Origin of the sequence: Chryseobacterium sp. Tr-659 (assembly GCF_011752975.1) — a bacterium.
GTDB lineage: Bacteria > Bacteroidota > Bacteroidia > Flavobacteriales > Weeksellaceae > Chryseobacterium.
In genome coordinates this window covers 1-57,671 of the sequence record NZ_VWWP01000005.1, presented here as the reverse complement: position 1 = coordinate 57,671, position 57,671 = coordinate 1, and the positions used below count along the sequence as shown (strand labels likewise).

The following is a 57,671-nucleotide window of genomic DNA, read 5'->3' as shown; positions in this document are numbered from 1 at the left end:
TAAGGAAAAGATCCGCATAAGTTCTTCTCCCCGAAACAATAAACGAAGATTTTTCTTTTTGAATAGGCCCCTCTACACTTAATCTGCTGCTGATAAGGCCTATTCCTCCGTTGACGTTGTAATCTTTATTATTTCCGTCTTTCATTTTTACATCCAATACAGAAGACAGTCGTCCTCCATACTGAGCAGGACTGTTTCCCTTAATGATACTGGCATCTTTCAATGCATCACTGTTGAAAGTACTGAAGAACCCAAGAAGGTGAGACGCATTATAAACCGGAGCCTCATCCAATAAAATCAGGTTCTGGTCTGTAGCACCGCCTCGTACACTGAAGCCGCTGCTTCCTTCACCGTTGCTTTTAATGCCCGGAAGTAGCTGTATGGTTTTCATAACATCCTTTTCTCCGAAAAGAACAGGCAGTTTTTCAATATTTTTAATGCTTAACGTTTCCGTACCCATCTGGGCAGATGTTAGATTTTTATCCTTTTTAATACCCGTTACAACAACCTCATCAATTGTTTTTGAGATTTCTTCCTGCGGAATAAGCGGAAGATCCAGCTTTATATTCTGATCTACTTTGATCTGCTGTTCAAAATCCTTATATCCGGGATTGGAAATAATGATGGTATAGTTTCCTTCAGGCAATGAAAGAGAGTAGAATCCATATTCATTGGCAACGACATTAATGGTGGGATCTTCACTTACTTTTACAGTAACACCAATTAGGAGCTCCCCGTTTTTTTTGTCTTTCACGGTGCCGCTTACGGAATAAGTTTGTTGGGCTATAGCCAGGGTACTGAAACAGAGCGCTGCGGTGGCAGCGGTAATTTTTAAAAAAGATATTTGCATTAGTTTTATTTAAAGTAGTAGACTTTTTTCGATACTAATAATGTTATTGATGCTGGATTAGTTGAGCAGAAAGAGAATTAGTTACACCTAAAGACTTAATTATGAAATAAATCCATAAAAAAGATTTTTTTTTGAAATTGTTGGAAACAATAATAAATGAAATTTATTGCAGTAAAAATAATAGTATGTATTGAATATTAATTTATTTATCATTTTTATGTTGATAGCTTTAAAAAAATATTATTTGTGCTTATTGAGTGAATTTCACTATAAATTTATTTCAAAAAATAAAGTGAATAAAGAGATTGGGATGGGTAACGTCGCTATTTAGATCCTATTTTGCTAGGCAGGATATTGAATTTTCTTTTAAATGCCGCCGAAAAGTGGCGGGCGTTTTTATAGCCGATAATATCTGAGATTTCACTGATGTTCAGATCACTTTCAAGAAGGAGTTTTCTGGCCTGATCCATTTTTAAATCATTCCAGAATCCAAAAACCGTTGTTCCGAAAAGCTCTTTGAAACCCTTCTTTAAAGTAAATTCATTGGTTCCTACCTGTTGGGCAAGGTCATTCAAAGTATAATCGGAAGTCATATTACTTATAATATAATCTCTTACAGCATACATCTTTTCTACATCTTTTTTATGTAAAGAAGATTTTACAGATGCCTCATCAAAAAGCTGTTCCAGCTGAAGCAGAAGCAGCTCACTTACCTTCGCTTCAAGATAGATTCGTTTAAATGTCCCTTTTCTGTCACAATGGATGATGTCATTCAGAATCTGGTACATTTCCAGGCTGATACGTTGGTGATCAGGATGGATGAGTGATGAATTTTGTTTCTCGATTGAATTTCTGAAGATATCAAACAATCCCGATTGCTCAGGAAGGAATTTTTTGAAAAAATCAGGTGCCAGATTAATTTCCAACACATGCATATCCGGGCCGTCAAATTCCATTTTACCCTGAAGGTGATGAGCATAGATGATGTTGTGCTGATAGCTGTCAAACTCTACAATATTCCGGAAATTACCTGAAATTGCCTTACTTTTTCCTTTCAGCGCAAAATGCATTTCTACCGTATCAAAATCACTTTCAACATAGAACTGGAGCTTGTGAGGCAATGCAATATTACCAAAGCTGATATGCACGTTCGTAAAACATATCTCATGATAGAAGCCATTGCCATATGGCGGAATAAGCCGGGTAATGCATTCCTGAATATCACCATCATTTACATAATAGGTATCCGGATAGCTTTTCTCCATAAGTACCTTTTCAAAGCTTTCATCATATAGCCTTAATGTCATCTCGTTTCATTTTGTTAGAATTCTCCGTTTGGCGGACTTTTTATTCCGTTTTGCATACTTATACTTGGAAGTGTACACACTACATTTGCACAAAGATAATGATTATTTAGAATCATTCTTAATAATAAAAGATCTTTTTATGAAAAACTAAAAATGAAATAAGAATGATAACTATTTTATATCTAATGTATTATGAGAAATTTTAAAGCAATACAGGCAGAACTTACAGTAGTCAGAAAAGAATATATAACACCCCATTATATAAGGATTTTTCTGACAGGGGATGAGGTTTCTTCAATTGCCAATACTACGATAGGGGTAAACAATAAAATTTTGATTCCGCCCAAAGGTGTTCATAAGATCCATTTTCCGGAATTTGATTATGAAAAGATGGAGTGGAAGCCTCAGCCGGAAGAAATCCGTCCTAGTGTGAGAACCTATACCCACAGAGGGATTGATCTTGAGAAAAATGAAATCTGGATTGATTTTGTTGCTCATGGTGATGAAGGGCCGGCATCTGCCTGGGCTATTGAATCAAAAGAAGGGGACCCGCTGGGAGTTCTTATGAAAGACGGAAAAACAGAACTTTATGGCCGTGCTGAAAACTATTTTCTGGTTGCGGATGCTACAGGAATTCCTGTATTGGCTGCTATTTTAGAAGATCTTCCTGCCACCGCCAAAGGAACTTGTATTATTGAGGTTCATGGGAAGGAAGATGAGCAGGATTTACAAACTCTTGCAGACATTAACTTTATATGGTTACATAATAAATATCCTCAACAAGGCAGCAAGCTGGCAGAAGTAGTCAAAGATCAGATGCTGCCGGAAGGTTCACGCTCAGGTTATGTAGCCGCAGAATTTTCTTCTGTAAAAGAAATCAGAAGCTATCTCAGAAAAGAACAACATTGGAAACAAGAGGAGCTGTATGCTTATTCTTACTGGAAATCCGGTGTTGCAGAAGATAAATCTGCAATGGACAGACACCAGGAAAATGCAGAAAGCAGAGCAGAGTAAACAACTGCCGGATCTATGAATGATATTGTAATTATTGAAAAACATGAAATATTCAAATAAAATAAAATGGGCTTTTGCAGCTGCAATCATAGTGTCGGTATGTTGGCTGATTGGTGACATTTTTGTTGCCGGATTTGATCCGAATCCTGAAGACTATCCGTTATTTTCAAAAACATATGCAGACCAGGTGAATGTTGAATTTGCGACATTGATGCTGGAGGGATCAACTTCCCGACTAATGTTCGGTGCATTGATTGGTGCTCTTACAGGCCCGTTACTGCTCCCGGCAACTTGGCTGGTGTATCAGTTTTTTAAAAATACCAAAGCAGGGTATGCCATCTTTGTTTATTGGGTTTTATTGGTAGGCGCAGTTTTATCGCCTTTAGGACATGCCGGATTCTTTTATGTCGGGGAGATCTATAAAGCAGTATATCATACAGATCCGGTTGCACACACTTATCTTTTAGAGACAGGAAAGGGGTTTATGAAAATGTTGAATATTGCCTGGGGAGCAGCTATTGGTGTGCTGGCAATTGGCTGGATTGGCTTTGCACTGTGCATCCTTTTCAATAAGACATTGCTTCCAAGGTGGATGGCTTTGTTTACCCCATTTGTTTTAACCCTATTGATCATTCCTCTAAAAAACTTTTTGCCATTACCATTCTCAGGATGGGTGGGCGGAGCAATATTCAATATTGCCTATCTGATATTTTTCAGCTCATTACTCTTCTTTTTCAGAAAGAAATTGTTGAATACCTATCCTTAAACTATTGGCCAGTTAGTAGTTATTGTAGAAAAAACCATGGAGAACTTTACAGATAAATGGAATGTACCGTAAAAATTCGGGAACATTCAAAAAAGCCTCACGGATAGAAGGTGAAAACACAGATCATTCTTGATGTATGCTAAAGATGGAGAAAGGGTTTTCTAGTCAAAAGGAGAGCCAAATGCAGCAGGAAGCCTTTAAATCTTAGTATTTAAAGGCTTTTTTATTGAAAGAACTTTCTGCCAACCTTCGATTCAAATATTAGTCTTATATTGCTGTAAAGAATGATCAGGAAAATGGGAAATATGAAAAATTGGGTAAAAAGTAACGTATCAACGATAATACTGACGGTGTTGTTTGTTGTGCTGCTGGTTAATAAAGATGCTAAAGCATGGCTGATGAGGCAGGTGGCTTCCACAGGAATTCTCAATTCAAAGATATCGGAATCAAAACAAGGAACAGCACTTTCCTATGCCGGTTTTGCAGTGAAAGATGAAGAAGGAAAGAGTATTGATGCTTCTGATTTAAAAAATAAAGTTGTGTTTATCAACTTCTGGGCATCCTGGTGTCCTCCCTGCCGTGCAGAATTTCCATCCGTGCAGAAGCTGTATGATAAGTATAAAAACAATCCGGATATGATATTTCTTACCGTAAATCTTGATGATACAGCAGCTCCCGGAAAAAACTATTTAAAAGATAAAGGATTTACAGTTCCATTTCTGGTACCTGCAAGCAGCATTCCCAATACGCTTTATGATGGTACATTACCTACTACGGTGATGTTGGATAAAAAGGGAGAAATCCGGCTTCATCACAAAGGAGTTGCAGATTATAGTAAAGATTCTTTTTATGCTCAGATTGATGAGCTTTTAAAGGGAAAACTCTAACTTATGGATCACTTTTTTATATTTATTCACCATAATCATTACAGAAAATGAATATTCAACTTTTATCAAAAAATGCCTTAGTAGGAGCCGCTACCCAGGGAATTGGAGCCGGAATTGCTTTAGAACTTGCAAAATGCGGTGCCAATGTCACTATAATGGCCCATAACGAAACAAAACTGAAAGATTTTGTATCATCATTACCTGTGATTAACCCTGAGCAGAAACATCAGTATCTGGTTGCAGACTTTTCAGATTTTGAAAATTACAGAAAGATCATCAATGAATATTTTCAGAAGAACTCCGTGGATATTCTGGTTAATAATACCAATGGTCCGGAACCGGGGCTGGCAGTGAATAAAACGGCTGATGATTATCAAAAGGCATTTGATCTGTTGTTTAAAACCGTTTGTGAAACTACATTATTGGCGTTACCATATATGATAAGTCAAAAAAAAGGACGCATTATTAATGTCTCCTCATTATCCGTAAAAGAACCGATCGGGAACCTTACGCTTTCTAATTCTATCCGCTCAGCAGTAATAGCCTGGGCAAAGACCTTGTCGAATGAAATTGCACAACATAATATCACCGTTAATAATATTTTAACAGGTTATTTTGATACCGAACGTATTCAGAATCTGATTCATCATGAATCTCAGCAAACCGGTGCCTCCACAGAGGAAATTAAAAAGGGAAGAGAAAATAAAATTCCCATGAAAAGACTTGGGCAGCCTGAGGAATACGGTCATCTGGTGGCTTTTCTTGCATCAGAATATGCCAATTATCTTACGGGTACAAGTATTCCTTTGGATGGTGGGTTAAATAATACGTATTAAGTTTTCTTCGGAAATAAATGTACATACAATGTCATTAAAAAGTATTTTGAACCCATAGAAAAAGGGTATCCCAAATTGAAGCTGAGCCCATAAATAATAGCTTTTACAGATATTCATGTAATAAAACCTTTTTCCCGGTTGTCATATAAATATTGAAAATATTATATGAAAAACTGGTCTTTTAAAAAATGGAACACCGTATTGGGATGGTTCCTTTTCGCTATTGCATTCATTACTTACCTCTCAACAATGGAACATTCCCTCAGTTTTTGGGATTGCGGGGAATATATTTCTTCTGCAGTAAAACTTGAAGTGACCCACGCACCAGGAGCTGCTTTATTTCAGATCATAGGAGCGGTGGCGGGTATTTTTGCGATGGGAAATGAAGAAAATTATTCTATTGTGATCAATGCGATGTCAGCACTATTCAGCGCATTTACCATCCTGTTTCTGTTTTGGACGATAACTCATTTTTTAAGAAGACTTTTACACAAAGATTTTGAACAGATTACAAAACATCAGGAAATATCAATACTTTTTGCCGGGGCTATCGGGGCCTTATGTTTTACTTTCTCAGACACTTTCTGGTTTTCTGCTGTGGAAGGAGAGGTATATGCAATGGCTTCCATGTTTATTGCTTTGCTGGTTTGGCTTATTACAAAATGGGAAAATGAATATAAAGCAGTCGATAATGAGCGTTGGATCATTCTTATTTTCTTCACAATTGGACTTTCGGTTGGAGTACATATGATGTGTATGCTGGCTATTCCGGCAATATGTCTGATTTATTATGCCCGAAACTACACCTTTTCCTGGAAAAACTTTATCATAGCCAATCTGATTACATTGGGAATTCTGGCATTCGTATTTAAGATTATTTTCCCCTGCATTATGACGATATTCGGGAAACTTGAGATTTTCTTCGTCAACGGACTCGGATTACCTTTCCATTCGGGAACCGTTGCTGCTTTCATTCTAATGGCTGCTGTTTGTTATCTTCTGATCAAATATGCCGGAAAAACAAAAAGAAAGGTGTACAGGATTATGGTTTTATCATTGGTTTTTATGACGATCGGTTTTTCCTGCTGGCTGGTAATTCCGATCAGGGCTAATGCAAACCCACCTATGAACCTTAATGATCCAGATACTGCAATCGGTATGAGAGACTATTATAACAGAGTTCAATATGGTGACTGGCCAACAATCTACGGGCAGAACTATACCGCATTTCTTGATAAAAAAGGGCTGGAAAGAAACGAGGATGGAAGTTACAAAAGAAATATAACCGGAGACATTTATGAAAAAGATGAAAAAACCGGAACCTACAGAAAGACCGGAGAACGATTCAACTATGTTTTCAATAAATCCCATATCAGCTTTATGCCTAGAATGTTTAATGAGGATAAAGAAGTAACGGCTAATTATATTGCTCTGTACGGAGCTCCTGATTTTACTTTCAATTATGATAACGAAGATGTGGCAAATAACCCAGAAGCTCAACGGATTTTTAATGAATTAAGGACAAAATACGAAGATAATTCCATTACGGCAGCAGATTATCTGAAAGTCAAGCCTTATGATCTGATCAATGTGCAGCGCCCCTCTTTTGCCCAGAATATGGATTACTTTATCTCTTTTCAGAATGGCTACTACTTTGTAAGATATCTGATGTGGAATTTTGTCGGAAGACAGAATGACCTTCAGGGCCATATGGAAAACACAAACGGTAATTGGATTTCAGGATTTTCTTTTATTGACAATGCTTTACTGGGAGATCAGGATCACATGCCTGCCCAATTTAAAAATGAAAGTACGGTGAAGTTTTTCTTTCTTCCTCTGATCTTAGGTTTAATCGGGTTCTTTTTTCAACTGAACAGAGATTTCGGAAGATTGTATGCATTGCTCTCGCTGTTTATTCTAACCAGTGTCGGAATTGTTTTCTATACGGGAGTAAAACCTTTTGAAGTAAGAGAAAGAGATTACGCTATGGTAGGTTCATTTTACGCATTTGCCATCTGGATTGGCTTAGGCGCCGGAGCTATCCTGTTGCTGATCAGATCTAAAATAAAATCTAATACTGCCCATATTGTTCTGGGAATGGTATTGCTTGGAATTCCTTTTATGATGGGTTTCCAGAATTATACTTCACATGACAGGAGCAAAAAAACGGCAGCTCGTGATTATGCCTACTCATTTTTAAAATCATTGCCTAAAAATGATATCATTTTTATCTACGGCGATAACGATACTTTTCCTGTGTGGGCAATCCAGGAGACGGAAAGATTCAGGGACGATGTAAAAACGGTGAACTTTACCCTTCTGGCAACACCATGGAATATTGATCAGGTAAAAAGAAGAACTTATAATGCAATGGGAATTCCGGGTGAGTTAACCCATGAAGAATACAGAGATGGCGTAAATGATCAGGTGTATCTGATGAAAAAAGAAGATTGGGAAGGTTTCTTTGAAATGTTAAAAGAACAGGGGGCTCCCGATACGGCATTTCAGGAATTCAGAAAATACCTTACTCAGGATTCCATCAGCCTGAAGGATGCTCTTAAGTTTCTTAGATCAAAATCAGCTGAAAAAGATGAGTTATTAAAAATGTATTTCGGTGAAAATGAGTATGAAAAGTATAATATTATTCCTGTTAATAAATTTATTCTCCCTGTAAATAAAGAGAATGCTGTAAAATACGGGATCATTAACCCGTCTGATCTCTCGAATGCGGTAGATCAGATCACCATTAGTTATGAAGCCAACACACTCTACAAGAGCAACCTGATGATGTTGGATATGCTGGCGAATTTTGATTGGAAACGGCCAATTAATTTCTCCTCAGGCGGAATGTACGATAGTGAAAACATATTCTACCTTGATGATTATTTACAGTTTGACGGGTTCAGCTACAGATTGGTTCCTATCCGTACTCCTCAAAGTCCCGATGGAGATAAAGGAAGGGTAGATGCCAATTCTCTGTACAATATTGTGAAGAATTTCAGATGGGGAAACTTTAAAGATCTTAGTATTTATTATGATGAAACGGCTGTCTCCAATATTTTTGGCTACAGAATGTCGGTAAGCAGGGCTGTTTCAGCACTTGCCGTAAGCGGACAGAAGGCTAAGGCACTCGAACTGCTGGATCTTGCCGCAAAAGAAATTCCTGTTGAGAAATATAATGATCCCCGCTCATTAAGTTCCATGGTAACCGGTTATATTGTTGCAGGTCAGGAGCAAAAAGGTATTCAATTGGCAGAAACTCTTAAGAAAGGAATATTCGAAGAATATGATTATTACCAGAATCTTTCGCCTAAATTTAAAGCTGCTGCGAGGAAACAAATGCGTTCAAAACCTATGGAATATGCACTTGTGGTTTCAGCCGTTACAGAAGCTTACAAAACCTTAGGACAAAACGAAAAAGCACATGCTTATCTGTTAAAGTCTGTAGAGCCGATTGATAAAAAGTTCAATGTTTTTATCAGCAGTCTTCAGCAGATGGACAAAGAAAAAGCGGTAAAAGAGTCTGAAAATGTTCAGTTGATCACTCCTTTTTATCAGTATTTATTCAATGTAATGGAGCCTTTTGACTCTACTTTTGCCCCCAAGAAAGAAAAGCAGATTACAGCTGCCATGATGAAAGCAACCCAGTAAATATAAAATAGAAAGCCTTTAAATTGAATGTTTAGAGGCTTTCTAATATAGGTTTTGAATAAAGTATGCTAACGTTTTTCTTTTAACGACCAGCCCAATTTCAGTCCGATGATGAAAATTACCAGAAGCAGTTCACCGGCAGCCAATAAAATATCTCCCGGAACCCGCATCCATCTCAGGAAGTGCATGATATCCGTCTGCATGAATTCTGCAGAGCGGGCATACCAATAACCTTCTTTTATAGAAGCAACCGACTGCATAATGCCAATAGGAAGAAGGCTTATCGTTACCATTACCAGCAATCCGATGTTAGTAAGCCAGAAGGCCCAGCCTATTAATTTATCGTTCCATTGTCTGTCAGGATAAAGTCCCCTCAAAACAAACATCATTAATCCGATTCCTAAAATTCCATATACTCCAAATAAAGCAGCGTGGCCATGAACCGCAGTGGTATTCAGTCCCTGAATATAGTAAAGTGCTATTGGAGGATTGATGGCAAATCCAAAGATTCCTGCTCCCAGGAAGTTCCAGAAACACATTGCAATGAAACAGTAGATGGGCCATTTGTAAGCTTGAATCCATTGGGTAGATTTACTCAATTGGTAATTCTGATAGGCTTCATAACCAATCAATACAAGAGGTACAATTTCCAATGCGCTGAAAGTGGCTCCCAATGCCAATACTGCTGTGGGTGTAGCACTGAAATAAAGGTGATGGAATGTTCCTAAAATACCTCCGCCAAGAAAAATAATCGTAGAAAATAATACCGCATTGGTAGCAGATTTGAGTCTTAATAATCCTAGTCGTGTAAATAAAAATGCTGCGACTACGGTTGCAAATACTTCAAAGAAACCTTCTACCCAAAGGTGAACCACCCACCATCTCCAATATTCTGCAATGGCCATATGGGTTTGCCTTCCATACATTAATCCTGCACCATAAAATAATGCAATGGCTACGGATGAAAGCGTAAACAGAGTCAGTAAATGACGGTCTCCGTCTTTCCGTCTTAAAGCAGGAAGCAGAGCTCTAATCATCAAGACCAGCCAAAGAATAAGACCAATAAGCAGTAAGATCTGCCAGATTCTTCCAAGTTCTACATATTCATAACCCTGGTGCCCCCAAAGGAAGTTATCTGCCAGCCCGAGCTTTTGCATCACCCCAAGCCATTGCCCGGTTAAAGATCCCAATACCACAATAAGTAAAGCCCCGAATAATATATTGACTCCCAGCTTCTGATACTTCGGTTCATATCCTGAAACAGCAGGAGCAATATAAAGGCCGGTTGCCAGCCATGATGTTGCGATCCAGAATATAGCAAGCTGTACATGCCAGCTTCTGGAAACAGACTGAGGCAAAAACTGATCCAGCGGAATACCATAAAAGCCGCTTCCTTCCACTCCGTAATGAGCTGTAACAACTCCGGCAAGCATTTGAACAAGAATCAGTAAAGCTACAACCCAGATATACTTTAAAGTAGCTTTCATAGAAGGCGTAGGTTTCATATTTCGCAGCGGATCTTCAAGCGGAAGTACTTCGCTGACTTCTTCCTCCTTATTTCGGGCATGGTAGAACACCAGAAGCCCTACACATCCTAACAAAAGTAATATACTGAATCCGGACCATATATGCAGTGAAGGAGGTGGAATATTTCCTACCAATTCGTCATGGGGCCAGTTATTGGTATACGTTACATGCTCTCCCGGCCTTTCCGTAATGCATACCCAGGTACTCCAGGCGAAAAAGGCTGTCATTTTGGCCATTCGTCCGGTATCTTTGATTGTATTTTCAGGAATAGCATACTGATCACGGAGTTTTGCCAGAGAAGCATCATTCATGAATAATTTTGAGTAATATTGTGATAGCTGCTTTTGTACTTCAGCCCGTTCCGGGGAAAAAATAATTTCATTATTGCTTTCATTGAAGGTATTGGTACGAAGTTCCTTTTTCAGCAAGGCCTGATATCTGGCCTGCTCATCATCCGGAAGATTTTTATAAATCTTCCCCTCTTTTTTAGCTAATTCATCAAGCAGGAGAACAGATTCCCGATGAAGATAATCGGCTGTCCAGTCCGGAGCAATATAAGCACCATGTCCCCAGATACTTCCTACCGTTTGTCCTCCGATAGATTGCCAGACGTTTTGCCCATCCTTAATATCCTGACCGGTTGTAATTACCGTTCCGTCTGTACTTACTATTTTGTCGGGAATAGGTGGGACTTTTCTGTAGATTTCATTTCCATAGAAGATGAGAACGGCAAATGAAGCAACCATTACTACAGCAAGCCATATCCAAAGTTTTTTAGGTGTCATTCTGTTGTTGTTTTAAGATTCAGTACTAAATTCTTTTTCCAGTCGGATGGCTTTCGGGAAAAGGATATTATTTTCCAGATGGATATGTTTGTGTAGATCATTTTCAAAATCCTGAAGCATGGCAAAGGCTACTTTGTAAGTATTACAGGCATCTGCAGGCGGGGTGTATTCATCGGTGATCTCAGCGATCTTTCTGAATCGGTCACCTTCTACTGTATGTTCATGCTCCATCATATGAACCGGGTTTTCTACTGTTCCGAAAGGAGGGTGGGGAAGAGTACACCCGGATATTTTTGCTTTTATCATATTTCTTACAAATGGAAACAGGATTAGTTCTTCTTTTTTCATGTGGGCAGCCAGGTCATGCGCCGATTCATTGAATAAAGAATTGATTTCAAATAACTCAGGATGTCTTCCTCCGTGAACTTTACATAGTTTTTCTAGAAATGCCTGTAAAACCAGCGTTTTTTCTTCTACATAACGATGGTGGGTTTTCTCAATATAATCTGCCAGTAAATCCAACGGCCAGCTATTGAAATCTATAGTTGAGTTTTCATTTTCAGGAAGAGATTCCAATTCATGATAAATTTTTTCCGGATCAAGCTTCTTATGGCTGCAGGCTTCTTCTATTGTTCTTCCGCCTTTACAGCAGAAATCTATGCCATGTCTTTTAAAAATGGCTGCTGTTCTGAAATCTTCAGCCACCATATTTCCTATAAAATCTGTTTTTGTGTTCATAATATAATACTTTTTTGTCTTTTATTATTTTAAATTTTTTTTTCCTTATTTTTTGAGAGAGAGTATATATTTTACCATCAGTCTGGCATTCTCTTTACTTAATCCTGTGTGTGGAGTCATTGGGATTTCTCCCCAGTTCCCTTTGCCGCCGTCAATGATTTTCTGTGCAAGCATGTCGAGATCTGCATCAGTATATTTTGCCGCAACTTCCTGGTAAGAAGGTCCTATTAATTTAGAATCGATCTTATGACAGGTTAAGCAGTCAGTACCTTCAATGAGCTTTAATCCTTCATCTCCTGAAGTATTCTTAGCGACTGCTGGAACAGGTGTTTCTACAGGTTCAGGTACGGTTTGTTCTGTATAAGGCTCTGCCTGAGGTATCGGAGTTGTTTCAGGTTTAGAGCAGGATAAAGGGAAGAATACCCATGTCAGAATTATTGCGGTATATAGAAATTGTGTTTTCATAATAGATATTTTAGGGTTGAATATGATTTTTTTTAAATTGTAAAACGAGAGTCAGTGCCAGTACAACAGCCTTTATGATTTCAGTATAAATAAAATAATCATGCAATGAAGTGGCAGGCAGCGATTTTCCTTTTGAAAGTAAATCTACCCTTGCATCCAAGACCGGGAGCATCCAAAACTTTTCCAATACAAGGATCACAAGCAAAATGCTGAAGATCAGGAAATCCGTTTTTGTATAATGCTTATGGCTGATTAGCATTGCGGTTAAAATGAGGATCAGAAATACGCCCTGTATTTTTGTTGATATTCCAAACATTAATTTTCCCAGTCCTAATGCAGTTGAGAGTGTCATTCCTTCAACCTGGAATTTCAATGGTGTTTCCAAAAAACTGATGGTAATAAACATTCCGGTCATCAGACAGAGCAGCATCAGTACAACAGGATTTTTAAGCTTTAGATTCATTGATTTTTAATTTAATATATTAAGATCTTTTTATCTTTTATTTTAATAAATTTTTTTAAACTTTGAGATGTGTTAATTTTAAATCCAGATTATCTACAAACATTTGTATTTTAGAGGTCTCAAGCATAATACGAAGATCCTGTCTGATCTTTTTGAATTGATGATGAAGAGGGCAGGGGTGAATCTCTGAGCATTGTTCAAGCCCAAGGCCGCACCCGATGAATAGCTTGTCTCCATCAATTTCTCTTACAATATCGGCAATACTCATGTTCAGATTTTTCTGATCCATGTAAAATCCACCGTTCGGGCCTTTGGCAGATTGTACAAATCCTTTTCTGCTCAGGTCCTGAAGAATTTTAGCAATAAAATGTTCCGGTGAATTGATGCTCTTCGAAATATCTTTAATCCCGACCCTGTCACCGTTTTTAGACTGCTGGGCAATGTAGATCAAAGCTCTTAAAGCATATTCGCAGGTTTTTGAAAACATTTTCTTACAATTTTACAGGACAAAGATATAAAGTTATTTTTAATAAAAGATAAAAAACTCTTTTATTTTTTTATTACGTTTGATAAAGATCATCTTTTGAATGTTCAAAATGATCAGATAACAGGACTTCGTGAAGTCTTACTGCTTTTCCGCAAATCTGAAGGCCTGGACTGGGTAAATTCATGAAAAGTATCACTAAAAGCACTGATGGAACTATATCCTACGTCATCAGCAATTTCATTGATGGGTTTGTCTGTATTTAAAAGCAACTCAATGGCTTTGATGATTCTCAATGTTTTTAAGTATTGCAGAAAAGAGATATCCATATCAGTTTTGAAAAGACGGGACATAGAACGTTCACTCAATCCAAATCTGCTGCTTACATTGGCCAGAGTATGCTTTTCCCCGATATTCCATTCCAGATACGAAACAATTTTTTTCATCTGTTTGTTGTGGGTAGAAGGAAGAATGATAGGTAATGGCTGCTTGTGGGTTTTGGGAAGAATCTTCTTCAAAGCAATTAAAAATTCAAAATTCTCATCTTTTTCCGTAACATGTTTTTCATCCCAGATTTCTGTATACTTGATCATCTGGATCAGAAGTTCAGAAGCAGGATAAATTCCAAGTCTTCCGTAGAAAGGGTCTGCAGAATCATCATAAGCGTAAAAATAAAGTGACCGTAATACAGTTGCTGTATGGCCGATTTCAAGAATATGCTCCATTCCCTGAGGAATCCAGAAGAAATGTCTGGCCGGAACCACATAAGTCCTGTTATTAATTGTGATATAAGCAATTCCTCCTTCCACATAGCTCAGCTGGCCTTTTGTATGCTTGTGAAAAGGAATCAGTTTTTCTGACTTTTCGTGCATGATGAATACACTTTTTTCGTATTTATCGATATCCGGAAGTGCTGCAATTAGTCCCATGAAAAAGTAGAAAACAGTTTTAAAATACAAATATAATCAATTGGCCGGAATCATGTAAAAGTTGACTATTTTAGGTAAAAATAATTTCAGGATTGCCAATACATTTGCATTGCAATAATTCGAAAAATTCAGATGAAAATTTATCTCACCGGACTGTTGATGCTGGGCACTTTCTACACTGTATCAGCCCAAGCAGGCAGTTCACGGAATGACACCATCCGGCTTTCTTTAAAAGACGCGTGGCAAAAAGCTGAAGAGAACAGCCGTCATATTAAAATCAACACCATCAATGTAGACATTGCGGAAGCTGAAGTAAAAGATGCTAAAAATGAAAGGCTTCCGGAAATAGGAATTAAAGGTTCAATAGAAAAAGCTTCCAACATTCCCATCTATGAAAACGGAATTTTTTCCAAACCTACCCAACATGAAGTGATCCACACTCTTTACAGAGCCGGAGCTGATTTTTATCTGAATATTTACAACGGAAACAAACTGAATCTTAAGATCAGAGAAAACCAGACTCTTCAAAAAATCAGGAATATTCAGAAAGAGCAGGCCGTTTCCGATATTCATTACAAAACATCAGCATTATATCTTGAGTTACAGAAAACCTTAATCTTCAGAGATCTGATTAAGCAGGATATAGCAGACCAAAAAGTACAGCTTAAAGAAATACAGGCTCTTTATAAAAACGGAGTGGTATTGAAGAGTGATGTGCTGAGAATAGAACTTGAACTTTCCAGACGAAAAATGACATGGGTAACTATTGAAAACGATATTCTCATTGCTATGCAGAAACTGAATATTATTCTGGGAATTCCCGATGAACAAGTGGTTATTCCTGAATCTCCTTCAAGCCAATGGAATGAAAATACAACGTATACAGAATATCTGAAACTGGCATTGGAACATTCTTTTGATTATCATGTCTCTGAGCAGCAGACGGAATTGAGTAAAATCAAGCTTAAACAGATAAAAGCGAATGTAAATCCTAAAATAGGTTTGTATGGAGAATTTTATTACGCTAACCCGCAGATATTTCTTTATCCATATAATCCTTATTGGTACTCACTCGGAATTGTAGGATTAAAAGCATCCTTTTCCATATCGTCTCTTTATCACAATACTCAAAAAGTAAAAGCAGCGAATCTTGAATTTGAAAAAGAGGAAGAAATACATAAAGATACTGAAGATAAGGTAAGACAGCAGGTAAAAGAAGCCTATCTGCGTTATCAGGAAGCCCTTGAGCAGATAAAAGTAGCCGAAAACAATGTGGCTCAGGCAAAAGAAAATGCACGTATTATCAAAAATACATATTTCAATCAGACTTCTCTTATAACAGAGCTTCTGGATGCAGATATACAACTTCTTCAGACAAAATTTGAATTGGAAGCTGCGAAGATCATGGCTCAAAACAGTTATTATTTATTGCAAAATATCACAGGTACTCTATAAATACAATGAAAAAAAAATACACCCCTACAGACAGGGTAATTACCAAAGTTACAGGATGGGTTTCCGTCTTAATCGTTGCTGCGCTTGCAGTTTGGGGCTTTTTTACCCTTAAAAATTATTACAAATACGAACAGACTAATGATGCACAGGTTCAGGAATATCTAAACCCGGTTATTTCAAGGGCAGGAGGGTTTATTGTAGCTGTGAAGTTTGAAGAAAACCAAGAAGTGAAAAAAGGAGATACTCTTTTACTTATTGATAATCGTGAATATGTTCTTCAGCAGAAACAAACTCAGGCTGCACTTCAAAAGGCCCGCGCTGAGCTGAAAGTACTGGAAAGTAATACCGGTACCACAGAAAAAGAAGCAGAATCTGCTCAGGCTCAGGTAGCCGCTAACAAAGCAAAAGTATGGAAACAACAGCTGGATTATAACAGATATCAGAAATTATATGAAGAAGAATCTGCTACCAGACAAAGATTGGAAGATGTAAAAGCAACACTGGACGTGAATGAAAGTGAATATAAATCATCTCAGGACAACTATGCTGCCTCCGTGTCCAAAATCAATGATATTCAGGCTGAAAAAACAGTAATCCGCGCAGAAATTACAAGATTGGAAGCTTTATTGGACCGTCATAAACTGGATGTAAGCTATACGGCTGTTACCGCACCATATGACGGAAGAATGGGAAGAAGAACCGTAGAGGCCGGGCAGATGATTGATGCCGGGGAAACACTTGCTTTTATTGTCAACAATGAGACCGATAAATGGGTAGTGGCGAATTATAAGGAAACACAGATCAAAGATATGCACATCGGAGATCATGTGAAAATAGTGGCAGATTCTTATCCTGACAGAGAATTCCAGGGTACAATTATTTCACTATCGCCGGCAACCGGTTCAAGTTTTTCTCTGTTGCCGCCTGATAATTCTACCGGAAACTATGTGAAAATTGTACAGCGTATTCCTGTAAGAATAAGATTAGATGGCAAAAGAAAAGATATTGATGTCCTTAAATTAGGGATGAATGTGAATGTTTATGCGGATAAAAAGCACTCCAATGGCTAAAAGAAAGATGCCGTTTTTTAAAAGATGGGTTCCTGAATGGCTGGTCAAAATCATTCTTTTTTCCATGACACTTCCCGGGATCATTATATTTTTTCTCCCGTTGACGAATATCAATGCTGCGGCAGGATATTACGGGAGCGAACCGGCAGATATTCAATTTTCAGTGGCTTTATTCTACGCCGGATATGTTGGATTCTATTGTTTGGAAAGGAGATTTTTCAGTTTTCTGGCAGCGAAGGAGTATTTTCTTTTGTTTACAGCATTACAGATCGCAGCCTGCCTGATCTGCTACTTTACCCGTGAGATTTACATTCTTTTTCCGGTTCGCTTTATTCAGGGAATGCTGTTTGCCGGGAATGTCAACCTTTCATTGACTTTGATTTTTACAAGGCTGAGCAGTGAAAGAGGAAGAGAAATCAGCTTTTCTGTTTTTTTCGGAATTCTGATTTGCGCACTGCCGTTTAATAACCTGATTACTGCAGAGTTGATAGACTCTTATAATTTTAATATCGTCTACAAAACGGCGATCTTTTCTTATCTGCCGGGACTTATTTTTCTGACTATTGCAATGAGCAATTACAGGACACACGCAAGATTCCATCTCTATAAGCTGGATTGGCAGAGCTTTGCTGTCTTCAGCACAATGCTTGTGCTTATCGGGTATATCATGATTTTCGGCCAGGAATATTATTGGCTGGAAGACAACAGAATTTTGGGAAGTGTAATAGGAATTATAGTTCTGGGAGGGCTATCCATATTTCGTCAGAGTTCCATTAAAAGACCATATATTGATCTGCGGGTATTCAGGTACCGGAATTTCAAAATAGGATTGTTGATTCTATTCATCATGTATATCTGCCGTTTTGCATCAGGAATTACAAATGCTTATTTTGCAACAGAGCTGCATCTGGATCCGTTTTATATTTCTTACATTAATATTTTTAATATTTCAGGGCTTGTTGCTGGGGTAATTATCGCATGCTGTATGGTTTTGCAGAAGAAGAAGATCCAATACATTTGGGGACCCGGGTTTTTAATGCTGCTGCTGTTTCATGGTTTAATGTACTATTCTTTTGATATTCAGGCTGATGAATTTAATTATTACATTCCTTTATTTCTTCAGGGATTAGGGGTAGGGCTCATTATGGTTCCGACTATTATTTTTATCATTTCATCGGTCCCAGCTTCTATTGGGCCTTCTGCGGCAGCTGTTGCTCTGGCTGTAAGGTATTTTGGGTTCTGTATTAGTATTGCATTGATTAATTTCTTTGAACTCTTTGAGAAAAGCCGTCACTACAATGCTTTTCAGGATCATCTTAGTGCAGTAGATCCGGCTGTAAAAAGCTTTCTTCATCAACAGACTATTAAGCTTAGCCGAAAAGGAATGCCGGAAGATCTGGCAGTAAAAGCCTCCAATAAATTGTTGGTAAGTAGAATGAATATTCAGGATCATGTGCGTTTTGCGATGGACTATTACGAAATAATGACATGGCTGCTTACCGCTTCATTACTGCTGATTATTCTTTTCCCATATCTGAACCGTACGGTTCTTTATTTAAAATCCCGCAGGTTATCTCCTGCATAAAATTGAAAAAGTATAGCTTAGCTAGCTTGTTTTTTATAGTAGAGTGGTTCGGGACTGTCTTATAGGCAGTCCCTTTTGTTGTCTTGCTTTTTTAAATAAAATCAGGGCTGAATCGTAAAGGGCTTCGTCTTTAGTAAAAAAACATTAAACGTAATTAATTTATAAACAGGTGTTTAATTGTTTTTTGATTTTTTTTGTAATAAAAAGGTCTCAAAAAACTTGTATTTAAAGGAGATTTTCCTATTTTTGCAGTCCCTTAAACAAAGGGATTTACTTAAAAAAGTAAGTGGCCGACTCGGTAGCTCAGCTGGTAGAGCAATACACTTTTAATGTATGGGTCCTGGGTTCGAATCCCAGCCGGGTCACTAAAAATAATTGACAGTATTTTATCTGTGATTTTTTTATAAAAAGATTAAAACGGATTTGGTTTTAATATCAAAGAATGACCGACTCGGTAGCTCAGCTGGTAGAGCAATACACTTTTAATGTATGGGTCCTGGGTTCGAATCCCAGCCGGGTCACAAAAATAATTACAGTATTTTATCTGTAATTTTGAAAAATAAACCATTAAAGCTTATTAAGTTTTACTATCAAAAAATGGCCGACTCGGTAGCTCAGCTGGTAGAGCAATACACTTTTAATGTATGGGTCCTGGGTTCGAATCCCAGCCGGGTCACAAAAAAAGAATCACTGAATTTCAGTGATTCTTTTTTATTTTGGAATGTAAAGTTGACCTGCTTTGTTTATTTGTCCGGATCAATATCAGAAGCTGTTGGTTAAACAAAAAAAATAAGCTAGATTATATTCTGCCAATACAAAAAGTATATATATCTTAATCTTTTACCAGGTCCATTTTTATTATTAGTTTATTCAATGTATTTCATTATGGTATTTCCGGAACTGTCTCTTGATATATCTTTAAATCCTGCTTTTTTATATAAATAATGAGCTTTATCATTACCAGGAGTTACTTCCAAATGAATTTCAATGCCATTAAACCGTTCATGAGCTTTAGTAATAACATTAAGCAGCAGTTCCAACCCTATTTTCTTTCCCTGAAATTCCTGTTTTACATACATCTGATAAATATTTCCGATATTTCTTTCATCCTTAATAAAAGTACAGATACCGATAAGCTGCTTATTCATAAAAGCTCCCAATACAAATCTTTCCGGTATTTGAGATTCAATATCGCTTTCAGTTCTGAATTTTTCAATCTTCACTGCTTCCTGATAATTTGCTCCGAAAGCCCTCGGGAACTTTTCCAGACTTTCCAGCCGGATCGCACGATAAATTTTACTTTCCTCAGGTAAGAGCAGGCGGTAATTTACGTTCATGGTTGTTTAAAATAATGATTATACAGTTGCAAATATCCATATAGTTTGGGACTTAATCTGTGGTAAACACTAAGAAAAAGCAAAAGAGGACAGGTGTTTTTAAACTTATACTGACATTTGTAACAAATTTCATTTCATGTAGTCTTATTATAAAAAAAGATTTTATATAAAAGTTTGTATAAATGAAGCATGCAATAAAAACCCATCTTTTTTGAGAAAAAAAACGATTTATTTGAATATTATATTTTTATAAATTACAACGTTTTTTCCGTATAGAGATGATAATTTATGTATATTTATAACGCAGATAGGGGAAAATACTAACATAACAGTGGAAATATTGCCGGGATACTCTGATCATTATGAATAGGTAGGTATAGGGAATAGATCGCTGTGAGGAAAATTAAATTCGATCATTATTAAAAATAATTATACATATTCAAAAAGCATATGTAGAATGCTGATTTATACGATTGGTATTGGTTTATGCTTATTAATTAATTCGTGTCAAAAAGAAACACAGGATAAAGAGCGGGAGAATTTTGATTATTCATTACTGACTCAAAGCTCAGAACTTCAGCTTTCCGGTAAATATGAAGCACTTATCCGTCTTAATATAAAGTATTTAAAAAAGGCAGGTAAGATGAAATATGAAGCAGGGAAAGGACTTTGCTATCTTAATATGGCTGGAGTAAATGTCTCGGCCGGTAATTATGAAAAGGCTCATTTTTTCTTCAATAAAGCAGAAAAAGATCTTGGGAACTCTGGAAATGCCTACCATAAGGCAGCATTCTATGATGACTACGGCCAGTATTATTCTCATCTTAAGCTTTATGATAAGGCTATAGACTGTAATAACAAAGCATTTCAATATTTAAAAGAGGCTAAGAAGACAGAGCTAAGTACAAAGCTTCTTCCAAGGCTATATGTGAATAAAGGGATTTATTACGCCTGGAAAGGCTGGTTCGGGACTTCTCTAAAGAGTTTTACGAAAGGTAATATGCTGGAAAATTCGGCTTATACCAACTGTATGGTTGCTCAGTATTATTTGTTTGTACATCAACCAGATTCTGCCGGAATATATATTGCCAGGGCAGATGAAAAAATGCTGAGCCAGAAAACCTCTGATGTGGAGTCTCTTTGGGTTTATTTTACAATGGGATATTATTACAATGAAGTCAATAAGAATGAGGAAGCTGAGAAGGCACTTAAAAAAGCATTAGAGATCAATATTAAAACAAGACGAACTTATTCATCTCATATAAAAGAGGTTTATAAAGCTCTTGCCGAATTGTATAAAAAGAAAAATAACGGTGGTAAAGCGTATTTCTATCTGAAAAAATACATGGAAGAGGAAGGACGATTTGATACAGCAAGATTTATCGCAATGAATAAGGCCACGGAAGATTTTATTTCTGAGACGAAAAAAGAATCGGATTGGCATAAAAATGATCTTCCTTTATTTATTGCTATGTCTATAACAGTTCTTACACTTTCAGGGGTGTATGTACGGAAAATTATAGGAAGGCAGAAGATGAAAAAGAAATCATTAAAGGAAGAAACTGACAAGCTGAAAAGCCATGTTCATACCAGACAATTGAAAGAAGTTATAGAACTCGCTAAGCGGAATGATTCTTCTTTTTTGTTGAAGTTCAGGGAGCTATTCCCGGAGTTTATCAGCGCACTGTTAAAGATTAATCCTGATCTGGAAAATTCAGAACTGACTTTTTGCGCGATGTTGAAGTTACGCTTTTCCTCTAAAGAAATTGCGGATTACACTTTTGTACAGCACAGATCTGTTCAGCAGAAAAAATACAGGATCAGAAAAAGACTAAATATCGCTGGAGAAACAGATATTTACGAATTTTTTGAAAATATAAAATAATAAAAACAAATACCATCACAATAAAACCATATGAATTCTGTTTTTAAGAAGAATTTAATATCATTTCACCTTAGATTGATATTTTGAAAATTTAAAAATATAATTCTACTAATGCGTGGGAATCAATGAGTAATTATGAATAAAATCTAGCTAAAATAGAGAAATATATGATACGTATCTTTCTTTTTGCGATACTTATTGTCCTGGTTTCTTGTCATTCTCATACTCAGGAAGAGCATGAAAAGGACTTTGATGTTTCTTTATTAAAGCAAAACGAACAGTTCAGACTTTCCGGTGAGTATGATTTGCTGGTTAATCTCAATAAAAAATACTACCAACAGGCAGATAAAATGGGTTATGAAGATGGAAAAGCCCTATGTTACATTAATCTCGCTGAATTAAACATTTCACTGGAAAATTACCGAAAATCACAAATTCTTTTCGATAATGCAAAAGAAATTCTAGACAAATCAGAAAATAACCTTCATAAAGCAAGATTTTATAATGTTTACGGACGTTTCAATATGGAACTCCGTAGACTTGATAAAGCTTTTAAATATAACAACGAGGCCATGAGCTGTATACAGAAAAGCGGTGCATCTGATCTCAAAAATGATCTCCTTTTTAGTATTTATCTCAGACAGGGCGTTTATTTTATTGGAAAAAAGCAATATATGAAAGCACTGGAGTATTTTCAAAAAGCAAAAAAGCTGGATGATACCGGGCTTGCAGAGTGCGCCATCAGCGATTATGTTTATATGCATAGAAATATGGATTCTGCTTATAAATACATTACAATTGCCTATAACAAAGCTAATAGAAAAAATAAGGAGGATGGAATAGCTCTGTATGCGAATACCATTATGGGAGAATATTATCTTGCTGATAAAAAATACGATAAAGCAGAAGAATCCTTAAAAAAGGCTTTGAAAATAAATGAAAAAACAAAACGTATCTATGCGTATTATGGAAAATATATTTATAATGACCTGAGATCATTATATGAAAAGACAGGAGATAAAGAAAAAGCCTATTTTTATCTGAAAGCATATACAGATGCTTACTATAAAACCAATACATCCTTACTGGCAACAATCAATCAGGATATGGAAGCCTTTATTATGGACGCTAAGAAAGACTCCGAAAGACATGATGCCAACGTGCGATGGATCATCTTATTATCTTTTGCCGGGCTTTCATTGCTGGGAGTATATTCATGGAGGATTATCAGTGTATTGAAAAAGAGAAAAGAAGTTCTCAGAAAAGAGGCTGAAAATCTGAAAATACGAATGAACGATAATAAACAGGAAGAACTCATGGAACTCGGAAGAAATAATGATCCTGAATTTTTGGATCGTTTTAAAGAAACTAACCCGGAATTCATAGCCGGCCTTTTAGCAGTTAATCCCAGTCTTGAAAGCTCAGAACTGGCTTTTTGTGCTATGCTGAAATTACATTTTACTTCTAAAGAAATTGCAAGCTATACTATGGTTCAGCATAGAAGTGTTCAGCAGAAAAAATACAGAATAAGAAAAAAGCTGAACATTCCCGGGGAACAGGATATTTATGATTTTTTTGATAATTTAAAATGATTTTTTTTAAAAAAAACCTGAAAATATTTATTCTTCTGCCTTTTTTGCAGATTATTTTGTGGTCATGCGGCCAAGATCCTACAATATTTGAAAAAGAATTTGATACACCTTTAATGAATCAGAATGAAAAATTCAGATTCTCGGGTGATTACGATGCTCTGGTCAACCTAAATAAAAGCTATTATAAACGAGCTGAGAGAATAGGATATAAGGAAGGGAAGGCATTGTGCTATATTAATTTAGCCCAGCTTAATATGTCTTTGGAAAATTTTCAGAAAGCACAGGTTCTTTTAGATAATGCCGAAGAAATCCTTAGATACTCTGAAAATAATATTCATAAAGCAATATTTTATAATATTTACAGCCGCTTTAATGCTGAATTAAGACGAAATGATAAAGCTTTCGAATATAATAATAAAGCGTTGAGCAGTATTATGAAAGCCAAACATTCAGAATTAAAAAATAAAATCCTTTTTTACATCTATTTGAGGCGGGGAGAATTCTATGTCGGGAAAAAGCAAAATACAGCCTTGAAATACTTTCAGAAAGCCGATAAACTTGATAAAACAGGACTTGCAGACTGCGCAATTAGTGACTATATCTATGTGCAAAAGAATAAAGACTCAGCTTATAAATATATTTCACGGGCATATGCTAAGATGAGGGCGGAAAAAAGAAATGACGCCATAGCACTTAATATCTATACAATTCTCGGAGAATATTTTCTTTTTAACAATCAATATGACCATGCAGAGAAAGCTTTTCAGAAAGCTCTGGAAATAGATAAAAGAACCAGCCGTATTTTTGCAAATTATACCAAATATATTTATAATGATTTAAGGACATTATACGAGAAAAAAGGAGACAAAGAAAAAGCTTATACTTATCTGCAAGCTTATACACTAGCAAAAAACAGAACCAATACTTCTTTATTGGCAACAATCAATCAGGATATGGAATCTTTTATCGATGAAACGGTACAGGATTCTGAAAAGAGAAGCCGTCATATACGTTGGATTGTTTTCTTTTCTTTCATAGGCTTAGCTTTGCTGGGGATATATACCTGGAGAATAATACTTCAGTTACGAAAAAGAAAGTCAGCCCTTGCAATAGAAGCAGAAATGCTTAAAAACCGGATGAATGATAATAAGCAGGAAGAGCTCATGGAACTTGTCAGAAAAAATGATGCGGAATTTCTTCAACATTTTAAAGAAGTATACCCGGATTTCATCAAAAAGCTTTTGGCCATTAATCCTGATCTTGAAAATTCTGAACTGAGCTTTTGTGCCATGTTGAAGCTGCATTTTACGTCCAAAGAAATCGCTGCTTTTACTCTTATTCAACATAGAACGGTTCAGCAGAAAAAATACAGAATCAGGAAAAGATTAAATATCCCCACCGAAACAGATATTTATCATTTCTTTGATGTGTTGAAATAAATCCAAAAAAAAACTGTCTGATTCATCAGGTCAGACAGCATTCGAAATATTCTCTTTTCACCACTCGTATTTTCTTAGTGGTCTCTTGGGTCAAATTTGAAAATTTTTGACGAGAAGAAGAAAAAAAACTATACTACACGAATACTACATCTTTGATTTTTGTTTTTAAATACCTGATAATTAATTAATTGTATTTTGTGTTGGTTTTCCTTACAAATTTGAATAAATCCGAGATGATCACTACATCATGCATCCATTTTTAAATACTCATTCTTAATAATTACCTCTTATTAAGAGTTTTATATGTGATATTTTCACTGCTGTTTTCTTATTTTGAGATGTTTTGAGAAGGTTTGAGTCCTATTCTTTTATTAAGACTTAATGATTGTAAAAAATAAACTTTAAAGATGGTTATAATGTGTAATTTTCTGATAATTAGGTTTTTATGTAAAATGCTGTATCTGTGTAGTAGGGGTGTTTTTTTATTTTTTGAATTTAAAATATAGATTTGTCAAAGGCTTGAGATATAAAATATTCATATAAGTAGCTATTTGTTTGATTAATTTATTTAATAAGGTGGTTGTTTTTGTGTAATTAATAACAAAAAACGCTAAATCGCTTTACTATTATGAATTGATTTTTTGTAACGCCAGCCTGAAATAAAACCTTAAAAATCTATGAAAAAAAGAATTTTATTCGTTTGCGCATTGGCATCCTGTTGTACAGGTTTACAAGCGCAGAGATGGGAAGCCGTCTCACAAAGAACTTCACAGATCAGAAAAGATGTGGAAGTACAAAGATCTTACAGAGTTGATCTGCAATCACTGAGAGAGTTGCTTAAGAATGCTGAAGAAACAGGGAAAAATGCAAAGCCTGTTATTATTTCTTTGCCTACTGCTGAAGGAAAGATTGAAAAATTTGCAGTTTATAGTAATCCTGTAATGGATAAGTCGCTGGTTGAGAAGTATCAGTTAGGATCCTATATGGGAATAGGTGTAGACGATCCTTCCAAGTATTTAAGATTCAGCACCTCTCCTAATGATATGCAGTCGATGATCATCAAAGATGGAAAATTCCAGTTTATAGAACCTATTACGACAGATAGACAAACTTATGGGGTTTTCTATAAGACTAAAGATACTGGTGAGCATGGCTTTACATGCGAAACAGATGAATTTCATGCTAAGGATGTTAATAGATTGGTTGAAAATGGTAAAAAGATGCTTTCCGGAGTGGGTGTCACAAAAAGGCCTACCAACACACGATACAGAGACTTTAGAATGGCATTGTCTGTTACCGGAGAATACAGCCAGTACCAATTAACAGCAGCAGGAACTCCCAATACGGCAACTGATGATGTAAAAAAAGGAGTTGTTTTAGCTGCAATGAATAATACTATGACAAGGATAAATGGTGTTTTTGAGCGGGATTTCGGTGCTCACTTAACGGTTCAGAATTTTCCACAGATTATTTACCTTGATTCAGCAGCAGACCCTTATACCAATAATTTAAACCTCCAGTTACAGCAAACCCTTACTTCTCAGGTTGGAAATGGCAATTATGATATTGGGCATGTTTTTAATCAGAATGCAGAAAGAAGTGGTAATGCCGGAGGAATAGGAATTGTTTGTACTGATCCAGCTAATAATAATGATATACAAAAAGGATCTGCTTATACCCAAGGTCCTGTTCCTGTAGGTGAAGTTTTTGATTTCACAGCCGCTCACGAAATGGGGCATCAGCTAGGAGCTAACCATACATTTTCAAATACTTCAGTAACAGATGCTCTGCAGGGGGCTAATGTAGAACCCGGAGGCGGAACAACTATTATGGGATATGCAGGAATTACTTATGACAATGTTCAGGCAAATGCGGACGGGTATTTCCATTACAAATCTATTGATCAGGTATTAACCAATCTTGAAGGTAAACCCGATTGTGGAGCATCTCAAAATATTAACAACAATACAGCTCCTGCAATCAATCCGCTAACAGCTTATAATATTCCTAAAGGAACAGCATACTATCTTGAAGCTTCTGCTGCAGATGCAGAAAATGATCCGGTAAATTATACTTGGGAACAGAATGACAGTACAGATGATTTTTCTACAATTTCAGGAGATAGCGGATGGGGATACAATCCTAAAGGAGCCTTAACGAGATCAGTTCCTGGAACACCAAGCGGGAAAAGATACTTTCCTAAACTGGAAACTGTAATGAACGGAACACTTACCAATAAGCAAGGCTGGGAGACTGTATCTTACATTCCAAGAGTCTTAAATTATGCGGTAACAGTAAGAGACCAGAATCCGCAGCGTCCTATGGTTTCCAGTTCCACAACTACTGTTACAGTTGGAAATGATGGACCTTTTAAATTCAATGGGCTTACCACTTCTTCTGTATTGTATAATGATGCTGCCAATACCATATATTGGGATGTTGCCAATACAAATGCAGCACCTTACAACGTAGCCAATGTAAAAATAGACTATACTACAGATAACGGAGCAACATGGATAGATCTTGCTGCTACAGCTCCTAACACGGGAAGTTTCAGTGTACAAATGCCTTCTAATTTAAGTGGTGCTGCTAAATTGAGAGTATCAGCCATAAACAATATATTTTATGCTGTGTCTCCGGCCGTTACGGTAGGAGCTGCTCCTACCTCTCCAATAGCCTCTCCAACAGGTGTTTCTACTATAGATACTGAGGTTTTCAAAACCACAGCAAGAGTATCTTGGAATAGTGTTCCGGGAGCTACTTATTCTGTTAATTATAGAAAAACGGGCACTGTAAACTGGTCTAATGCTGTTAGTCAGGCAAACTCAGTAGTGCTGAATAATTTAGAAGATGAAACGAATTATGAAGTACAGGTAGCTGCTGTAGTCAATTCCGTTCCGGGTGCTTTTTCTGGTAATTATTCATTTAAAACAAAAGGATTAAAAACAGGGATTGATTATTGTATGCTGAATTCCGGCTCACCTTATTTTGCTGCAATTACGGATGTTACAGTAGCTAATTTAGCTTACTCGAATCGTGTGGCAAGATCATATACTGATTTAAGTGAGGATGCTTCTAAAATTATCGAACTTGTTCAGGGAAATTCTTATACCTTAACCCCTGTAGTTGCCAATTTATTGCAGCAGGCAGGTGAGAATGTTTCTGTATGGATTGACTATAACAGAAACGGAATGTTCGAAGCAACAGAGAGAGTAGGAAGTAAATCAGGAACTGCTCCTCAGGGTCTTGTCAATTTTGGCAATATTAATTTTACCGTTCCGGTAACATCATATTCCGGCGACAAGTTGTTAAGAATGAGGGTTGTAGGTAAGTATTCACAAACTGCATTAGATAACGTATGTGGTGAAATACCAAGCCAGGCAGGAGGGATTGTAGATTTTCCAGTGAGAATAACAGCTAGTAATCTGGCTACCCGTGAAATCAAGGATACAAAATCATCAGAAATATCCATCTATCCGAATCCGGCAGATACGTTTGTAGAAGTCAAAAACCTTAAAGGTCAGGCAGATTACAAAATCTACAGTGCAGACGGAAGATTGGTTCAGGAAGGGAAAGTTGAAGGAAGAATCAACGTAGCTTCCTTAGTAAAAGGAATGTATGTAATCACAATAAAAGACGATAAAAACACTTACAACACCAAATTGATTAAGAAATAGCACGGATGAATTTCCCAATCAGGATCTAAGGGAAAGAAAAACGATTTATTTTTCAGAGGGAAAAGGCTGTCTCAGTTTGAGGCAGCCTTTTATATGGTATGAATGCTATGAAGTCAGATGTCCGTTGAAGAAATCCAGCATGGTTGTCAATGAAGTTTCCGAATGCATTCGTTCCCCGTTTTCAAGAGATTCCTGTGTAGCAATTGCAGCTCTTTTACGCATATTGATCTCGTAATCAGAAATGGCATCTTGCAAATCAGTATAGTTATTGCTGGTCAGGCATTCACTCAGTTCCAATGCATCCAGCATCGCCATATTGGCTCCTTCCCCTGCAAAAGGAGGCATAACGTGGGCCGCATCACCTATCAATGTTAGATTAGATTGGGCTTCCCAGGTTTGATCTAAGGGCATATAATAAATCATTCGGGGAATAAAAGAGGGAGTTGCATTCTCAAACAGCTCATCCCAGATATTATTCCACTCCGAATATTCTGTTTTAAACCATTTCAGGATCTGAACATTATCGGAAAAATCAAGACCGCTATTGGCTGCCCAGTTTTCATCTGCTTTAAAACTAGCATAAAAGCCAAGGTCTCCGCTACCTTTCTGACCCAGAAGAATATTTTTTGTATTCCCGAAAGCCATAATCTTTCCACCTTTAATCAATGCATCAATTTTAGGAGCTGCTTCTTTCGAAATATTTCCTTCCAGCATAACCACTCCTGAATAAATAGGTTTGATATTTGTAAGATAAGGACGGATTTTAGAATTAGCCCCGTCACCTGCAACAACGAGATCTGCATAAGCGGATGTTCCGTTTTTGAAATGAAGTACCCAGCCTTCATTTTGAGGTTCCATGGATACAAAATGGCTGTCCCATACCACTGTTTCAGGCAGTAGAGATTCCAGCAGCATATTTCTCAACGGGCCGCGATCTATTTCAGGACGGAAATGTTCATGCCCAAAATCTTCCTCAGGTTTGGTTTCATGATCATTGAAAAGTATTTCTGCCTGTTCATTCATGATCAGGGTTCTGTCTGCACCCGGGCGAAAAGTTTTTTTAAACTCCTCCAGTAGATCCGCTTTGCGTATAGCAGCCAACCCTGAATCTTCGTGCATATCAAGAGGAGAGCCCTGAACCCTCGCATTTTTATTAAAATCTCTTTCATATACTTTTACATCAGCACCTTTAAGCTGTAAAAGTCTTGCCAGTGTAAGTCCGGCTGGACCACCACCAACGATTGCTATTGATTTATTGTCTATCAGCATGTTATTTAAATTTTACCATGCAAATTTATTTTCTTTTCAGTACGGATAATAGTATAAATCGGTCGTTTTTGTTTTTAGACAATTCTTTTGGAGCAACCCCTGAAAATTTCTTTACTTCTTTAATGAAATGATTCTGATCGGTATAATTAAGCTCAGGGAAAAGTCTTCCCTGGGCAATATGTTCAAGGGAAGCCCTGAAACGTAAAATCGTAGAGTAGGCTTTTAATGATAAACCCAATTGTTTTGTGAAATAACGGTTGATCTGTCTGCTGTTCCAACCTGTTTGATCTGAAAGTTCATGAACGCTCATTTCGCCTTTCGAGAGATAAACCAGTTCGAAAAGCTGATGTTTTTTTTGATCTACTTTTTCTGGGATTAATTCTTTTATTTTTTGAACAGCTTTTATACAGCAGATTTCAAAGTCCTGTAAATCATCCACAGTAAAGCCCCAGAAATTATGAGGAAGCTCTTTTCCGGTATTTAATAATTCAGCAATAGAAGTATTTAAAATATATTCAACAGCAATAGGTTTAAAACTGATGACAAATGCTATGGTTTTAGGTGGAATTTCTCTCTGTTCTGCATAAGTTTCCAAGCCGATTAACGTGGCATGGAACGGTTCTGAAGGTGATTGCGAAAAAAAAAGATCAACCCGTCCGTCCGGAATGATAACAACTTCTTTGGGCTCATCGGAAAGATTCTGAAATGTTCCGAGGTGCTCTACAAAATCTGCGATTTCCGGATCAGGTTCGATGAAATTATAATAGAAGTCATTGTCCGTAATTGGATTCATATTTTTCATAATGAAAGGTACAAAAATAACATAAAATAAGATGTTTGCCTGTTGCAGGGTATTAAGAAAAAAGATAAAAATTGTATGGCACTTCCTTAAGGTAAAAGAAAATTAATAAATTTCGGGAATAATAAAAATATGGAGAATATCCATGAAAAGTACTGGCGGTATTTGTATTAATAGATCCGGAATTTTGTAAAAAATATTGTTTTTAATCAAAGTTTAAATTTTTTATAACAAATAATCTGCGAAAAGCTTATTTTTATAGTAATAAAATAAAAATATCCCTCTCATTTTATTTTAGACCATCACATTCATATGAAAAAAAGCAGATATATCCTCTTTATCCTGGTTATATTATTTTCCTGCGGTAAAAAGAAAGTAGAGAAAAAGCAAGAGATCCAAAGTTATCAGGTATTAACACTGGTTCCCAAGGCAGTAACTGTATATAACGATTATCCCGCATCCATACAAGGGCAGAATGTTGTGGAAATAAAGCCTATGGTATCCGGATATCTTCAGGATATTTACGTTCCGGAAGGAGCTATGGTAACAAAAGGGCAATTGTTATTCCGGATTAAGAATCCTCAGTACGAGCAAGATATTATTACGGCAAAAGCTGCTATAAAAATTGCAGAAGCCAATGTAAATGCAGCTCGTATGAATGTAGAAAAAGCCAGACCTCTCGTACAGCAGGAAATCGTCAGTAAATATGAATTGAGTTCAGCGCAATATACCTTGCAGTCTCAGGAAGCAGCTTTGTCACAGGCGAAAGCTACTCTTGCGAATGCTCAGACCAATCAGGGATATACTTATATTCGAAGCCCTCAAAGTGGTACAATTGGCCTTATTCCTTATAAAATAGGAGCTTTAGTAAGCAGTACCACAACAGATCCGTTAACCACACTTTCCAATACTACCAATATATTTGCCTATTTCTCGCTCAGTGAAAAACAGTTACTGGCTTTTATGAATAGTATGAAAGGGAATACTACTGCAGAAAAACTTAATAACATGCCGCTTATCTCGCTGGTATTGGCGGATGGTACTATTTATCCTGAAAAAGGTAAAATGGAAACAGCGAGCGGAGGAATTGACAGCAGTACAGGCACAGCAACCTTTAAGGTGATATATAATAACAAGCTGGGAATGATTCAGAATGGGGCGAGTGCTACGGTAAGAATACCTGTTAATCTGGATAATGCCTTATTGGTTCCTCAAACGGCTGTCTATCAGATGCAGGATAAATCATTTGTCTATAAAGTAATGAATGGAAATCGTGTAATGAGCGAAGCGGTAGTAACATCTCCTACAGATGACGGTAATTTTGTAGTTATAAAAAGTGGAATTAAAGCAGGTGATAAACTTGTTCTTAATGGACTTAACATCAGTGACAGCACCATAATTAAACCTATGCCTGCCAATACAGCTGAAATATACCGTTCTATGAAATCTAAATCTAACTGATAGCTATGCTGAAATTATTCATAAGAAGACCTGTCCTAAGTACGGTGATTTCAGTAATCATCGTGGTGTTGGGGATTTTAGGGATCAGCGGGCTGCCAGTTGCCCAGTATCCCGATATTGCACCTCCTACCATTCAGGTTTCTGCTTCCTATCCGGGGGCCAATACCACAACTCTTATTAATAGTGTGGTTTTCCCACTTGAGCAGCAGATTAATGGAGTAGAAGGAATGACCTATATGACTTCTTCGGCAAGTAATACAGGTTCAGCCAGTATCAGCGTTTATTTTGCGGTGGGAGTAGATCCCAATCAGGCTGCAGTAGACGTACAGAATCGTATCAGTACGGTGCTTTCCAAGCTTCCTCAGGCCGTAACACAGGCCGGAGTTACAGTAAGAAAGCAACAGAGTAGTAACGTGCTGATATTAGGACTGTTTAGTGAACGTTCACAATATGATCAAAAGTTTTTACAGAATTATGCTGCAATCAACCTTGTTCCTCAGTTGCAAAGAGCAAAAGGAGTAGGTGGAGCTACCATATTTGGAGGAGCGATGACGTATGCTATGCGTATCTGGCTGCAACCTGATAAAATGGCAGCCTACGGATTGGTTCCGGCAGATATAACCAATGCTCTGAATGCTCAGAATTTTAATGCAGCGCCGGGAAAGATCGGAGATAATCTGGATCAGGCTTTTCAATATGATATTACTTATTCCGGAACGCTGGTTTCATTGGATCAGTTTCAGAACGTGATTGTGAAATCTATTGGTAATGGACAGTATCTTTATTTAAAGGATATTGCACGTATAGACCTTGGAACTCAGACCTATACAAGTGCCACGGCTATTAACGGTAAACCTGCAGTGGCTATTGCAATCAGCCAGACTCCGGGGTCCAATGCGCAACAGGTGATTACAGGAGCTCAGAAGGTAATGGCTGATGCTTCAAAAAACTTTCCATCAGGGATTAAAATGCTGGAATTGGTAAATATCAATAACTTCCTCAGCGAAAGTATTTCAAAAGTTCTGCATACTTTAATAGAATGTTTTTTATTAGTATTTCTGGTCATTCTTATTTTTTTGCAGGATGTTCGGTCTACCATTATCCATGGGGTTTCGGTACCGGTTTCTATTATCGGAACATTCTTCTTTCTGTATTTATTCGGATATAGCCTTAACCTTCTTACTCTGTTTGCCCTGGTATTAGCCATCGGTATTGTAGTTGATGATGCTGTAGTGGTAGTTGAAGCTGTACACAGTAAGCTGGAACATGGCTATACCTCCCCACGTAAAGCAGCTATTGATGCGATGGGAGAAATTGCACCAGCTATTATTTCTATTACTCTTGTTATGGCTTCCGTATTTCTTCCGGTAACATTTCTAGGAGGTTCAGCAGGAGTATTTTACAAGCAGTTTGGAATTACTTTAGCTGTTGCCATTATGATTTCGGCGGTAAATGCCCTTACATTAAGCCCCGCATTGGCAGCTATGTTTTTACGTGCTCCCAATCATGACGAAGAAGATAAGAAAAAAGGGTTCCTCCAAAAAATAAAGACTGGCTTTAATACCAATTACGAAAAAATAATTAATAAATATACGAAAACAGTAGGCTTTCTGATCCGAAGAAAATGGCTGACAGTTGTACTGGTTCTTTTTTTTAGCGGTCTTTTTTATGTAACGATCAAAAGCGTAGCTTCCAGTTTTGTTCCCTCAGAAGATATGGGGACTATTTTTGTGAATGTTACGCTCCCTGCTGCAGCGACTAAAGAAAGAGTACAGGCCGTTAATAATCAGATAGATCAAATAGCACATAAGATTCCTCAGATACAAGCCACAATGACTACTTTGGGGCAGAACCAGCTGGGAGGAAGCGGAAGTTCTTATGGAATGCTGATTTTAAGACTGATCCCATGGAGCCAGCGGCCAGGGGTTACGGATAAAGATGTCATACAGCAGCTTACAGAAAAAACGAAAAATATACAAGGAGCTTCTATCAACTTCATGCAGCAGCCTACTATCAGCGGTTTTGGTACAAGTGGCGGCTTTACTTTCCAGATTGAAGACAGAGGGGGGCATAGCATTGGCGATTTTTATACTGTGGCTCAGAATTTTCTCGCTGCACTTAATAAAAGAAGTGAAATTCAATATGCCGCTACCGCTTTCAATCCTAATTTTCCTCAGTACGAGGTGGATGTAAATGTTGCTAAATGTGAAGACAATGGAATACAGCCATCGGATATTCTGAATCTGATGAATGTCTATTACGGAAGTTCATACATAAGCAATTTTACGGAATTCGGGCAGCAGTATCAGATTATTCTTCAGGCTGATAATCCTTATCGCGGAACGGTAGAACAGATGAATAATATTAAGATCAGAACAAAAAGCGGAACAATGAGCCCTGTTTCAGAATATATTACGATGAAGAAAGTATATGGGCCTTCTTCCGTATCACGTTTTAATATGTATAATGCCATATCAGTCAGCGGCTCTCCCAATGCCAGTTATAGTACTGGGCAGGCTATGCAGGCTATCAATGAAGTTGCAGATCAGACGTTACCGCCCGGATATAGTTTTGAATATAGCGGAATCAGTAAGGAAGAGCAAAGTTCAGGTTCTCAGGCAGGAATTATATTTCTCTTAAGTCTTTGTTTTGTCTATCTGCTTTTGAGCGCTTTATATGAAAGTTATATTCTTCCGCTAGCAGTAATCCTGTCATTACCTGTAGGGTTAAGCGGGATTTTTGTTTTTGCTAAAGTATTCGGAATAGATAATAATATTTACGTACAGATTTGTATGGTAATGCTGATAGGCCTTTTAGCCAAAAATGCCATTCTGATGGTAGAATTCTCTTTAGAAAAAAGACATGAAGGGATGAGCTTGCTGGATAGTGCGCTTGCAGGAGCAAAGATCAGGATAAGGCCTATTTTGATGACTTCACTGGCTTTTATTTTTGGACTAATGCCCTTAATGTTCTCTACAGGTGTTGGTGCAAACGGAAATAAATCTATCGGGATAGGTTCTATCGGAGGAATGCTGTTTGGTACTTTGCTGGGAATATTTGTGATCCCCGGGCTTTATGTGATCTTCCAGGGATTACAGGAAAAGGCAGGAACTAACAAATATGATGAAAATGACGAACTGATTGTTGAAAATAAAAAATAATCCGACAGTACAGGTATGATACAATGTAAAAAAACATATTATCTTTTTATACAGGCTTCCATTCTTTCAACTGTGCTTTTCAGTTGTGATGTTACCAAGCCCTATACTAATAATCAGAAAGTTCCTGATCATTTATTCGGAGAGACCAATGCTGATTCCGGTAATAATATGGCTGTGCTTTCATGGAAAGAGATTTTTAAAGATCCTTTGCTGCAGGAGCTTATCAGTGAAGGGATAAATAATAATCTGGATTTGAAGACTGCGGCAGCCAATCTCAAGGCAGCTGAAGCTAACTTTGTTCAGAGTAAGCAGGCATTTTTACCCTCTCTTTCAGGAAATGCTTCTGCAGGGGCGTATGATCCTGCCAGTTCACAGGCTTCAGCATCTCAGGTGTATCAGCTTTATGCACTTTCATCCTGGCAGGTAGATGTCTGGGGGAAATTAAAAAGCACAAAAAGATCCATGTATGCGACTTATCTTGCAAGTGAGGCCTATCAGCAGGCAGTACAGACACAGCTTGTTGCGAATATTGCGGTGACCTACTATCAGCTGCTGGCTTATGATGAACAATTGAATATCATTCAGAAGTCTTTGGAAGTATATGCCAAAGATACAGAAACAATGAAGGTCCTGAAAAACAGTAATGTTGTGACGGGAGCTGCGGTAGTACAGAGTGCAGCAAACTACTATTCTGTAAAATCAACGGTACCTGATATAAAAAATAATATCCGTCAGGCAGAAAATACACTCTCACTTCTGCTTGGAAGAACACCGGGACCTATCAAACGGGATTCCATTTTTAATGAACAGGTGTATAGTGAATTATCTATAGGATTGCCAGCTCAGCTACTGGCTAACAGACCTGATGTAAAAGAAGCAGAATTACAGCTCCGAAGTAACTTTGAACAGATTAATGTGGCAAGAACGGCCTTTTATCCTTCATTTACAATTACAGGACAGGCGGGTCTATATGCAACGCAGCTGAACTCTTTTTTCAATGCAGGATCTTTCTTTGCCAATATTGTAGGCGGATTAGCCCAACCGATTTTTAATAACGGACTTAATAAGCAAAAATTAAAAATAGCACAAGCTAATTATGAGGCTGCTGAATACAATTACAATAAAGTTTTGTTAACCGCGGGGCAGGAGGTCTCCAATGCGCTTTACCAGTACCAGATGGTGGATGAAAAAGCGGTTTCCAGAAAAGAACAGATTGCGAATCTTGAAAAAGCGGTTTACTTCACCAAAGAGTTGCTGAAATATACCAGTGCAACCAATTATACAGATGTTCTTACCTCAGAGCAGAGCCTTTTAAGCGCCAGACAAAGTGCCGTTACAGATAAGTTGCAGCAGCTTCAGGCCGTTGTTAATCTCTATGCTGCTTTAGGAGGTGGATGGAAATAGCTTTTTAACGATAAGATATATAAAGATCAAAATTTACCAACTTTTACAACAACCAAGCTGCGAAATTTCTCAAACAGACTTCAAAAAAGATTAATATTGTATATTGATTCAGTATGTAATGGACAAATCATCACTTAACGCTTATTTTCATTCCTTATTCACTATTAAAGAGGAAGTGGTTGGAAAGATCACAGAATCCTTTAATTATTTTGAATTAAAAAACAATACTGTTCTGTTGAATAAGAAGGTCATCAGCACAAAGACCTATTTTTTGGAAAAAGGTTATGTCCGGTCTTATATCATCAATGAAGATAATGAAGAGATTACAACCAATATTTACGCTGCGCCCTGCTTCGTTAACGATTTTCTATCATTTTTCAGGCAGCAGCCAACCAAAGAAATTTATCAGACAATTACCGATTGCCACTTTTGGGAAACCGGTTTAGAGAATGTACAGCATAATTTTCATAATATTCCGGAGTTCAGGGAATTCAGCAGGCTTCTTTTTGTATTGAATTATTACAATATTCATGACAGGCTTATAGAAATGGCAAGTCAGAAAGCCTCAACACGGTATGCGAATCTGATGAAAAAAGACCCGAACATCTTTCAGCATGTGCCGTTGAAAATAATTGCTTCTTATCTTGGAATAAAAGACAGCTCACTGAGCCGGATTCGCAGAGATATTCATAAAATCTGATTTCTTTTCATTTGTCAAGTGATATTTCGGAGGTTGTCATTGATATTTGCTAAAAATAATTTCATGAATAAAAAACATATAGTTGTCATTGGATTAGGAGGGGTAGGCGGTTACTTTGGTTTTAAAATCAATCAGACCAATGAAGCGTCCGGGAAATATATCGTTTCATTTGTAGCACGTGGCGAAACCTATAAAAAAGTGAAAGAAAATGGATTGGTTCTTTTATCTTCTGAACATTCCAATACCCAGACTCATCCGAATGCCGTTATTGAAAACATCAGTGATATCCAAAATCCTGATCTGGTGCTGATCTGTGTAAAAGAATATGATCTTGAAAATGTCTGCAAGCAATTATTACCAGTCATTAATAAAGAAACGGTATTACTTCCGATGATGAACGGAGCAGATATCTACGACAGGATAAGAAAAATAATTCCGGATCATATTATTCTCCCAACCTGTATTTATGTGGCTTCTCATATTAAAGAAAGAGGAATCGTAGAGCATAAAGGAAAAACAGGTAAAATCATTGCAGGAAGAGATCCTCTGCATTTTTCTGCAGATGTGAACTGGGTCATAGATCTGTTAAGGGAAAGCAAAATTGATTTTGATTTTAAAGATGATTCTTTAACGGATATCTGGACAAAATTTACATTTATTGCCAGTTTCGGATTGGTTACAGCAAAACACAATTCATCAATGGGTGCGGTTTGTAATAATGAAGTGCAGAAAAATGAAGCTTCGGAAATCATGAAAGAAATTAAGCAGATCGCCGATAAAAAGGGAATTCATTTGCAGGACGACATCATTGATGCAACTTTTGAAAAAGCTTCCGGATTTCCTTTTGAAACTCCAACCTCTTTACAGCTTGATGTCCATTCAGGGAAAAAAGATAATGAGCTGGAATTGTTTGCAGGTGCAATTTTAAAATATGGCGCGAAACTCAACATTGATACCCCTTTTACTCAAAAGATCTATGCTGAGATCAAAGAGAAATAATCTTGTAATAGTTCATATACATATATAATTAGGGCGGGTTTTAACCCGCCTTAATTGAAATTAAATATAAAATAAAGAAATTTTTTAGAAACCTTGATACTTTCAGTTTAGCCTTAAAACTCACGGTCCCGATCTCTGATGGTTCTGAATTTTGTTTTAAAGAATGTATCCGCTTTGGTATTAAACTCATCCGTATAAACAATCAAAGTACTGTGTCCGGAATTAGGTAAGATCCAAAGATTAGCCTTCGGAATATTTCTGAAAATCTCCAGTGTATGTTCCGGTTTTATAACGTCATAATCTCCTCCGATAACAAGAACAGGAACTTTTATATTCCGCAAATCTTTTGGGGCTATATTAGGTTGCTCACTCAATAATCTTTTATATTTGAGAACCATATAATCCAGATCTGTTTTGTCTTTCTTGGCGGCAAACTGCTCTTTAAATTTTGTATAATTGGTACTTACTCTTTTAAAGACATCAGATTGTACGGCAGTAGAATCTGGTCTTAAATTGGCTCCCGTAACAATAAGTTTTTTTACTTTTTCCGGGTGTCTCATGCTCAGCAAAAGTCCGTTAATTCCTCCGTCGCTCCAGCCAATCACAAAAGCAGAATCTATTTTCATCTTCTGAAGCAGTTCAGCATAATCATCAGCCATCATTTCATATGTAAGAGCATCTCCCTTATCTATTGATTTTCCGTGTGCTCTGCTATCAGCAACAATGACTTTATAATTCTTTGAAAAAAATGGAATCTGTTTGGAAAAATCAACAATCGAACCACCATTTCCATGGATGAGAAGCAGTGGCTGCCCCTGACCATAAGTTTCACAATACATTTTGATTCCGTTAACGTCATAATATTTTCCGGCTTTTAGATTATTTCCATAGCTGGAATGTTCTAAAAGCTGTTCATATTCTTTTTTGAGTGCTGGAACATTAGTCTGAGCTAATAATAAAGCAGGCAGCAAAGCAAGAAAAAACAATATCGGTTTCATGATTTATAGTTTGTTTAATTTGTTGATGCCCAATTAGTAGAAAAATATTGTACTCTTGTTACAAAATGAATTGAATAGCTATAACATCGAAAAAAATTATGCACCATGCATGAATTTTTGCCGGTCAAATAACACTTCATCAGTTTCCCGGTGATCAGGATCATCAATGCAGCAGTCTACAGGGCAAACAGCCTTACATTGAGGCTCTTCATGGAAACCTTTACATTCCGTACATTTTCCGGAAACAATATAATATACATCATCTGAAACCGCCTGATTGTATGTATCAGCGTCTGCCTCAGATCCATCCGGAAACGTTATATGACCTGAAAGTTTTGTCTTGTCTTTCCAGCGCCAGTCGATGGCACCTTCGTAAATGGCTGAATTGGGGCACTCCGGCTCGCAGGCCCCGCAGTTGATACAGGCATCTGTTATTTTTATAGCCATATCTTATAGGTTTAGGTTGTTTTAAAAGGGGATTTTTCAACATTTTGCAGTTTGGAAATCCCCGCTAAACTTAATTAAAACAGTTCAGTACTGTTCCTTTGAGAAATAGCAGCATAAACTGTGCTATTTTATATTTTTGGAAGATCAATCTGCAGCAATTTTTACGGCAAGTCCATCCATATTAGCTGTGAGGTGAATCTGGCAGGCTAATCTGCTGGTTATATCAGAGTTGAAGAGTTCAGATAGAAGAGCTTCTTCAATATCATTCTTTTCAGGTAAGGGAATCGTTTCATTCAGTACAAAACAATGACAGGTAGCACACATGGCCATTCCTCCGCACATTGCTTCCATAGGCAGTTCGTATGCTTTACATATGTCTTTCAGCGTAAGCCCCATTTCCAGAGGGCACAATAAAATATGTTGAATACCGCTCTGATCCGTTACAGTGATGGTAATTTCGTTTTTCATAATCATTAATCAATGGTGGTTACTACCTGCTTTTCTGCTTGTTTCTTTGTTCCGTCAAAACCTTCAATACCACTTACGGTTGTGTATTTCAAAACAAATTTTTTATTAGGATTGAGGCGCTGATAGATGCTTTGACAGGCAATTGCCGCTTCATGGAAACCACAAAGGATCAGTTTCATTTTATAGGGATAAGTATTGATATCACCTACGGCATATATCCCTGGAATATTGGTCTGGAAATCTTTACTGTTATCTACTTTTATAGCATTTTTTTCCAATTCAAGCCCCCATTCGGTAAGAGGACCGAGTTTAGGAACCAATCCGAATAGAGGAATGAAATAATCCGTTTCGATAGTTTGAATAACTCCTTCCTTTTCAACAGCTATTTCTTTTAAATGACTATCACCTTTTACACCAATTACCTCTGCAGGAGTAATCAGGTTGATTTTTCCCTGCTGTTTTAATTTTTTTACTTTTTCAACAGAATCCAATGCTCCTCTGAATTCATTTCTTCTGTGAATCAGAGTAAGGGAAGACGCAATTTCAGCAAGATGAATCGTCCAGTCCAGTGCAGAATCGCCGCCGCCGGCAATAACTACGCGTTTTCCAGTATAATCTTCAGGATGTTTGACAAAATAATTAACTCCATGATCTTCATAATCTGAGATGTTTTCAATAGGCGGTTTTTTAGGCTCAAAACTTCCAAGACCTCCGGCAATAATAACTGCTTTGGCGCGATGCCTGGTCCCTTTATCGGTAATCACTTCAAAAAGATTTTCTTCAAGTTTAAACAAGTGTACTGCAGTTTCATTAAAAGTGAAACCTGGTTCAAACTGTTTGATCTGTTCATACAGATTATCAATAAGCTCTCCGGCCAGTACACTCGGGAAACCCGGAATGTCAAAAATGGGCTTCTTGGGATATAACTCCGATAACTGGCCTCCCATTTGTGGCAATGCATCAATAATGTGGCACCGCATTTTGAGAAGGCCGGCTTCAAATACCGTAAATAACCCTGCAGGGCCGGCACCAATGATCAGTATATCTGTTTCTGTCATGTTATGATTGATTTATAATCGTTTTTTCTATTTTCTTTGTTGTTGCAATGCTGATAAGCTGATCAAACTTACCTGAATAGAGTATGGAAATTTCTTTTGTATTCTCGGTGTCAAATAATGAAGATCTTACAATAGGAACGCTGAATGGTAAAGGCCATGCCCGTAATGATTTGGCAATCGCATCCATCGCATTGATTCCCTGCATGGCTTGTAAACCATCTGCCCAGCAAACCAGACCTACGGTTTTATCAGTCAGATAGGGTTCATAGCGGTTAGCGGTTACTTCAAGCCAGTCCAGACAGTTTTTCATTACTCCCGGAATGCTTCCGTGGTAAAGCGGGGCCAGCCAGATATGCAGGTCGGCATCCGTAAACATCTGTGTCATTCGTTCTACAGCCAAGGGTGTTTTGGTAAGCGTAACATCAAATAGCGGGATTCCGGAATCAGCAAGGGTAAAAATATCAGTTTGAATTCCCAGCCTTTTCAGGCGTTCTGAAAAATAATCTGAAATACATCCTGAAGTAGATTCCGCTCTTCTTTCCAGAGATCCGTTGAATATAATTGCTTTCATGTTGTTTTAATTTTTAAAAATTACTTTTGGCAGTCCTATTTCTCCATACATCAGACTCTTGACGAGAGGTTTCAGAAGTCCTGCAGCGAGTAAATAAAGTGCAGGATCATGATGGGTGCTTGCCCGTACCACCACTTTCTGATTTTTATAATGTCGGAGATCCGCATAGATAAGGCGGCGTTTCCAAAGATCGAGCAGTACAGCTTCACCATTGTTCAGATCAGCATAGGAAGCATAGGGAGCCAGTTTTTCCATGATGAGCATATACGCCCAGGGAGGTATGATAGCATCCGTAGAACAAATGATTCCCACTGCTTTTTCATTGTATACAGAAAAATCCACAGCAGCAATCGATTCTTTAAATTCTTTCTCCTTTACAATCATTCCCATAAAAAGATGATCTTTGATATCCAGCTCTACCACTTCTGTAGTGGGTTTATAATCTGACAGATCAAGAGCAATAATTCCTGAAGCTTCTGCTTTATTGATGAATATTTTCTGATTCATAACTGTTTTTTTTAACGGGTAATGATTATCTTATTTTTGAAAGTGCTTCTTCATATTTTCTTTCTACAGCAGACCAGTCGAGCACAGACCAGAATGAATCAAGGTAATCTGCTCTCTTGTTTTGATAGTTTAAATAATATGCATGTTCCCATACATCAATCCCAAGGATAGGAAAACCTCTGTTCATAGAAAGAACATCCATCATCGGATTATCCTGATTAGGAGTGGAACTTATTGCCAGAGAACCATTGAATTTTACAGATAGCCACACCCATCCGGAGCCGAATTGAGCAAGACCGGTTTTTTTCATTTCTGCTTTAAGATTTTCAAGACTTTCGAAAGTAGATTGTATTGCATCACCAAGTTTTCCTTCAGGGTTGAATTTGGGTTGAGGAGAAAGGATTTCCCAAAATAACGAATGGTTGTAATGACCTCCTCCGTTATTTCTTACAGCAGGACTGTATTCGCTTACTCTCTGTAGTAATGAATCCAGATCAGGATTGGTTTCATTGGTTTGTTCTAATGCCGCATTGAGATTGTCAACATATGCCTGATGATGACGCTGATGATGAATAGTCATTGTTTCTTTACCAATAAAAGGTTCCAGAGCATCATAAGCATAAGAGAGTTGAGGTAATGTAAATGGTTTCATTGTATTTATTTTTTTGATTAATGTGTAGCAAAGGTAATAATATATTTGAATAAAACAACTTTTAGGTTGTTTTATAGGTTGTGAAGTTTTGAAATTTAAAATGTTGTGAATCTTTCATTTAAGCTTTATTTTTCAGGATTATAGAAAATTACTATATTTGTTGTTGAAAAATAAAACAACCTAAATATTGTCAAATGAAGAAGCCGGCTGCAGATCGTATTCTGATGTTCTTAAAGATGAGAGGAGAAGCTACTTCACTTCTTATTGCCGAAGAATTGAGTATTACGAAAGAAGGTGCCAGAAAACATTTACTGAATCTTGCGCAGGAAGGGCTGATTGAATCTTCTGTAAAAAGTGAAGGAGTAGGCCGCCCGTCTACCTACTATATTCTTACAGAAAAGGGATTGGCTCAGTTTCCGGATACCCATGCCGATGTAACCGTTCAGCTTTTGAAATCGGTGAAAAATCTTTTAGGTGAAAATGCGTTGAACCTGTTAATCAGTGACCGGGAAAGAAATACCCATGAGCGGTATGAAAAAGTTCTTTCCAAGGCAAAATCTTTGGAACAGCGCCTTGAATCTTTAGCCAAAGTCCGTAGTGAAGAAGGATATATGGCTGAATGGAAAAAAGAAGGTGAGGAATATTTTCTCATTGAAAATCATTGCCCGATCTGTGCCGCAGCTATAGAATGTCAGGGATTCTGCCGTGCCGAATTATCCAATTTTCAATCACTCATAGGCAAGGAATATACAGTGGAAAGAGTAGATCACATTATTTCCGGAGGACAGCGCTGTATTTATAAGATCAGTCACTAATTTATCTTCATTATTTATAATTCATCATTAATAACATGGCTTTAAAAGCAGTAATATTTGATATGGATGGAGTTCTTGTGGATTCAGAAGGATTCTGGGCTCAGGCAGAGCTGGATGTGTTTTCGTCATACGGAGTACAGGTTACAGAAGATCTGGCTGCACAAACCAAATACATGACTACTAAGGAGGTTACGGAATTCTGGTATGAAAAGTTTCCTTGGGATAATCTGGATGTCCCTTCTGTAGAGCATAAAGTAGTAACAAGAGTGATAGAGATGATACAGATGGAAGATTGTACCATGGCTGGTATTCAGGAGTTCATCAGACATCTTAAAAATAAGGAATATAAAATAGGGCTGGCTACCAATGCACCATTACGGGTGGCAAATGCGGTGCTGGAAAAACTTGAGATACGAGATCTGTTTGACACGGTCAATTCATCGGAATCTGAAGAACAGGGAAAACCACACCCTGCTGTATATCTTACTTCAGCAAAAGAATTAGGAATCTCTCCTGAATACTGTATTGCCATTGAGGACAGTCATTCCGGGTTAAAGGCCGCCAAAGCAGCAGGAATGAAGACCATTGTTTTTACCAATAATGATGAAAGCATAGACTTTGATATTGCTGATTTTAAAATCTTTAATTTTAATACAGAATATTTGGCAGTGTTTAATGGAGAATAGTGAATCCGCTTCGCTGTGAATTGATTAAATTATCCATCATTGGCCATTGACTGCACAGCAAATTAACTATTCACATAAAAATCAATACTTCGTTAACATCTCCATCAATATCAATATAGAAATCAGTTTCTTAGACGACTGATACTCCGGATTTAGCTGCTCCCGGATTTCTCCCAGTGCTTTACTTAGTTTATTACTTACCGTTTTATTGCTTATTCCAAGGGCTTCTGCGGTTTCGTTCACAGACATATTCTGCCGGATTCTCATATCATAAACCTGTTGCTCCGTAGAGGGAAGTTGTGATACCACCTGATCAATCATCGAGAGTAGAGAAGAAATCTCATTTTCTTCAAGAATTTCAAAATATTCAGTATCCGCTATTTCAATTTCTGCGGGGATGTCAAATTCATCAATGCTCAGCGTAGGAGGCGCTTTTTTATAACTGTTATAAAAATCGATGATGCGGTAATGGAGATGGCGGAGAAGATAACCTCTTGCACTTTCGGAATCATCAGTCTGTATCACATCTGTATTTTCCAGGATCTTTATCCAAAGGTTCTGAAGGATTTCTTCAGCCACTTCCTTGTCGCGTGTACGTACAAAAACAAATCGGTATAGACTATCCCAGTAACGGTCATACAGCAGCATAAATGCAGGGCGGTCTCCTGATTTTATTTTCTTTAATAATATATAGTCTGTTGGGCTCATATGGTGACAACAAAATTACCTAAAGGAAAATTAACTTTTTGTGAACTTTGGGGATAGTTAGATTAAATATTTCTAAAAAATAGGGGTTAAATGAGAAGGAAATGTTTAGTAAATGTGAAAAACGATTAAAATTATTAACAATTTGATCGGAATATGAATATAACGTTAAGAATGCCCCGGGGAAGTTTTTCATTTTCAAAGTCTTATAGATAGAAGCATCTGTGAATGCGATGAAAGACTCTATGAAAAAACATTGGACATATAAAAATATCGAAGCTTTTGTTTTCAGGCTTTGGGAACGGGAAGTTTCAGAGGATCAAATTTCCGAAAAGGAAATGGAATTATTGAAAGAATGGAAACATCATGCGGAAAAAGATCTTGACACCCGCCATATAAGAGAATCCAAAGAAAGGATTTTGTTTGGGCTGGAGCATTATTTTTCATCTCCGGATATTGGGAGTGCAAAAAGAGTGAGGAAACATACATATAAAATTGCAGCGGCAATTATTCTGTTCTTATCATTAGGAAGCTTTTTCACTTACACTATATTCTTTAAACCTGATGTTTATTTTGCAGAATCAGCAAGCAGGATTGTTCATCTGAAAGACGGATCTGTTGTAACTCTTTTGCCTGGGGGTGAGCTTACAGTAGCAAAATCATTTCCGGCATCAACCAGAGTTGTAGATTTAAAAGGAGATGCTGTATTTTCCGTAGCAAAATCAAAAGAGCACCCTTTCATTGTTCATGCAGATGGTTTCAGCACCAGAGTATTGGGAACCGTATTTAAGATTTCACAATCCGGAAAGAAAAAGTCCGTTGATCTTTATGAAGGTAAGGTTGCCGTTTCTTCACCTGGTGTTCCGGTTTCTTATCTTAAGCCTCATCAGGAATGGACCAATTTCGGGATCGCCCGTACTACAGCTGTCATTTCATTTACTCCCGGAAAAACATCTGTGAAGGATGTTCCGTCAGTATTGTCTTTAAGTTTTAATGATGTTCCGTTGAAAGAAGTTGTTGCCGTTCTGGAAAGCAGCTACAATACAAAAGTTTATTACCCGAAAGAATCCGAAGATAAAAAGATCACCGCAGACTTTACGGGAGGAACAGTGGGAGAAAATATTGAATCATTAGCCTTCATCTTGGGACTGGAGGTGCAGAAAAAAGAAAACACCTATACCCTTAAGAAATAAGATCATCATCAAAAAAAATTAATAATCATAATCAAGAGAACACTTTAAGTATGAAAAGTTTGAAATGTGGGATTACCATAGCAGCCTTATTTTTTACTGTAGCCGCAGAAGCGCAGGAGCTGGTCCAGAAAGTATCATTTTCCGTACCTGCAAGCAGACCGTTAATTGAAGTTTTGGAAGAATTTGCCGGGAAAACAGGAATGCGTCTGGCATATTCAAAAGTAGATATCAAAGAGCTGAAAGTAAAAGGGGTGAAATGCGAAAATACAACCATCAATAACTGCCTGAAAGATATTACCAGCGGGCTTCCGGTGATATTCCGTCTGCATGGTGATCTTATTTCAATAAAATATGAACGCTCCACAGCTTCAATACCGGGAAATGGCCGTATTTCCGGGAAAATAGTTGATGAGGTAGGAAATCCTGTCATTGGAGCAGAGGTGAGTATTGCCGGTAAAATTTCAGTGACGGATAATAATGGTGATTTCACCGTAGATCTTCCCTCAGGAACATACAACCTTACCATCAAGGCACCAAAATATAATACATTACGAGTTGAAAAATTGTCCGTAATCAATAAAGAAACAAATACGGTTTCGTTTGCACTGAACAAAGCCTCGGATAAAATTACGGATATTAAGGAAGTGGTAATTACTGCAGCCCGTAAAGCAGATACACAGGCAGGATTACTGGCTCAGCAGAAGAAAGCAGCACAAATGAGCGACGGTATTTCTGCAGAGCAGATCTCCAAAACACCGGACAGCGATGTGGGAGGAACGTTGAAAAGAGTAACCGGGATCACCACAATTGATAACAAATATGTGGTTGTAAGATCAATGGGAGAACGATGGAACACCGCAGCTATGGACGGAATCAACCTTCCAAGTACGGAAGCTTATAATCAGAACTTCTCGTTTGATATCATTCCTACAGCCATGGTGGAAAGTGTAGTAGTAAGTAAAACGGCAACACCGGACATGAATGCCAGCTTTGCGGGAGGCTATGTGGAAGTAAGAACGAAAGATATTCCCAATGAAAACTTCACGACGGTAACCATGGGAACTTCTTACAATGACCAATCTGCATTTAAAGAATTTCTGACCCGCAAGCGGGGAAAGTATGATTACTTCGGATATGATGACGGTACCAGGGATTTTCCCAAAGGGCTTGAACCGATGAACTGGACGGATCCGAGGTTTTTTGAACAGTCCAGACAATTTACCAATGACAATTTCAGTACTTATAAAACGAAAGGGGATATGGGATCCAATATACAGCTTGCATTGGGAAGAACATATGCGCTTAAAAACAATAATAAGTGGGGATTTGCCGGGGCATTCGTAATCAGAAACGAACAGAATAAATTGGATATTGACCATACTGGAAGGGGGAATTGGCTGGATACTACAGGAATGCCTGATGCTAACGGACAGATTCCGTTTTATAATTTCAAAAACAGCGGAGCCTCCTACAATTATAACTCAACGCTGGCAGGAATGCTGAATTTCGGTCTGCAGCTTGGAAAAAACAGGATCTCCTTCCGTAATTCCTATACTCATATTTTTGATAATACATTAACAAGGGTAACAGGATGGAATGAATATTCAACCGGTAGCGGAATGGCCGCGAATGCAGAATTAGCTTATAATTATTTTTATAATGGTATCATTCCCAATAATGATCCGGCTCAGATCAAAAATCTGGACAGACCGTATACGGACAACACCAATTATCCTATTTTTCAGACTCTTTTACAGAATAAGCTTGAAGGAAGTCATAAAATCGGAAATGCAGAGATCAACTGGTTTGCAGCCCGCACAGGGGTTGCTTCCGATACCAAAGATTATACACAATATATCACCCGTTATGATTTTATCGGGAATGAGATTTTAACTTTTCACAAGATTTATAATTCCGGAGCAGATTTTTATAGAGGATATATTGAAAACAGGGAGACGGATTATAATTACGGAGCCTCTGTAAAATGGGATATGGATGCCGGAAGCTTTAAGAATGCTATTAAAGTGGGATATGCCGGTGCTACCAAAAACAATACCAATCAACAGCAGAAGTTTTTCCTCAGGGTTGATGAAAACCGGGACGTTCCAAACAGTGAAAAGAACTATTTAACGATGTATGGTTCTCTTGCTGAATGGTTTAATGGCTCTCATTATGTTCCGGGTGGTATTGGATGGGAAACACGGGCACTGTATAAAAATGATAAATACGAAGGAGAAGTAGATCAGCACGCTGTTTATGTTATGTTTGACAATCGTTGGAATAATAAATTAAGACTTGTCTGGGGACTTCGGGCCGAATATTTTAAATACAATATGATTTCCCAGCAGCTGGATCCCAGTGATTCCAAATATATTACAAGAACGGCAATAGATGATAAGCCGTGGCAGTGGATGCCTTCCGTAAATTTTACATACAGTCCTACCAATAAGATTAATCTGAGGCTGGCGTATAATAAGTCCGTAATTCGGCCGCAATTTAATGAAAGAACGGGATTGCCTTATTTCGATCCTATCGCCAACGGGTTGATCTATAACACCGAAATGACTTCCTCAGTCATTAATAATTATGATTTTAAATTCGAATGGTTTCCAGGTCTGGGAGAAATATTTTCCGCAGGTCTTTATTACAAAAATATCGACAGACCTATTGAACGCGAAGGACATATTTCCAGTGAAGGAAACCTGTTTCTGTATAACGGAAATTCAAAAAATGCAAAATTAATAGGAGTAGAAGCAGAAGTCAGAAAAAACTTAGGATTTATAGCTGACGGAACTTTCCTTGAAAAGCTCTTCATAAGCGGAAACTTTACTTATAATCATACGAAAGTAGTAGCCTTTAAAGACTTGTATAAAACAGGTGACAATGATGAAACGTATGAAGTAAACCGTCCATTGTACGGGCAGACTCCCTATGCCTATAACCTTGGGCTGATTTATGACGGAGACCGTTTGGGGCTGAGTTTTTTATATAACGCCAAAGGAGATCAGTACATCACGGTTGGATATGCCTACAAAGGGGAAGAAATACAACGTCCTTATGCAGTGGCAGACGCTCAGATCTCCTATAAATTCCTTAGAAATAAAAATTTTGAAGTGAAATTCAATGTGAGAAACCTCTTCAACAGGGTAAAGGAATATTACAATAATTTCAATTCTTATCTGGCTGCTAAAGATGGAGGCGGAAGTAATGTGGGGACTGAACGGGAAGCGTGGGGACTTCTTCCGGGGGCTACCGACAGATATGATAAAAATATAGACAAAATTATGTTCCGTGCATATAGCGGGAGAATGTTCAGCGTAAGCGTGAATTATACTTTTTAAGCAAGAAAAAGAGCTCATGATATAGCAGCGTACAGGTTTCGGTAACCTGATCAGAGACCGGATAAATACTGTTAAGGCGCACAACAGTACCGATTCAGAAAAAACCGGACGTTAAATGCTTTTCCCAGGCATTAACGGAGCCAAGTGGGAACTTCGGCAATACAGCTCCTCCTGTAATGACTGATGATTATTAAAAACCAAATCGAAGGAATAGAGAGGCAGCTATTCCTGAATATTAAAAAACTGATCTGGTATAAAAATATAATACGACCGGATTTTATTAAAAATTATAACAATGAAAAAACTAACTCTAATTGCAGCGGCAGCATTATCTCTTACAGCTTGTCAACACGATCAACTGGCAGATTCATCAACTCCGTTTGAAATGAAGTCTACTTCTGCTGAATACCTTACAGCTTCTTCGCTTCCGGTAACCAGCGTAAGCGGTGCTATTACTTCCAATACGACATGGAGTGGTGTTGTAGAAATAGATGGAGTTGTAACCGTAAAAGATGGTGCTACCCTAACAATCCAGCCGGGAACTTTCATTAAAGCAAAACCAAACACTACTAATACAGCTACAGGAGTTTTGGTGATCGCTAAAACAGGAAAAATCAACGCAGCAGGAACAGAAGCTCAGCCTATTATCTTCACCAGCTATAAATTATTAGATGGAAATGAGGATACAACTGCTGCTCCTGGTGATTTCGGTGGTGTGATCATGCTAGGAGATGCTCCTACCAATACTCCTTTCACAAAAACAATTGAAGGATTAACAGGTTCTGATTTCTACTACGGAGGTACAAACCCTTCTCATAACGGTGGAACATTGAAATATGTACGTATCGAATTTGCAGGATACGACCTTTTGGCACCGAATTCTGGAAACGAGATCAACGGTCTTACTTTAGGAGGAGTTGGAAACGGAACTACTTTAGATCACATTCAGGTATCTTACGGTAAAGATGACTCTTTCGAATTCTTCGGAGGTACCGTAAACGCTTCTAACCTTGTATCTTTCGCTGCGGATGATGATAACTTCGATTTCGATAACGGATATACAGGAACAATCACTTGTGCTCTTGCTTTGGCAGATTACAATTCTACACACAGTCTTAGCGGATCTAGCCCGGATTCTAACGGTATTGAACTTGACAACAACGCAGACGGTTCTTCTACATCTTTATTAACTCACCCTGTGATCAACAACCTTACTATTATCGGGGCTAAAAACTCTACACAAGGTGCAATGTATGAAAACGGTATTCATATCAGAAGACATGGTAGATTAACATTAAATAATGCTGTAGTTACAGGATACCCTGTGGGAATCAGAGTAGAAGGAACAGGTTCTGAACTTTCTTCAGCTTCAGCATACAGTACAATCCAGATCCATGGGTTTACAACTTCAGTTACAGGTACTGGTACATCAGGAATTCCTGCAGCTAACTTATTAACTGGTACTCCTGCATCTCTTTGGGGTATGAGCCAGCCATTCTTCAACGAAGGAAGCTGGAATGTATCTCCAAGAAACTGTGGAAACTTCCAGGGACTTTGGACAAAATACAATTTCTCAATTGTAGAATAAAAAACTTTAAAAAGCAGGGAACGGCATATGCTGATTCCTTGCTTTTACTCCTTAAAAATCTAAATAATCATTGTTATGAAAAAAATAATTTTATCATCTGTTCTGTTTTTATCTCATCTGGCTATAGCTCAGTCTTTAGTATGGAGCAATTCTTTTGATACTCCTGCAGATCTTCAGGGTTGGACTTTCCATGATCTGAACAGTAATAGCAACGGATGGATTCAGGGGCAGAACATTTACCATAACGGAACTTCTCTGGTGTACGGAACAACAGGGGTTCTTCGTCATTCCATAAGCCTTGTGCCTACGGGAAATGCTACGGGGTTTGCTGCAGAAAATGACTGGATCATCTCTCCTCAGATTGATCTGACGGGTGTTGCGGGAACGATTACTTTAGCGGCCTACATCGGAAGACAGAGAGCTTCTCATATTATTGTGGGCAGAGATCTTTATATTTATGTAAGTTCTCCTCAGAAAGAAGTGCCTGCATTATCAGACTTCCAGGCAATGACGGTAGATGGAGGAGGAAATGATATTCCGAGCCTTTATAAAATACAGGTGGGAGATACAGCCAATCCGTTTCCTTCAGATCTTACTCAATTTGTAGAAGCTCTTGTAGATCTTTCCGCTTTTGCCGGTAAAAAGATTTATATCGGAATGTGGTCTAACAGAAAAACTAACGGAAATAATGTCCAAAATATCAATATTGATGAAATGGCCATTTATGCTACTTCATTCTTAGGAACGAAAGACACAAAAAAACAAAAAACTTTAACACAGATAGCCGAAAATCCGGTAAAAGAATCTTTACAGCTACAGCTTAATCCGGTATTGAAAGAAAACATGACGGTGGTTGCCATTTATAACACAGCAGGCCAAAAAGTACTCAGCACGTCCTATTCCAGATCTGTTAATGTATCAGGATTAGCTGCAGGAGCTTATATTGTAGAAGTTACCGATGGAAAAATTACAGAGCAGTTGAAATTTATTAAGAAATAATCAGTTTTCCCCTTAAAAACTGATCTTTAGAAAACACCAAGGCATTTTAAATAGACAATAATGGATAACATTTTGAAAGAGAGTTATCCAGAACATATCCAACTAGTTTTTTTATAATTATGTATTGCCCTGCACATAGGGTAGGGCAATATTTTTAAGTTTAAAAATGATATAACCGAATAAGAAAGATGAATAAGATCTTTACATTACTATTATTGACCCTATTGTTTTCCTGCACAGACAACACTGTAATGGAAGCATATGATAAAGTACAGAAACCCGGAGAAGTAAATATCAAAGGATATTCAAAACCTGACGCACTTCAGCTGAGGTTCAACGGGGTGCCTGTATCCATTGACGGTAAAACGTCATACACCAATAAAATAGAAACTCAGATTCAGTTTGTACTGGATCAGGGAGAAACCAACAAGCTGGGAATCTATAACAATGAAACCGGAACTGAAGTAGCAAAATACAATATTACCTACGATAATATAAACGATTATAAAAACCTGTATTTCTTTAATCTTCCGGGGATATTTCTGCAGACTTATGCCGTAAAACCACAGGTAAACCTTGGAAAAGTAGGCTTTGAATTTATTTTTCCGAATCTGGGTGAATATTCAGGGTCTTCCTTAAAAGGAGTAAAAGGTATTTTGAAAAGAGAAAATGGAGTAGTGCTGGCAGAATTCGACAATATCGGAAAAGACAGCTTTACACCGGTAAAAATCTATAACTTTTTCAGCTCAACGGCTCCCGTGTACCTGGAATTGTATAAACCGGCAACTACAGAACCTTATATCGGGTCCGAGATCATTAAGATATCAATAAAACAGCACATAGGGGCCAATATGATCGTTCTCCAGGAAACAATGGAAAATGGAAAATGGGTAGTGAAAGGAGATATTGACATCGCAGAATATCTGTAATTTAAGTATGAAAAATTTTTTAAAGCTTCAGTTCATCGTATTCATTGCTTTTCTCGTTTCTTGCGCGAATAATGATGAAAATCCTCCTGTTTTTCCGGAAGGAAGCACAGAATCCGTGAATCTTTGGGTACAGGATAGCATGAAACGGTATTATTATTGGGCAGATCAGATGCCTGCCAAGCCGGATTACCGCCTTCCTGTAAAAGATTTTTTTAAAAGTCTTTTGTCTTCCCAGGATAGATTTTCGTTTATCGTTAATACGGATGATCCCTCCAGTTATCCCAGATCCATAAGAAATATGTACGGATTTGACTATACCATTGTGCAGCTTGCCAATGGGGAAGTGGTTACTGTGGTTAAGCTTGTTCTTCAAAATTCTCCTGCATTCAATGCCGGCCTGGAAAGAGGAATGATCCTGACCAAAATCAACGGAAAAACTTTAACCGCAGCTAATGCAGAAGTACTTGCATCAACGATAAAAGATCAGACCGTTATAGACCTTACCGTAGGGAAATGGAAAAACGGAGCCGTTGCAGATGAAAAGAATATTACCGTATACTATGGATATTCTTTTGAACAGCCGGTTTTATCTAAAATATTTGAAAAAAACGGGAAGAAGATCGGTTATCTGTATATCTATGATTTCCCGGATGGTATGACAACTGTACTTTATCAGAAATTTGCAGAATTTAAAACCGCTGGAGTACAGGAACTGATCCTGGATCTTCGCTACAATTACGGTGGTTCCGTATCTTCAGCTGCTGCATTGTGTTCATTGATTCCTTCGGGCATTTCGTCCGGTTCACCCTTTATTATTTTTAAAGGAAATAAAAACGGAGGTGAGGTAAAAAGAACATTTGCCCAACAGATCGCTTATGATCCGAAAGCGCTTGATTTCAATACTTTGCATGCGAATGCATTAAGCTTAGCCAAGGTGTATATTCTTACCTCAAACAGTACAGCTTCCGCTGCGGAAATAGTGATCAACAATTTAAAACCTTATCTACAGGTCATCCAGATCGGAGATACTACGCTTGGAAAAGATATGGCCGGATTTACCATCGAAGATAAACGAAAGCCGAAGAAAATCTCATGGCAGATTCATCCGGTTGTTTATAAGGTGTTTAATACCAATGGTGTAGGGGGATATAGTGCAGGAATCTCACCACAGGTTTATGTTAATGAATATGCTGCATTGCCATTACAACCTTTGGGAGATGCTGATGAAACCCTTATTTCGGCTGTCCTCAACGGATCTTATTTTAAAACAGCGAATACGGATATTAAGATCCTGTATCAGAGTGATGTACCATCGGCTGCTATGGGGAGATAATCGGGTGACAATGAAAAAAGCATACACATTTAAACCATTGATATTATAAATTAAATAAAAACTTCATTTTGTTCATTTGCTTTAAAAACAGTTAAAAATTAAAAATCATGCAGGGAATAGAACCAAAACTTCACATGAATCTAACCAGCCGTATCGAATATTACCGATTGTTAATAGAAGCTGCAGAAGATCCTGAAAGCCGGTCTTCCGATATTGTACCTGAGGTTTCAGAATTGAGAGAGCTGTATGAAGATTATTTGCTGAATAAAAAGAACCTTGAGCAAAGTATCAGGAATTACAGGGAATATCATGATAATTTAAGAAAAAGGCTGACAGTCAGACTTCGGGAGCTTAGAAGAAAAGCAAGGCAGAAATGATTTGCAGACTTTAAGATTTAATAAGTCATTAAAAAATAGTGAGCCGAAGACTTGTAGTGAACTAAAGGCAACGCCGTTTCTCGCATATTCTATCACAAAATTCATACATTTATAACATCAAGTTGATGACTGATATCTTTTATGAATTTTAATGAGGCAACACTTTCCGGATATTTAGATCTATTCTGGCATTTTTCATGGCCACAGTGGATTATATTCAGTCTTATAATTAATATTTTTTTATATTTTTTTTCCATCGGATTATACCTGTTCATTGATAATACATGCCGTAAAAAGACTTTACAGGAAAATAATCACCCGATTTCTCAATCTGATTTTTATTTAAGTCTCATGACCGTCATTTGTAACAGCTTTGTAATGCTGGCAGGTGTCTTTTTATGGAAAAGCGGATGGATTGTATTGGGTGAGCATCAGTCAGTAGTTGGAATCATTGCAGAAGTGATTGCGCTGCTCTTTTTGATGGATCTTTTAATGTATTTCTTTCACTATGCGGCTCATTTACCTTTAATCTATAAAGTTCTTCACGGGAAACATCACGAGCACATAAGTACTAATTTTCTAAGTCTATTCGTCTTGCATCCTTTTGAAACCATTGGTTTCGGATTGATGATGCTTGCTTTGCTGCTCTGCTATAATTTTTCCGTTATTTCAATTTCAATATACCTTTTGGTGAATCTTATCTGGGGAACAATAGGGCATTTGAACAGGGAGTTTTTTCCGGCTTCATTTGACCGTTTCTTCGTTGGGACTACCAGATTCCATAACCAGCATCATTTGGAGGGAAATAGAAACTTTGGCTTTTATACTTCTATCTGGGACAGAGTGTTTAGAACTTATAAATAAGAAGAGAGGCGGATAGCTTTGGAATTTGAAATAGTTGATATAAGCAGGCCGTATATTTTTCCAACGCAAAGCTCATCATAAAAATGGATCATTAAAGAGAGCGAAGAGTTGCGGCTTTGCCGCTGAATAAGCTTGAGGATAAAGAGTTGGCTTCATCCATCGATTTATAATCGATTCATTCTTAGCTTCCTTGAAATATAGGTCAATATAAAATCTGCTTTGCGTTTAAGAAGAACTTATTCTGTTCTATATTTTCCAACGCAAAGCTCATCATAAAAATGGATCATTAAAGAGAGCGAAGAATTGCGGCTTTGCCGCTGAATAAGCTTGAGGATAAAGAGTTCGCTTCATCCATCGATTTATAATCGATTCATTCTTAGCTTCCTTGAAGTATAGCTCAATATAAAATCTGCTTTGCGTTTAAGAAGAACTTATTCTGTTCTATATTTTCCAACGCAAAGCTCATCATAAAAATGGATCATTAAAGGGAGCAAAGAGTTGCGGCTTTGCCGCTGAATAAGCTTGAGGATAAAGAGTTGGCTTCATCCATCGATTTATAATCAATTCATTCTTAACTTCCTTGAAATATGCTCAAAATAAAATCTGCTTTGCGTTTAAGAAGAACTTATTCTGTTCTATATTTTCCAACGCAAAGCTCATCATAAAAATGGATCATTAAAGAGAGCGAAGAGTTGCGGCTTTGCCGCTGAATAAGCTTGAGGATAAAGAGTTGGCTTCATCCATCGATTTATAATCGATTCATTCTTAGCTTCCTTGAAATATAGGTCAATATAAAATCTGCTTTGCGTTTAAGAAGAACTTATTCTGTTCTATATTTTCCAACGCAAAGCTCATCATAAAAATGGATCATTAAAGAGAGCGAAGAATTGCGGCTTTGCCGCTGAATAAGCTTGAGGATAAAGAGTTCGCTTCATCCATCGATTTATAATCGATTCATTCTTAGCTTCCTTGAAGTATAGCTCAATATAAAATCTGCTTTGCGTTTAAGAAGAACTTATTCTGTTCTATATTTTCCAACGCAAAGCTCATCATAAAAATGGATCATTAAAGAGAGCAAAGAGTTGCGGATTTGTCACTGAATAAGCATGAAAATAAACGGTTGGCTTCATCCATCGATTTATAATCGATTCATTCTTAGCTTCCTTGAAATATAGGTCAATATAAAATCTGCTTTGCGTTTAAGAAGAACTTATTCTGTTCTATATTTTCCAACGCAAAGTTCATCATAAAATTGATCATTAAAGGGAGCAAAGAGTTGCGGCTTTGTCACTGAATAAGCATGAAAATAAACGGTTGGCTTCATCCATCGATTTATAATCGATTCATTCTTAGCTTCCTTGAAGTATAGCTCAATATAAAATCTGCTTTGCGTTTAAGAAGAACTTATTCTGTTCTATATTTTCCAACGCAAAGTTCATCATAAAATTGATCATTAAAGGGAGCAAAGAGTTGCGGCGTTGTCACTGAATAAGCATGAAAATAAACGGTTGGCTTCATCCATCGATTTATAATCGATTCATTCTTAGCTTCCTTGAAGTATAGCTCAATATAAAATCTGCTTTGCGTTTAAGAAGAACTTATTCT

46 protein-coding genes and 3 tRNA genes (1 of these 49 running past the window's edge) are annotated in these 57,671 nt (G+C 37.4%); 30 read left to right on the top strand and 19 right to left on the bottom strand.

Going from position 1 to position 57,671, the window contains the following annotated elements; all coding sequences use genetic code 11:
• Together F3J23_RS12405 and F3J23_RS12400 are read right to left on the bottom strand one after the other, a co-directional pair.
• A protein-coding gene (locus F3J23_RS12405) for a TonB-dependent receptor (protein WP_167029173.1) crosses the window boundary here: on the bottom strand, positions 1-850 show its beginning. It extends 1,481 nt beyond the left edge of the window; 850 of the gene's 2,331 nt are visible here — the first part of the coding sequence; its start codon is at positions 848-850; the stop codon falls past the left edge of the window.
• 323 nt (positions 851-1,173) lie between these two features.
• Complete coding sequence (locus F3J23_RS12400) at positions 1,174-2,157, bottom strand: helix-turn-helix transcriptional regulator (protein WP_167029170.1); 984 nt, start codon at positions 2,155-2,157, stop codon at positions 1,174-1,176.
• Between the two features lie 192 nt (positions 2,158-2,349).
• Here F3J23_RS12400 and F3J23_RS12395 point away from each other — a divergent pair, with 192 nt between their 5' ends.
• The 5 genes from F3J23_RS12395 to F3J23_RS12375 all read left to right on the top strand — a co-directional run bounded on the left by F3J23_RS12395 (position 2,350) and on the right by F3J23_RS12375 (position 9,311).
• The gene (locus F3J23_RS12395) at positions 2,350-3,171 is read left to right on the top strand and encodes a siderophore-interacting protein (RefSeq protein ID WP_167029167.1); all 822 of its coding nucleotides are present in this window, start codon (positions 2,350-2,352) and stop codon (positions 3,169-3,171) included.
• A 43-nt stretch (positions 3,172-3,214) separates the two neighbouring features.
• Positions 3,215-3,937, top strand: coding sequence for a DUF6796 family protein (locus F3J23_RS12390; RefSeq protein ID WP_167029164.1), 723 nt, complete (start codon positions 3,215-3,217; stop codon positions 3,935-3,937).
• A 305-nt stretch (positions 3,938-4,242) separates the two neighbouring features.
• The gene (locus F3J23_RS12385) at positions 4,243-4,824 is read left to right on the top strand and encodes a TlpA family protein disulfide reductase (RefSeq protein ID WP_228455332.1); all 582 of its coding nucleotides are present in this window, start codon (positions 4,243-4,245) and stop codon (positions 4,822-4,824) included.
• A 47-nt stretch (positions 4,825-4,871) separates the two neighbouring features.
• Positions 4,872-5,660, top strand: a complete 789-nt coding sequence (locus tag F3J23_RS12380) for an SDR family oxidoreductase (protein ID WP_167029161.1) — start codon at positions 4,872-4,874, stop codon at positions 5,658-5,660.
• Between the two features lie 165 nt (positions 5,661-5,825).
• Positions 5,826-9,311, top strand: a complete 3,486-nt coding sequence (locus F3J23_RS12375; RefSeq protein ID WP_167029158.1) for a DUF2723 domain-containing protein — start codon at positions 5,826-5,828, stop codon at positions 9,309-9,311.
• A 68-nt stretch (positions 9,312-9,379) separates the two neighbouring features.
• On the opposite strand, the gene F3J23_RS12370 is transcribed toward F3J23_RS12375, so the two are convergent.
• The 6 genes from F3J23_RS12370 to F3J23_RS12345 all read right to left on the bottom strand — a co-directional run bounded on the left by F3J23_RS12370 (position 9,380) and on the right by F3J23_RS12345 (position 14,702).
• On the bottom strand, positions 9,380-11,623 hold the full coding sequence (locus tag F3J23_RS12370) for a nitric-oxide reductase large subunit (RefSeq protein ID WP_167029155.1): 2,244 nt from the start codon (positions 11,621-11,623) through the stop codon (positions 9,380-9,382).
• Positions 11,624-11,635: 12 nt separating this feature from the next.
• Positions 11,636-12,361 carry an iron-sulfur cluster repair di-iron protein gene (ric, locus tag F3J23_RS12365; RefSeq protein ID WP_167029152.1) on the bottom strand — a complete coding sequence of 242 codons (726 nt, stop codon included), beginning with the start codon at positions 12,359-12,361 and terminating at the stop codon, positions 11,636-11,638.
• A gap of 45 nt (positions 12,362-12,406) precedes the next feature.
• The gene (locus F3J23_RS12360; RefSeq protein ID WP_167029149.1) at positions 12,407-12,826 is read right to left on the bottom strand and encodes a c-type cytochrome; all 420 of its coding nucleotides are present in this window, start codon (positions 12,824-12,826) and stop codon (positions 12,407-12,409) included.
• A gap of 10 nt (positions 12,827-12,836) precedes the next feature.
• The gene (locus F3J23_RS12355) at positions 12,837-13,289 is read right to left on the bottom strand and encodes a hypothetical protein (RefSeq protein ID WP_167029146.1); all 453 of its coding nucleotides are present in this window, start codon (positions 13,287-13,289) and stop codon (positions 12,837-12,839) included.
• Positions 13,290-13,344: 55 nt separating this feature from the next.
• Positions 13,345-13,776: an RrF2 family transcriptional regulator gene (locus F3J23_RS12350; protein WP_167029143.1), complete on the bottom strand. Its 432-nt coding sequence runs from the start codon at positions 13,774-13,776 to the stop codon at positions 13,345-13,347.
• 113 nt (positions 13,777-13,889) lie between these two features.
• Positions 13,890-14,702 (bottom strand): helix-turn-helix domain-containing protein, encoded by an 813-nt coding sequence (locus tag F3J23_RS12345; RefSeq protein WP_167029141.1) that lies wholly within the window; start codon positions 14,700-14,702, stop codon positions 13,890-13,892.
• Between the two features lie 132 nt (positions 14,703-14,834).
• Between F3J23_RS12345 and F3J23_RS12340 the strand changes: the two genes are divergently transcribed.
• The 6 genes from F3J23_RS12340 (at position 14,835) to F3J23_RS12315 (ending at position 19,488) form a co-directional block, all read left to right on the top strand.
• The gene (locus F3J23_RS12340; protein WP_167029139.1) at positions 14,835-16,157 is read left to right on the top strand and encodes a TolC family protein; all 1,323 of its coding nucleotides are present in this window, start codon (positions 14,835-14,837) and stop codon (positions 16,155-16,157) included.
• A gap of 5 nt (positions 16,158-16,162) precedes the next feature.
• Positions 16,163-17,227, top strand: a complete 1,065-nt coding sequence (locus F3J23_RS12335) for an HlyD family secretion protein (RefSeq protein ID WP_167029135.1) — start codon at positions 16,163-16,165, stop codon at positions 17,225-17,227.
• Positions 17,220-18,812 carry a beta-carotene 15,15'-monooxygenase gene (locus tag F3J23_RS12330; protein ID WP_167029132.1) on the top strand — a complete coding sequence of 531 codons (1,593 nt, stop codon included), beginning with the start codon at positions 17,220-17,222 and terminating at the stop codon, positions 18,810-18,812. The genes F3J23_RS12335 and F3J23_RS12330 overlap by 8 nt, the downstream gene beginning before the upstream one ends.
• Positions 18,813-19,104: 292 nt before the next feature.
• Positions 19,105-19,177: transfer RNA gene (locus F3J23_RS12325), tRNA-Lys, on the top strand.
• Positions 19,178-19,260: 83 nt separating this feature from the next.
• Positions 19,261-19,333, top strand: a tRNA-Lys gene (locus F3J23_RS12320).
• An 82-nt stretch (positions 19,334-19,415) separates the two neighbouring features.
• Positions 19,416-19,488, top strand: a tRNA-Lys gene (locus tag F3J23_RS12315).
• Between the two features lie 190 nt (positions 19,489-19,678).
• Here F3J23_RS12315 and F3J23_RS12310 read toward each other — a convergent pair.
• Entirely contained in the window at positions 19,679-20,149 is a 471-nt protein-coding gene (locus F3J23_RS12310) for a GNAT family N-acetyltransferase (RefSeq protein WP_167029129.1), read from the bottom strand.
• A gap of 457 nt (positions 20,150-20,606) precedes the next feature.
• Here F3J23_RS12310 and F3J23_RS12305 point away from each other — a divergent pair, with 457 nt between their 5' ends.
• The 4 genes from F3J23_RS12305 (at position 20,607) to F3J23_RS12290 (ending at position 28,742) form a co-directional block, all read left to right on the top strand.
• Positions 20,607-22,034, top strand: a complete 1,428-nt coding sequence (locus F3J23_RS12305) for a tetratricopeptide repeat protein (protein ID WP_167029126.1) — start codon at positions 20,607-20,609, stop codon at positions 22,032-22,034.
• Positions 22,035-22,201: 167 nt separating this feature from the next.
• Positions 22,202-23,626 (top strand): tetratricopeptide repeat protein, encoded by a 1,425-nt coding sequence (locus F3J23_RS12300; RefSeq protein WP_167029123.1) that lies wholly within the window; start codon positions 22,202-22,204, stop codon positions 23,624-23,626.
• On the top strand, positions 23,623-25,065 hold the full coding sequence (locus F3J23_RS12295) for a tetratricopeptide repeat protein (RefSeq protein ID WP_167029120.1): 1,443 nt from the start codon (positions 23,623-23,625) through the stop codon (positions 25,063-25,065). The genes F3J23_RS12300 and F3J23_RS12295 overlap by 4 nt, the downstream gene beginning before the upstream one ends.
• Positions 25,066-25,742: 677 nt before the next feature.
• Positions 25,743-28,742 (top strand): reprolysin-like metallopeptidase, encoded by a 3,000-nt coding sequence (locus F3J23_RS12290; RefSeq protein WP_167029117.1) that lies wholly within the window; start codon positions 25,743-25,745, stop codon positions 28,740-28,742.
• Positions 28,743-28,847: 105 nt separating this feature from the next.
• Here the strand turns inward: F3J23_RS12290 and F3J23_RS12285 are convergent, their stop codons facing one another.
• Positions 28,848-30,011, bottom strand: a complete 1,164-nt coding sequence (locus F3J23_RS12285; RefSeq protein WP_167029114.1) for an FAD-dependent oxidoreductase — start codon at positions 30,009-30,011, stop codon at positions 28,848-28,850.
• A gap of 25 nt (positions 30,012-30,036) precedes the next feature.
• Positions 30,037-30,804 (bottom strand): helix-turn-helix domain-containing protein, encoded by a 768-nt coding sequence (locus tag F3J23_RS12280; protein ID WP_167029111.1) that lies wholly within the window; start codon positions 30,802-30,804, stop codon positions 30,037-30,039.
• Positions 30,805-31,122: 318 nt separating this feature from the next.
• On the opposite strand from F3J23_RS12280, the gene F3J23_RS12275 reads away from it, so the two are divergent.
• From F3J23_RS12275 to F3J23_RS12255, 5 genes are all read left to right on the top strand, one after another.
• Positions 31,123-32,271, top strand: a complete 1,149-nt coding sequence (locus F3J23_RS12275) for an efflux RND transporter periplasmic adaptor subunit (RefSeq protein WP_167029108.1) — start codon at positions 31,123-31,125, stop codon at positions 32,269-32,271.
• Positions 32,272-32,276: 5 nt separating this feature from the next.
• Positions 32,277-35,432: an efflux RND transporter permease subunit gene (locus tag F3J23_RS12270; RefSeq protein WP_167029105.1), complete on the top strand. Its 3,156-nt coding sequence runs from the start codon at positions 32,277-32,279 to the stop codon at positions 35,430-35,432.
• A 15-nt stretch (positions 35,433-35,447) separates the two neighbouring features.
• Positions 35,448-36,836, top strand: coding sequence for an efflux transporter outer membrane subunit (locus tag F3J23_RS12265; protein ID WP_167029103.1), 1,389 nt, complete (start codon positions 35,448-35,450; stop codon positions 36,834-36,836).
• A gap of 118 nt (positions 36,837-36,954) precedes the next feature.
• The gene (locus F3J23_RS12260) at positions 36,955-37,536 is read left to right on the top strand and encodes a Crp/Fnr family transcriptional regulator (RefSeq protein ID WP_167029100.1); all 582 of its coding nucleotides are present in this window, start codon (positions 36,955-36,957) and stop codon (positions 37,534-37,536) included.
• A gap of 63 nt (positions 37,537-37,599) precedes the next feature.
• The gene (locus tag F3J23_RS12255) at positions 37,600-38,535 is read left to right on the top strand and encodes a ketopantoate reductase family protein (RefSeq protein WP_167029097.1); all 936 of its coding nucleotides are present in this window, start codon (positions 37,600-37,602) and stop codon (positions 38,533-38,535) included.
• Positions 38,536-38,648: 113 nt separating this feature from the next.
• On the opposite strand, the gene F3J23_RS12250 is transcribed toward F3J23_RS12255, so the two are convergent.
• The 7 genes from F3J23_RS12250 to F3J23_RS12220 form a co-directional block, all read right to left on the bottom strand.
• Positions 38,649-39,533, bottom strand: a complete 885-nt coding sequence (locus F3J23_RS12250) for an alpha/beta fold hydrolase (protein WP_167029094.1) — start codon at positions 39,531-39,533, stop codon at positions 38,649-38,651.
• Between the two features lie 96 nt (positions 39,534-39,629).
• A complete protein-coding gene (locus F3J23_RS12245; RefSeq protein WP_167029091.1) occupies positions 39,630-39,980 on the bottom strand; it encodes a 4Fe-4S dicluster domain-containing protein in 351 nt (116 codons plus the stop codon).
• Positions 39,981-40,124: 144 nt separating this feature from the next.
• Complete coding sequence (locus F3J23_RS12240) at positions 40,125-40,448, bottom strand: 2Fe-2S iron-sulfur cluster-binding protein (RefSeq protein ID WP_167029088.1); 324 nt, start codon at positions 40,446-40,448, stop codon at positions 40,125-40,127.
• 5 nt (positions 40,449-40,453) lie between these two features.
• A complete protein-coding gene (locus F3J23_RS12235) occupies positions 40,454-41,506 on the bottom strand; it encodes an NAD(P)/FAD-dependent oxidoreductase (protein WP_167029086.1) in 1,053 nt (350 codons plus the stop codon).
• Between the two features lies 1 nt (position 41,507).
• Positions 41,508-42,077 (bottom strand): NADPH-dependent FMN reductase, encoded by a 570-nt coding sequence (locus tag F3J23_RS12230; RefSeq protein ID WP_167029083.1) that lies wholly within the window; start codon positions 42,075-42,077, stop codon positions 41,508-41,510.
• Positions 42,078-42,083: 6 nt separating this feature from the next.
• Entirely contained in the window at positions 42,084-42,584 is a 501-nt protein-coding gene (locus F3J23_RS12225; protein ID WP_167029080.1) for a DUF2480 family protein, read from the bottom strand.
• 25 nt (positions 42,585-42,609) lie between these two features.
• A complete protein-coding gene (locus F3J23_RS12220; protein WP_167029077.1) occupies positions 42,610-43,236 on the bottom strand; it encodes a superoxide dismutase in 627 nt (208 codons plus the stop codon).
• A 194-nt stretch (positions 43,237-43,430) separates the two neighbouring features.
• Between F3J23_RS12220 and F3J23_RS12215 the strand changes: the two genes are divergently transcribed.
• Positions 43,431-44,051 carry a helix-turn-helix transcriptional regulator gene (locus F3J23_RS12215; protein ID WP_167029074.1) on the top strand — a complete coding sequence of 207 codons (621 nt, stop codon included), beginning with the start codon at positions 43,431-43,433 and terminating at the stop codon, positions 44,049-44,051.
• 35 nt (positions 44,052-44,086) lie between these two features.
• A complete protein-coding gene (gene hxpB / locus F3J23_RS12210; RefSeq protein ID WP_167029071.1) occupies positions 44,087-44,737 on the top strand; it encodes a hexitol phosphatase HxpB in 651 nt (216 codons plus the stop codon).
• An 81-nt stretch (positions 44,738-44,818) separates the two neighbouring features.
• Here the strand turns inward: hxpB and F3J23_RS12205 are convergent, their stop codons facing one another.
• Positions 44,819-45,445 carry an RNA polymerase sigma factor gene (locus tag F3J23_RS12205; RefSeq protein ID WP_167029068.1) on the bottom strand — a complete coding sequence of 209 codons (627 nt, stop codon included), beginning with the start codon at positions 45,443-45,445 and terminating at the stop codon, positions 44,819-44,821.
• 242 nt (positions 45,446-45,687) lie between these two features.
• Between F3J23_RS12205 and F3J23_RS12200 the strand changes: the two genes are divergently transcribed.
• The 8 genes from F3J23_RS12200 (at position 45,688) to F3J23_RS12165 (ending at position 56,066) form a co-directional block, all read left to right on the top strand.
• Positions 45,688-46,635, top strand: a complete 948-nt coding sequence (locus tag F3J23_RS12200; protein ID WP_228455331.1) for a FecR family protein — start codon at positions 45,688-45,690, stop codon at positions 46,633-46,635.
• A 50-nt stretch (positions 46,636-46,685) separates the two neighbouring features.
• A complete protein-coding gene (locus F3J23_RS12195; RefSeq protein WP_167029063.1) occupies positions 46,686-49,976 on the top strand; it encodes a TonB-dependent receptor in 3,291 nt (1,096 codons plus the stop codon).
• Between the two features lie 295 nt (positions 49,977-50,271).
• The gene (locus F3J23_RS12190; protein WP_167029060.1) at positions 50,272-51,564 is read left to right on the top strand and encodes a hypothetical protein; all 1,293 of its coding nucleotides are present in this window, start codon (positions 50,272-50,274) and stop codon (positions 51,562-51,564) included.
• Between the two features lie 75 nt (positions 51,565-51,639).
• A complete protein-coding gene (locus F3J23_RS12185; protein ID WP_167029057.1) occupies positions 51,640-52,563 on the top strand; it encodes a T9SS-dependent choice-of-anchor J family protein in 924 nt (307 codons plus the stop codon).
• Between the two features lie 188 nt (positions 52,564-52,751).
• Entirely contained in the window at positions 52,752-53,492 is a 741-nt protein-coding gene (locus F3J23_RS12180) for a hypothetical protein (protein WP_228455330.1), read from the top strand.
• 7 nt (positions 53,493-53,499) lie between these two features.
• Complete coding sequence (locus tag F3J23_RS12175; RefSeq protein WP_167029054.1) at positions 53,500-54,825, top strand: S41 family peptidase; 1,326 nt, start codon at positions 53,500-53,502, stop codon at positions 54,823-54,825.
• Positions 54,826-54,932: 107 nt separating this feature from the next.
• The gene (locus F3J23_RS12170; protein ID WP_167029051.1) at positions 54,933-55,202 is read left to right on the top strand and encodes a hypothetical protein; all 270 of its coding nucleotides are present in this window, start codon (positions 54,933-54,935) and stop codon (positions 55,200-55,202) included.
• A gap of 351 nt (positions 55,203-55,553) precedes the next feature.
• On the top strand, positions 55,554-56,066 hold the full coding sequence (locus F3J23_RS12165; RefSeq protein WP_228455329.1) for a sterol desaturase family protein: 513 nt from the start codon (positions 55,554-55,556) through the stop codon (positions 56,064-56,066).
• Positions 56,067-57,671 lie beyond the last annotated feature (1,605 nt).

Coding starts and splice junctions, on each gene's coding strand:
- F3J23_RS12400 (WP_167029170.1), bottom strand. CDS start 2,157: ATGACATTAAGGCTATATGATGAAAGCTTTGAAAAGGTACTTATGGAG.
- F3J23_RS12395 (WP_167029167.1), top strand. CDS start 2,350: ATGAGAAATTTTAAAGCAATACAGGCAGAACTTACAGTAGTCAGAAAA.
- F3J23_RS12390 (WP_167029164.1), top strand. CDS start 3,215: ATGAAATATTCAAATAAAATAAAATGGGCTTTTGCAGCTGCAATCATA.
- F3J23_RS12385 (WP_228455332.1), top strand. CDS start 4,243: ATGAAAAATTGGGTAAAAAGTAACGTATCAACGATAATACTGACGGTG.
- F3J23_RS12380 (WP_167029161.1), top strand. CDS start 4,872: ATGAATATTCAACTTTTATCAAAAAATGCCTTAGTAGGAGCCGCTACC.
- F3J23_RS12375 (WP_167029158.1), top strand. CDS start 5,826: ATGAAAAACTGGTCTTTTAAAAAATGGAACACCGTATTGGGATGGTTC.
- F3J23_RS12370 (WP_167029155.1), bottom strand. CDS start 11,623: ATGACACCTAAAAAACTTTGGATATGGCTTGCTGTAGTAATGGTTGCT.
- ric (WP_167029152.1), bottom strand. CDS start 12,361: ATGAACACAAAAACAGATTTTATAGGAAATATGGTGGCTGAAGATTTC.
- F3J23_RS12360 (WP_167029149.1), bottom strand. CDS start 12,826: ATGAAAACACAATTTCTATATACCGCAATAATTCTGACATGGGTATTC.
- F3J23_RS12355 (WP_167029146.1), bottom strand. CDS start 13,289: ATGAATCTAAAGCTTAAAAATCCTGTTGTACTGATGCTGCTCTGTCTG.
- F3J23_RS12350 (WP_167029143.1), bottom strand. CDS start 13,776: ATGTTTTCAAAAACCTGCGAATATGCTTTAAGAGCTTTGATCTACATT.
- F3J23_RS12345 (WP_167029141.1), bottom strand. CDS start 14,702: ATGGGACTAATTGCAGCACTTCCGGATATCGATAAATACGAAAAAAGT.
- F3J23_RS12340 (WP_167029139.1), top strand. CDS start 14,835: ATGAAAATTTATCTCACCGGACTGTTGATGCTGGGCACTTTCTACACT.
- F3J23_RS12335 (WP_167029135.1), top strand. CDS start 16,163: ATGAAAAAAAAATACACCCCTACAGACAGGGTAATTACCAAAGTTACA.
- F3J23_RS12330 (WP_167029132.1), top strand. CDS start 17,220: ATGGCTAAAAGAAAGATGCCGTTTTTTAAAAGATGGGTTCCTGAATGG.
- F3J23_RS12310 (WP_167029129.1), bottom strand. CDS start 20,149: ATGAACGTAAATTACCGCCTGCTCTTACCTGAGGAAAGTAAAATTTAT.
- F3J23_RS12305 (WP_167029126.1), top strand. CDS start 20,607: ATGCTGATTTATACGATTGGTATTGGTTTATGCTTATTAATTAATTCG.
- F3J23_RS12300 (WP_167029123.1), top strand. CDS start 22,202: ATGATACGTATCTTTCTTTTTGCGATACTTATTGTCCTGGTTTCTTGT.
- F3J23_RS12295 (WP_167029120.1), top strand. CDS start 23,623: ATGATTTTTTTTAAAAAAAACCTGAAAATATTTATTCTTCTGCCTTTT.
- F3J23_RS12290 (WP_167029117.1), top strand. CDS start 25,743: ATGAAAAAAAGAATTTTATTCGTTTGCGCATTGGCATCCTGTTGTACA.
- F3J23_RS12285 (WP_167029114.1), bottom strand. CDS start 30,011: ATGCTGATAGACAATAAATCAATAGCAATCGTTGGTGGTGGTCCAGCC.
- F3J23_RS12280 (WP_167029111.1), bottom strand. CDS start 30,804: ATGAATCCAATTACGGACAATGACTTCTATTATAATTTCATCGAACCT.
- F3J23_RS12275 (WP_167029108.1), top strand. CDS start 31,123: ATGAAAAAAAGCAGATATATCCTCTTTATCCTGGTTATATTATTTTCC.
- F3J23_RS12270 (WP_167029105.1), top strand. CDS start 32,277: ATGCTGAAATTATTCATAAGAAGACCTGTCCTAAGTACGGTGATTTCA.
- F3J23_RS12265 (WP_167029103.1), top strand. CDS start 35,448: ATGATACAATGTAAAAAAACATATTATCTTTTTATACAGGCTTCCATT.
- F3J23_RS12260 (WP_167029100.1), top strand. CDS start 36,955: ATGGACAAATCATCACTTAACGCTTATTTTCATTCCTTATTCACTATT.
- F3J23_RS12255 (WP_167029097.1), top strand. CDS start 37,600: ATGAATAAAAAACATATAGTTGTCATTGGATTAGGAGGGGTAGGCGGT.
- F3J23_RS12250 (WP_167029094.1), bottom strand. CDS start 39,533: ATGAAACCGATATTGTTTTTTCTTGCTTTGCTGCCTGCTTTATTATTA.
- F3J23_RS12245 (WP_167029091.1), bottom strand. CDS start 39,980: ATGGCTATAAAAATAACAGATGCCTGTATCAACTGCGGGGCCTGCGAG.
- F3J23_RS12240 (WP_167029088.1), bottom strand. CDS start 40,448: ATGAAAAACGAAATTACCATCACTGTAACGGATCAGAGCGGTATTCAA.
- F3J23_RS12235 (WP_167029086.1), bottom strand. CDS start 41,506: ATGACAGAAACAGATATACTGATCATTGGTGCCGGCCCTGCAGGGTTA.
- F3J23_RS12230 (WP_167029083.1), bottom strand. CDS start 42,077: ATGAAAGCAATTATATTCAACGGATCTCTGGAAAGAAGAGCGGAATCT.
- F3J23_RS12225 (WP_167029080.1), bottom strand. CDS start 42,584: ATGAATCAGAAAATATTCATCAATAAAGCAGAAGCTTCAGGAATTATT.
- F3J23_RS12220 (WP_167029077.1), bottom strand. CDS start 43,236: ATGAAACCATTTACATTACCTCAACTCTCTTATGCTTATGATGCTCTG.
- F3J23_RS12215 (WP_167029074.1), top strand. CDS start 43,431: ATGAAGAAGCCGGCTGCAGATCGTATTCTGATGTTCTTAAAGATGAGA.
- hxpB (WP_167029071.1), top strand. CDS start 44,087: ATGGCTTTAAAAGCAGTAATATTTGATATGGATGGAGTTCTTGTGGAT.
- F3J23_RS12205 (WP_167029068.1), bottom strand. CDS start 45,445: ATGAGCCCAACAGACTATATATTATTAAAGAAAATAAAATCAGGAGAC.
- F3J23_RS12200 (WP_228455331.1), top strand. CDS start 45,688: ATGAAAAAACATTGGACATATAAAAATATCGAAGCTTTTGTTTTCAGG.
- F3J23_RS12195 (WP_167029063.1), top strand. CDS start 46,686: ATGAAAAGTTTGAAATGTGGGATTACCATAGCAGCCTTATTTTTTACT.
- F3J23_RS12190 (WP_167029060.1), top strand. CDS start 50,272: ATGAAAAAACTAACTCTAATTGCAGCGGCAGCATTATCTCTTACAGCT.
- F3J23_RS12185 (WP_167029057.1), top strand. CDS start 51,640: ATGAAAAAAATAATTTTATCATCTGTTCTGTTTTTATCTCATCTGGCT.
- F3J23_RS12180 (WP_228455330.1), top strand. CDS start 52,752: ATGAATAAGATCTTTACATTACTATTATTGACCCTATTGTTTTCCTGC.
- F3J23_RS12175 (WP_167029054.1), top strand. CDS start 53,500: ATGAAAAATTTTTTAAAGCTTCAGTTCATCGTATTCATTGCTTTTCTC.
- F3J23_RS12170 (WP_167029051.1), top strand. CDS start 54,933: ATGCAGGGAATAGAACCAAAACTTCACATGAATCTAACCAGCCGTATC.
- F3J23_RS12165 (WP_228455329.1), top strand. CDS start 55,554: ATGACCGTCATTTGTAACAGCTTTGTAATGCTGGCAGGTGTCTTTTTA.